The 56,651-nt window shown below is 60.5% G+C and carries 48 protein-coding genes, 1 tRNA gene and 1 riboswitch (1 of these 50 running past the window's edge); of the genes, 19 read left to right on the top strand and 30 right to left on the bottom strand.

Annotation, left to right across the window (positions count from 1 at the left end; all coding sequences use genetic code 11):
- On the bottom strand, positions 1 to 508 hold the 5' portion of the coding sequence (locus AB5Z09_RS18275; RefSeq protein WP_368195939.1) for a sodium:calcium antiporter. It extends 479 nt beyond the left edge of the window; 508 of the gene's 987 nt are visible here — the first part of the coding sequence; it begins with the start codon at positions 506 to 508; its stop codon lies beyond the left edge, outside the window.
- Positions 509 to 596: 88 nt separating this feature from the next.
- Positions 597 to 703: riboswitch (yybP-ykoY riboswitch) on the bottom strand.
- 172 nt (positions 704 to 875) lie between these two features.
- Here AB5Z09_RS18275 and AB5Z09_RS18270 point away from each other — a divergent pair.
- Complete coding sequence (locus AB5Z09_RS18270) at positions 876 to 1,463, top strand: superinfection exclusion B family protein (RefSeq protein ID WP_005336432.1); 588 nt, start codon at positions 876 to 878, stop codon at positions 1,461 to 1,463.
- 78 nt (positions 1,464 to 1,541) lie between these two features.
- Here AB5Z09_RS18270 and AB5Z09_RS18265 read toward each other — a convergent pair whose 3' ends face one another.
- Together AB5Z09_RS18265 and AB5Z09_RS18260 are read right to left on the bottom strand one after the other, a co-directional pair.
- Positions 1,542 to 2,396 carry a GyrI-like domain-containing protein gene (locus AB5Z09_RS18265; protein ID WP_368195948.1) on the bottom strand — a complete coding sequence of 285 codons (855 nt, stop codon included), beginning with the start codon at positions 2,394 to 2,396 and terminating at the stop codon, positions 1,542 to 1,544.
- 4 nt (positions 2,397 to 2,400) lie between these two features.
- Entirely contained in the window at positions 2,401 to 2,898 is a 498-nt protein-coding gene (locus tag AB5Z09_RS18260) for a GNAT family N-acetyltransferase (RefSeq protein ID WP_167573304.1), read from the bottom strand.
- A 161-nt stretch (positions 2,899 to 3,059) separates the two neighbouring features.
- On the opposite strand from AB5Z09_RS18260, the gene AB5Z09_RS18255 reads away from it, so the two are divergent.
- Positions 3,060 to 4,508: a catalase gene (locus AB5Z09_RS18255; RefSeq protein WP_368195938.1), complete on the top strand. Its 1,449-nt coding sequence runs from the start codon at positions 3,060 to 3,062 to the stop codon at positions 4,506 to 4,508.
- A 309-nt stretch (positions 4,509 to 4,817) separates the two neighbouring features.
- Here the strand turns inward: AB5Z09_RS18255 and AB5Z09_RS18250 are convergent, their stop codons facing one another.
- On the bottom strand, positions 4,818 to 5,135 hold the full coding sequence (locus AB5Z09_RS18250; protein ID WP_129503113.1) for a DUF1496 domain-containing protein: 318 nt from the start codon (positions 5,133 to 5,135) through the stop codon (positions 4,818 to 4,820).
- Between the two features lie 222 nt (positions 5,136 to 5,357).
- Here AB5Z09_RS18250 and AB5Z09_RS18245 point away from each other — a divergent pair, with 222 nt between their 5' ends.
- Together AB5Z09_RS18245 and AB5Z09_RS18240 are read left to right on the top strand one after the other, a co-directional pair.
- The gene (locus AB5Z09_RS18245) at positions 5,358 to 6,659 is read left to right on the top strand and encodes a hypothetical protein (protein ID WP_368195937.1); all 1,302 of its coding nucleotides are present in this window, start codon (positions 5,358 to 5,360) and stop codon (positions 6,657 to 6,659) included.
- Between the two features lie 109 nt (positions 6,660 to 6,768).
- Positions 6,769 to 7,545, top strand: a complete 777-nt coding sequence (locus AB5Z09_RS18240) for a substrate-binding periplasmic protein (RefSeq protein ID WP_368195936.1) — start codon at positions 6,769 to 6,771, stop codon at positions 7,543 to 7,545.
- Positions 7,546 to 7,557: 12 nt separating this feature from the next.
- Here the strand turns inward: AB5Z09_RS18240 and AB5Z09_RS18235 are convergent, their stop codons facing one another.
- Positions 7,558 to 8,406: a response regulator transcription factor gene (locus AB5Z09_RS18235; RefSeq protein WP_368195935.1), complete on the bottom strand. Its 849-nt coding sequence runs from the start codon at positions 8,404 to 8,406 to the stop codon at positions 7,558 to 7,560.
- Between the two features lie 145 nt (positions 8,407 to 8,551).
- Here AB5Z09_RS18235 and tyrS point away from each other — a divergent pair, with 145 nt between their 5' ends.
- The 3 genes from tyrS (at position 8,552) to AB5Z09_RS18220 (ending at position 11,642) form a co-directional block, all read left to right on the top strand.
- A complete protein-coding gene (tyrS, locus tag AB5Z09_RS18230) occupies positions 8,552 to 9,817 on the top strand; it encodes a tyrosine--tRNA ligase (RefSeq protein WP_368195934.1) in 1,266 nt (421 codons plus the stop codon).
- Positions 9,818 to 9,984: 167 nt separating this feature from the next.
- Positions 9,985 to 10,896 carry a triacylglycerol lipase gene (locus tag AB5Z09_RS18225; RefSeq protein ID WP_136501650.1) on the top strand — a complete coding sequence of 304 codons (912 nt, stop codon included), beginning with the start codon at positions 9,985 to 9,987 and terminating at the stop codon, positions 10,894 to 10,896.
- The gene (locus AB5Z09_RS18220; RefSeq protein WP_368195933.1) at positions 10,893 to 11,642 is read left to right on the top strand and encodes a lipase secretion chaperone; all 750 of its coding nucleotides are present in this window, start codon (positions 10,893 to 10,895) and stop codon (positions 11,640 to 11,642) included. Before AB5Z09_RS18225 ends, AB5Z09_RS18220 begins: the two co-directional genes overlap by 4 nt.
- A 36-nt stretch (positions 11,643 to 11,678) precedes the next feature.
- On the opposite strand, the gene AB5Z09_RS18215 is transcribed toward AB5Z09_RS18220, so the two are convergent.
- From AB5Z09_RS18215 to sgrR, 4 genes are all read right to left on the bottom strand, one after another.
- Positions 11,679 to 12,380, bottom strand: a complete 702-nt coding sequence (locus tag AB5Z09_RS18215) for a hypothetical protein (RefSeq protein ID WP_201986432.1) — start codon at positions 12,378 to 12,380, stop codon at positions 11,679 to 11,681.
- A 44-nt stretch (positions 12,381 to 12,424) separates the two neighbouring features.
- Positions 12,425 to 12,820, bottom strand: coding sequence for a thioesterase family protein (locus AB5Z09_RS18210; protein ID WP_005336457.1), 396 nt, complete (start codon positions 12,818 to 12,820; stop codon positions 12,425 to 12,427).
- 264 nt (positions 12,821 to 13,084) lie between these two features.
- On the bottom strand, positions 13,085 to 15,262 hold the full coding sequence (gene katG / locus AB5Z09_RS18205; protein WP_368195932.1) for a catalase/peroxidase HPI: 2,178 nt from the start codon (positions 15,260 to 15,262) through the stop codon (positions 13,085 to 13,087).
- Between the two features lie 145 nt (positions 15,263 to 15,407).
- Positions 15,408 to 17,111, bottom strand: a complete 1,704-nt coding sequence (gene sgrR / locus AB5Z09_RS18200; protein ID WP_368195931.1) for an HTH-type transcriptional regulator SgrR — start codon at positions 17,109 to 17,111, stop codon at positions 15,408 to 15,410.
- A gap of 100 nt (positions 17,112 to 17,211) precedes the next feature.
- Here sgrR and AB5Z09_RS18195 point away from each other — a divergent pair, with 100 nt between their 5' ends.
- The 3 genes from AB5Z09_RS18195 to AB5Z09_RS18185 all read left to right on the top strand — a co-directional run bounded on the left by AB5Z09_RS18195 (position 17,212) and on the right by AB5Z09_RS18185 (position 19,541).
- The gene (locus AB5Z09_RS18195; RefSeq protein ID WP_005336463.1) at positions 17,212 to 17,388 is read left to right on the top strand and encodes a hypothetical protein; all 177 of its coding nucleotides are present in this window, start codon (positions 17,212 to 17,214) and stop codon (positions 17,386 to 17,388) included.
- A 150-nt stretch (positions 17,389 to 17,538) separates the two neighbouring features.
- Positions 17,539 to 18,807 carry an O-acetylhomoserine aminocarboxypropyltransferase/cysteine synthase family protein gene (locus AB5Z09_RS18190; RefSeq protein ID WP_368195930.1) on the top strand — a complete coding sequence of 423 codons (1,269 nt, stop codon included), beginning with the start codon at positions 17,539 to 17,541 and terminating at the stop codon, positions 18,805 to 18,807.
- A 107-nt stretch (positions 18,808 to 18,914) separates the two neighbouring features.
- Positions 18,915 to 19,541 (top strand): glutathione S-transferase family protein, encoded by a 627-nt coding sequence (locus tag AB5Z09_RS18185; RefSeq protein WP_368195929.1) that lies wholly within the window; start codon positions 18,915 to 18,917, stop codon positions 19,539 to 19,541.
- A 66-nt stretch (positions 19,542 to 19,607) separates the two neighbouring features.
- Here the strand turns inward: AB5Z09_RS18185 and AB5Z09_RS18180 are convergent, their stop codons facing one another.
- Together AB5Z09_RS18180 and AB5Z09_RS18175 are read right to left on the bottom strand one after the other, a co-directional pair.
- Positions 19,608 to 20,507 carry a DMT family transporter gene (locus AB5Z09_RS18180; RefSeq protein WP_236294273.1) on the bottom strand — a complete coding sequence of 300 codons (900 nt, stop codon included), beginning with the start codon at positions 20,505 to 20,507 and terminating at the stop codon, positions 19,608 to 19,610.
- A gap of 137 nt (positions 20,508 to 20,644) precedes the next feature.
- Positions 20,645 to 21,085 carry a DUF2214 family protein gene (locus AB5Z09_RS18175; protein WP_368195928.1) on the bottom strand — a complete coding sequence of 147 codons (441 nt, stop codon included), beginning with the start codon at positions 21,083 to 21,085 and terminating at the stop codon, positions 20,645 to 20,647.
- An 83-nt stretch (positions 21,086 to 21,168) separates the two neighbouring features.
- Between AB5Z09_RS18175 and AB5Z09_RS18170 the strand changes: the two genes are divergently transcribed.
- Positions 21,169 to 22,803 (top strand): diguanylate cyclase, encoded by a 1,635-nt coding sequence (locus tag AB5Z09_RS18170; protein ID WP_368195927.1) that lies wholly within the window; start codon positions 21,169 to 21,171, stop codon positions 22,801 to 22,803.
- 114 nt (positions 22,804 to 22,917) lie between these two features.
- Here AB5Z09_RS18170 and AB5Z09_RS18165 read toward each other — a convergent pair whose 3' ends face one another.
- From AB5Z09_RS18165 to AB5Z09_RS18140, 6 genes are read right to left on the bottom strand one after another with little or no spacing between them, the layout of a single operon-like run.
- Entirely contained in the window at positions 22,918 to 23,571 is a 654-nt protein-coding gene (locus AB5Z09_RS18165) for an HAD family hydrolase (RefSeq protein ID WP_368195926.1), read from the bottom strand.
- Positions 23,572 to 23,610: 39 nt separating this feature from the next.
- Positions 23,611 to 24,618, bottom strand: coding sequence for an ABC transporter ATP-binding protein (locus AB5Z09_RS18160; protein ID WP_368195925.1), 1,008 nt, complete (start codon positions 24,616 to 24,618; stop codon positions 23,611 to 23,613).
- A gap of 6 nt (positions 24,619 to 24,624) precedes the next feature.
- On the bottom strand, positions 24,625 to 25,401 hold the full coding sequence (locus AB5Z09_RS18155; RefSeq protein WP_005355251.1) for an ABC transporter permease: 777 nt from the start codon (positions 25,399 to 25,401) through the stop codon (positions 24,625 to 24,627).
- The gene (locus AB5Z09_RS18150) at positions 25,394 to 26,293 is read right to left on the bottom strand and encodes an ABC transporter permease (protein ID WP_368195924.1); all 900 of its coding nucleotides are present in this window, start codon (positions 26,291 to 26,293) and stop codon (positions 25,394 to 25,396) included. Before AB5Z09_RS18150 ends, AB5Z09_RS18155 begins: the two co-directional genes overlap by 8 nt.
- Positions 26,293 to 27,123: an alkaline phosphatase family protein gene (locus AB5Z09_RS18145; protein WP_368195923.1), complete on the bottom strand. Its 831-nt coding sequence runs from the start codon at positions 27,121 to 27,123 to the stop codon at positions 26,293 to 26,295. Before AB5Z09_RS18145 ends, AB5Z09_RS18150 begins: the two co-directional genes overlap by 1 nt.
- A 9-nt stretch (positions 27,124 to 27,132) precedes the next feature.
- Positions 27,133 to 28,194 (bottom strand): ABC transporter substrate-binding protein, encoded by a 1,062-nt coding sequence (locus AB5Z09_RS18140; RefSeq protein WP_005355254.1) that lies wholly within the window; start codon positions 28,192 to 28,194, stop codon positions 27,133 to 27,135.
- Positions 28,195 to 28,392: 198 nt separating this feature from the next.
- Between AB5Z09_RS18140 and AB5Z09_RS18135 the strand changes: the two genes are divergently transcribed.
- Positions 28,393 to 29,223, top strand: a complete 831-nt coding sequence (locus AB5Z09_RS18135) for a UTRA domain-containing protein (RefSeq protein WP_368195947.1) — start codon at positions 28,393 to 28,395, stop codon at positions 29,221 to 29,223.
- Positions 29,224 to 29,263: 40 nt separating this feature from the next.
- On the opposite strand, the gene AB5Z09_RS18130 is transcribed toward AB5Z09_RS18135, so the two are convergent.
- Positions 29,264 to 30,028: a helix-turn-helix transcriptional regulator gene (locus AB5Z09_RS18130; protein ID WP_005336490.1), complete on the bottom strand. Its 765-nt coding sequence runs from the start codon at positions 30,026 to 30,028 to the stop codon at positions 29,264 to 29,266.
- A 1,274-nt stretch (positions 30,029 to 31,302) separates the two neighbouring features.
- Between AB5Z09_RS18130 and AB5Z09_RS18125 the strand changes: the two genes are divergently transcribed.
- Entirely contained in the window at positions 31,303 to 31,929 is a 627-nt protein-coding gene (locus tag AB5Z09_RS18125) for a porin family protein (protein ID WP_021231774.1), read from the top strand.
- 85 nt (positions 31,930 to 32,014) lie between these two features.
- Here AB5Z09_RS18125 and AB5Z09_RS18120 read toward each other — a convergent pair whose 3' ends face one another.
- Entirely contained in the window at positions 32,015 to 33,013 is a 999-nt protein-coding gene (locus tag AB5Z09_RS18120; RefSeq protein WP_368195922.1) for a diguanylate cyclase, read from the bottom strand.
- Between the two features lie 267 nt (positions 33,014 to 33,280).
- Positions 33,281 to 33,760: a GNAT family N-acetyltransferase gene (locus AB5Z09_RS18115; RefSeq protein WP_368195921.1), complete on the bottom strand. Its 480-nt coding sequence runs from the start codon at positions 33,758 to 33,760 to the stop codon at positions 33,281 to 33,283.
- Positions 33,761 to 34,406: 646 nt separating this feature from the next.
- Here AB5Z09_RS18115 and AB5Z09_RS18110 point away from each other — a divergent pair.
- On the top strand, positions 34,407 to 35,696 hold the full coding sequence (locus tag AB5Z09_RS18110) for a patatin-like phospholipase family protein (RefSeq protein WP_368195920.1): 1,290 nt from the start codon (positions 34,407 to 34,409) through the stop codon (positions 35,694 to 35,696).
- A 174-nt stretch (positions 35,697 to 35,870) separates the two neighbouring features.
- Here the strand turns inward: AB5Z09_RS18110 and AB5Z09_RS18105 are convergent, their stop codons facing one another.
- The 7 genes from AB5Z09_RS18105 to AB5Z09_RS18075 all read right to left on the bottom strand — a co-directional run bounded on the left by AB5Z09_RS18105 (position 35,871) and on the right by AB5Z09_RS18075 (position 47,730).
- Complete coding sequence (locus AB5Z09_RS18105; protein ID WP_368195919.1) at positions 35,871 to 36,908, bottom strand: Shedu immune nuclease family protein; 1,038 nt, start codon at positions 36,906 to 36,908, stop codon at positions 35,871 to 35,873.
- 60 nt (positions 36,909 to 36,968) lie between these two features.
- A complete protein-coding gene (gene recD / locus AB5Z09_RS18100) occupies positions 36,969 to 39,041 on the bottom strand; it encodes an exodeoxyribonuclease V subunit alpha (protein WP_368195918.1) in 2,073 nt (690 codons plus the stop codon).
- A complete protein-coding gene (recB, locus tag AB5Z09_RS18095; RefSeq protein WP_368195917.1) occupies positions 39,038 to 42,637 on the bottom strand; it encodes an exodeoxyribonuclease V subunit beta in 3,600 nt (1,199 codons plus the stop codon). The genes recD and recB overlap by 4 nt, the downstream gene beginning before the upstream one ends.
- A complete protein-coding gene (gene recC / locus AB5Z09_RS18090) occupies positions 42,637 to 45,990 on the bottom strand; it encodes an exodeoxyribonuclease V subunit gamma (RefSeq protein WP_368195916.1) in 3,354 nt (1,117 codons plus the stop codon). The genes recB and recC overlap by 1 nt, the downstream gene beginning before the upstream one ends.
- 258 nt (positions 45,991 to 46,248) lie before the next feature.
- Positions 46,249 to 46,641 carry a DoxX family protein gene (locus AB5Z09_RS18085; protein WP_005336513.1) on the bottom strand — a complete coding sequence of 131 codons (393 nt, stop codon included), beginning with the start codon at positions 46,639 to 46,641 and terminating at the stop codon, positions 46,249 to 46,251.
- 39 nt (positions 46,642 to 46,680) lie between these two features.
- The gene (locus AB5Z09_RS18080; RefSeq protein WP_182963070.1) at positions 46,681 to 47,367 is read right to left on the bottom strand and encodes a pirin family protein; all 687 of its coding nucleotides are present in this window, start codon (positions 47,365 to 47,367) and stop codon (positions 46,681 to 46,683) included.
- A gap of 30 nt (positions 47,368 to 47,397) precedes the next feature.
- The gene (locus AB5Z09_RS18075; RefSeq protein WP_013723379.1) at positions 47,398 to 47,730 is read right to left on the bottom strand and encodes a hypothetical protein; all 333 of its coding nucleotides are present in this window, start codon (positions 47,728 to 47,730) and stop codon (positions 47,398 to 47,400) included.
- Positions 47,731 to 47,988: 258 nt separating this feature from the next.
- On the opposite strand from AB5Z09_RS18075, the gene AB5Z09_RS18070 reads away from it, so the two are divergent.
- Complete coding sequence (locus AB5Z09_RS18070) at positions 47,989 to 48,903, top strand: LysR family transcriptional regulator (protein WP_043821788.1); 915 nt, start codon at positions 47,989 to 47,991, stop codon at positions 48,901 to 48,903.
- 99 nt (positions 48,904 to 49,002) lie between these two features.
- Positions 49,003 to 49,422 (top strand): hypothetical protein, encoded by a 420-nt coding sequence (locus AB5Z09_RS18065; RefSeq protein WP_021231764.1) that lies wholly within the window; start codon positions 49,003 to 49,005, stop codon positions 49,420 to 49,422.
- A 178-nt stretch (positions 49,423 to 49,600) separates the two neighbouring features.
- Here AB5Z09_RS18065 and AB5Z09_RS18060 read toward each other — a convergent pair whose 3' ends face one another.
- The gene (locus tag AB5Z09_RS18060; RefSeq protein WP_005355311.1) at positions 49,601 to 49,951 is read right to left on the bottom strand and encodes a hypothetical protein; all 351 of its coding nucleotides are present in this window, start codon (positions 49,949 to 49,951) and stop codon (positions 49,601 to 49,603) included.
- 199 nt (positions 49,952 to 50,150) lie between these two features.
- Between AB5Z09_RS18060 and AB5Z09_RS18055 the strand changes: the two genes are divergently transcribed.
- The 3 genes from AB5Z09_RS18055 to AB5Z09_RS18045 all read left to right on the top strand — a co-directional run bounded on the left by AB5Z09_RS18055 (position 50,151) and on the right by AB5Z09_RS18045 (position 53,797).
- Positions 50,151 to 50,873, top strand: a complete 723-nt coding sequence (locus tag AB5Z09_RS18055; RefSeq protein ID WP_005336534.1) for a response regulator — start codon at positions 50,151 to 50,153, stop codon at positions 50,871 to 50,873.
- A 33-nt stretch (positions 50,874 to 50,906) separates the two neighbouring features.
- Positions 50,907 to 52,268, top strand: a complete 1,362-nt coding sequence (locus AB5Z09_RS18050; protein ID WP_021231762.1) for an ATP-binding protein — start codon at positions 50,907 to 50,909, stop codon at positions 52,266 to 52,268.
- Between the two features lie 140 nt (positions 52,269 to 52,408).
- Positions 52,409 to 53,797 carry a transporter substrate-binding domain-containing protein gene (locus AB5Z09_RS18045; protein ID WP_368195915.1) on the top strand — a complete coding sequence of 463 codons (1,389 nt, stop codon included), beginning with the start codon at positions 52,409 to 52,411 and terminating at the stop codon, positions 53,795 to 53,797.
- A gap of 67 nt (positions 53,798 to 53,864) precedes the next feature.
- On the opposite strand, the gene AB5Z09_RS18040 is transcribed toward AB5Z09_RS18045, so the two are convergent.
- Together AB5Z09_RS18040 and AB5Z09_RS18035 are read right to left on the bottom strand one after the other, a co-directional pair.
- Entirely contained in the window at positions 53,865 to 55,817 is a 1,953-nt protein-coding gene (locus AB5Z09_RS18040; RefSeq protein WP_368195914.1) for a ligand-gated channel protein, read from the bottom strand.
- A gap of 582 nt (positions 55,818 to 56,399) precedes the next feature.
- Positions 56,400 to 56,476 (bottom strand) — tRNA-Asp (locus AB5Z09_RS18035).
- Between the last annotated feature and the right edge of the window lie 175 nt (positions 56,477 to 56,651).

The raw sequence follows: 56,651 nt of genomic DNA, 5'->3' as shown, positions 1-56,651 counted from the left end.
GCAATTCGACTTCGTGGCTGTCACTCTGTTTCAGCTCGCGCCTTACATAAACGAGGTAGACCAGCAGGAAGAGCGAGGCCAACCAGCTCTTGCCGGTGAAGGCGACCAGCCCCAGCGCGGTCGCCACCAGAAAGATACCCATAAACCAGCGCTGATCCCGGCCAATCTCGCGCTGCACCTCGCCATCGATGGCGCGCTCGGTACGCCCCATGCAAAGCAGCAGGGTGAGGCCGACTGCTGCATAGCCGATGGTCGCCAGCACCAGCGGTCCGCCGAGGGCGGCGCCAATGCCGATCTCTTGCTGGGCGGTCGTGTTGCCCATCAGCAGGGCGGTGAGGGTGACGATGCATTCGGGCAGGGCCGTACCCAATGCCGCCAGCAGCGAACCGGTGGCGCTTTGGGAGAGCTTGAAGTGGTGGCCGGTCCACTCGATGCCGTTGACGAAGTATTCGCAGGCAAGGTAGATGGTGACCGCAGAGACAAGAAATAATAGCAGGGTAATAAACATAATAGATACCGCCAGGCGAGCAGAATAACCGATGGACCCGATATGGCTCGCCCGGCTGGCGTGCATATCGAGGCCAAAGGTCTTGCAGAGCGATAGTGCCTATCGCCGCCCATGCCATGGATACGAGGATCCAAGAGTGTTGACATGGGCCCGGCCCGGAATGCGGGCGGGTTGCTACTCCCCAATGACTGAGGGGACGTTTTAGCAACTCGACCGCCGCCTCACAAGGCAAATTAATGACAACTCATTCAATAAGTTGTAAGGGAATGTAACCTCACCTGCGCACCCTCCCCGCCGCCATTGCGCTGTTGGCACACCGATTGCTGTAGGTAGTTCACTATCCACAACAGTTTGGGAAGGATGAACAATGAAACGGTGGATCCAACATTTCTATCAACTGAACCGCCTCAACTGGCTGATGGTCTGGTTGTTGCTCTGCTGCAGCATCATTCTGCTGTTTCCGGCCGGGCTGATGAAAGGGGCCGTCAGCCAGTGGGCTGCGGATCATGCGGCCTGGCTGGGGGTCGGCATGCTGATCGCCATCTCCTACTTCTGCAGTCAGGGCTTCCTGATCGCCTGGGAGTGGGCGTGCGAAGAGTGGCAGGCACGCCGTCAGCAGGACCAGCTGGCCCAGATGATCGGCTTCCTCGACTTCAACGAGAAGGCGGTGCTGCGCGAGTTCGTGCTGCAGCGTAAAAGCGTCATAAACTTGCCGATCACCGAGCCCGCCGTCAAAAACCTGATGGATGCCGGCGTCCTCACCTACGCCTACGGCAAGCCGACCCGGGAGAAGGATGACGAGAACCAGATCCGCGCCCTGATGATCGCCCTGCCCGCCCGGCCGCTGCTCACCTACAAGGTGCTGGGGCTGTCGCGCGGCAAGATGAGCGACGAGCAGGTGGAGCAGATCATGAACGCCCGTCCCAAGTTCGCCCAGAAGGGGTTCCAGCGCTAAACGCCCCCAACCGCCAGATGCAAAAGAGCCGGACACTGTCCGGCTCTCTCGTTGCTGCATGATCCCGCTGGTTTTTGGCTAGCCCTTCAGACTGGAGCAGAAGCTCACATCGGCCACCTTGGTCACCGGATCGAAGCTGTGATAGAGCTCGAAGCAGGGGCGATCGTCAAATTCCCAACCGGCCGCCACCACCTCGCCAATATGTTGCTGCCAGAGTGCGGGGTACTGGGCCGGATCGGTGACCGTCATGCGTGACAGGCCATAGCGGCCACCCGCCAGCTGCTGGATCTCCACATTGCCACTTCCCCTGGTACCCGCCGGCACGGTGACGCAGATATCGGTGCGACACTGCTGGGGAGCCGTCACTTCGGGGTTGTCGTGGTAGATGAAGATCCACTCCCCTTCGGCCAAACCCAACCCGGCAGCCCACTGATAGAGCTGGTCACACACCGGCTCATAGCCTGCGCCGTAAGGGCCGGTGACCCGGATATAGGCCAGAGTGCGTGCAGCCATCTGTTCGGTTTTCATCTGTAGCCTCCTTTCACTGGAACGGCCTTCAGCATAATCAGAGACCCGGGCAGCCGCGTGTCCATTCTTGCTCAGTTGCAAGAGTGACGGCTGGCGGCGCAACATCCCCGGCGCCATGGCAAACTGCTTGCGAAACGCCTTGGCAAAGGCCTGTGAGCTGGCAAAACCGGCCGAGAAGGCAATCTCGGTGATCGGGTCGCGACTGTAGCAGAGAGAGCGAGCAGCCCGCTCCAACCGCAAGCGACGCTGCATCTCGGCCGGGGTTTCACCGGTGATGGCGGTAAAAACCCGATGAAAGTGATAGCTGGAGAGTGAGGCGAGGCTGGCCGCCTCGCTGAGACAGAGCTCGGGATTCTGCTCCAGCGCCCGGATCACCGGGCGCAATCTGGCCTGATAATCGACCATACCGTTAGCGACTGGCGCCCCCCGCGACTCTGGCCATATAGAGCGCATCCACATAACGCCCTTGGCGGAAGGCATAGTCACGGGCTCGCCCCTCCTCGGTAAAACCGAACTTGCGATAAAGCGCCTGTGCGGCCTCATTGTCGGTATAGACGGTCAGCTCAATCCGGTGCAGGTTGAGCCAGTTATCGGCCAGATCCAGCGCCGCAGCCATCAGGGCAGAGCCCACCCCCTTGCCAGCCCAGTCATCCCGCACACCCATGCCAATCCCGGCCACATGCTTGCGTCTGGGATTGGGCTCAACCAGCAGCGAGAGCTGGCCTACCAGCAGGCCGTCAACGTCGGCGACCAGTGCCACCACGCTGTCGCTCTCCAACCGCTTCTGCCACTGGCTAAGGGGTGGCATAGGCAGGTGCAAAGTGCCCGCCTGGGCATTGGGCATGGCGTATAGATCCCGCAAGGCGGGGGCATCGGCGGGTTCGGCATGACGGATAGTAATCTGCATATGAAGCTCCTTCTCGAAGCCACCATCATGCAATATCCGGCGCGGTTACACATCCCCTACCCACACCCATTTGTCTTGCCTATCAAAGGACGAGGAAAGGCCCATTGGCCGAGCACGGCGCAGATCCGTAGGCTGACCCCATATCAACAAGGAGAGAAGCCATGACTGACAAGACCCTGCACAGCGCCAACGGCGCCCCCGTCGTCGACAACAACAACAGCCTCACCGCCGGCCCGCGCGGCCCCATCCTGATGCAAGACATCTGGTTGATGGAGAAACTCGCCCACTTCGACCGCGAGCGTATTCCCGAGCGGGTGGTTCACGCTAAGGGCTCGGGCGCCTACGGCACCTTTACCGTGACCCACGACATCAGCCAGTTCAGCAAGGCCGATCTGTTCAGCGCCATCGGCAAGCAGACCTCGGTCTTCCTGCGCTTCTCCACCGTGGCCGGTGAGAAGGGCGCCGCCGATGCCGAACGCGATGTGCGCGGCTTCGCCCTCAAGTTCTATACCGAGCAGGGCAACTGGGATCTGGTGGGTAACAACACCCCGGTCTTTTTCATCCGCGATCCGCTGAAATTCCCTGACTTCATCCACACCCAGAAGCGGGATCCGCGCACCAACCTGCGCAGCGCCACCGCAGCCTGGGACTTCTGGTCACGCCATCCGGAATCCCTGCATCAGGTCACCATACTGTTCAGCGATCGCGGCATCCCCAAGAGCCTGCGGGAGATGAACGGCTACGGCAGCCACACCTTCAGCTTTATCAACGATGCCAACGAGCGCTTCTGGGTCAAGTTCCACTTCAAGACCGAGCAGGGCCACAGCTTCTACACAGATGAAGAGGCCGCCACCGCCGTCGGGCAGGATCGGGAGACCAGTCAGGCCGATCTGTTCAACGCCATCGAACGGGGCGACTTCCCGCGCTGGAAGGTCTATGTGCAGGTGATGCCGGAGGCCGAAGCCCAGACCTACAAGATCCACCCGTTCGACCTCACCAAGGTGTGGCCGCACAGCGACTACCCGCTGATCCCGGTCGGCGTACTGGAGCTCAACCAGAACCCGGACAACTACTTCGCCCATGTGGAGCAGGCCGCCTTTACCCCGGCCAACGTGGTGGCCGGTATCGGCTTCTCGCCGGATCGCATGTTGCAAGGGCGGCTCTTCTCCTACGGTGACACCCAGCGCTATCGCCTAGGCGTCAACCACGGTCTGCTGCCGGTCAACGCCCCGCGCTGCCCGTTCCACCACGGCGCCCATCGTGACGGTGCCATGCGGGCGGACAGCAATGGCGGCGCCAGCCCCAACTATCAGCCGAACCGTTTCGGTACCCAACAGCCGAGCGAGCAGCACGAACCGGCGCTGAGTCTGGAAGGGGCCGCCCTGCACTACGACTTCCGTGACTACGACAGCGACTACTACAGCCAGCCGGGCAACCTGTTCCGCATCATGGACGAGGGGCAGCGCTCGCGGCTCGCCGCCAACCTGGCCCGTTCCCTCATCAATGTGGAGGATGACGCCATCGTCGCGGCCCAGCTCAAACACTTCGAGCAGGCCGACCCCGAGTATGCCAAACGGGTCGAACTGGCACTGGCCGCCTTGCAGCGCTAAGCCGCAAGCAGGCAACATCTGCAAAAACAAAACGGGGGCCTGATGGCCCCCGTTATCGTGATATTGACGGTGAGAAATAGAAAACGGAGCCAGAGGCTCCGTTTTTCAATGCTGTATCAATCCCGGACGGAACGCGCTTCGCGCTCTTCCCGCTCCCTTGCCAACAAGCGTTTGTACCACCAGCTACTGCGACGACGTTGTGCATTGGAAGAGCGACGAGCCATTTCTTAGGTTCCAGCCAAGAGAAGAAAGGAGCTGCATTATGCGACAGGGATCACGTCCATGTCTTTAGCTGGATCAAGAAAAGCCTCACTGACCCACGGAAATCGTCTTCTGATCTTTTGCTCCCCGGGTGGCAGGCAACACCACCGCAGGAGAGCGCCAGGCCAGCGCGCCATTGCTCTCGAGGTCGTTCAGCGGGCCGCACTCCAGCCAGATATCTCCCTGCAGAATGCGGGCCCCTTCGGAATATTTCTGATCCGCAAACCAGCAGACCCGCTCGGGCAATGAGCCCAGCGGCAACACCAGCTCGGGACTGGCAGACTCGCTCACCACAGTGGTTTTGGACGCGGCCAGAGCGGGGGCGAGCCAGAGGGAGGCCAGCAGGCAGAGCAGTACATTTTTCATGAGAGGGATCCTGTTTCGATAGGGGCAATCTCGAAGAGTCGACCAGTCCCGGGGTTTACTTGACTGACAATCATACTGCCTGCTGGCATTGTGGAACCAATATGGTAGCCTGCCAGCGCCTGCGGGCAGTCTCTCGCTGCCACGCGCAAACTTCCGGTGAATTTGTCACATCCTGACAAAATATAACCTTATTTATCAAATCGTTATTTGGATATTATCCCAATGCGTATCATGCCGTTGCTTCAGGCGGCCTGCCTGAGCCTGATGTTGTCCGCCTGCGTTGCCCCATTGCTGATGATGAGCCCCACCAGCCAGCTGATGTGGGCCCTGCTCAAGCCGCTGGTCGGCTTTGACCCGAACGAGGTCAATCTGTTCGAACAACCCCTGATCAAGGATCGGATGACCGCCATCCTTGGCCCCAACTACGACAGCACCATGCAGTTGCTCAAGACTGCCGACAAGTTACAGCAGGAGGGGCCGCTTTTCTATGTGGTCTCCGAGTATGCGCCCGTGCCGGATATCGCCAAGCAGGCGGGGATGGTGTGGAACTCGCAAACCAACCAGATGTCGGTATTGCTGCAAAAAGGGGATGGCACCACCCTGACCTTCGGCGAAAATCTGGCGGGCACGGCACCGACCTGGCCAACCGCTATGCAGGGCTGGCAGACCCCCGCCAGCCAGCTCACCCCGGCGGCCAATGCCCTGACCGGTGCGGCAACCAGTCAGAGTGGCACCTCCCCCTTCTCCCTTGGCAGCGCGCTGGGCACAGTGACTCGCGGCGTCACCGGCTCGCTGACCAACAGCGCAAGTCAGGCTATCAGCGGCGCAGCCGCCAACGCCACAGGGCAGGCTACCCAAGCTGTGAGCCAAAGCGCGACCGATCTGACCCGTAGTGCAACCACCGCTGTCACTGCGCCAGCCAAGCAGGCGCTGAGCAGTGCCGCTGCGACTGCAACTCAAGAAGCGACCAAGGCTGTTGCCGTTCCTGCCAAGCAAGCCGTCAGCAGCGCCGCTGCGACCGCGACCCAAGAAGCTACCAAGGCCGTTGCTGCTCCGGCCAAGCATGCCGTCAGCAGCGCCACTGCAACCGCGGCCCAAGAAGCCACCAAGGCCGTTGCCACTCCTGCCAAACAGGCTGTCAGCAGTGCCACTGCGGCCGCGACGCAAGAAGCCGCCAAGGCCGTTGCCGCTCCTGCCAAGCAAGCCGTCAGCAGCGCTGCCGCGACCGTGACACAAGAAGCGACCAAAGCCGTTGCCGCTCCTGCCAAACAGGCTGTCAGCAGCGCCGCTGCGACCGTGACGCAAGAGGCAACCAAGGCTGTTGCCGCTCCGGCCAAGCAAGCCGTCAGCAGCGCCGCAGCAACCGCGACGCAAGAGGCAACCAAGGCCGTTGCAGAACCAGCCCGGCAGGCCGTCAGTGCCGCATCCCATACGGCCGGAGAGAGCGTCGCCGATGCCGCCAGAGCGGCGGAGGCCAAGGCTCGCGCCAAGGCAGAGGCGGAGATGGAAGCCCTGCTCAAATAAACCGACAGGCCACCGCAAGGTGGCCTGTTTTTTATCCCGCTACCGGATCATGACGTTATGGAAAAGGCCACATAGACTGTTAGGTAACTACCCGCACAAGGAGTGCATCATGCGTCGTCTGCTCCCTGCTCTCGCTTCTCTCGCCCTGTTTATCGCGCTCCCTGCTCCGGCACTTATCTACTATTCGGAGCAGAACATGCCGCTCAATGGCCAGGATAAAAATGGTCAGCCTGTGGGGTTAGCGGTCGAGTTGCTGCGCCTGATGTGGCGTGAAATGGGGGAGCCGGAGCACCCCATCCACTTTCTGCCCTGGGCCCGCGGCTGGTATCTGCTGACCCAGCAGCAAGAGGCCGTGCTCTTTACCACGGCGCACACCAAGGAGCGGGATCCCCACTTCCTCTGGGTCTGCCCCATCAGCCACTCCAGGGTCGCGCTGGTCGGCCGCAAGCAGGATGCCCCCAAAGTGGCCAGCAAAGCGGATCTCGCCAAGCTGCAGATTGGTGTGATGCAGGCGGATGTCGGGGAGCAGTTGCTGCTCAACCGCGGGATCAGCCCGGGCAATATGATGGCGGTAGAGCGCATGGATCAGGTGGTGCGCCAGCTCATCATGGCACGCACCGATCTGGTGGCAGGCAACGAGGTGATGCTGCGCCATCAGGCCAAGGAGCTGGGTTTTCCCAGCGAGGATTTTGTCACCGTCGCGATCATTGAAGAGCAGGACAACTGCTTCGCCTTCAACCTGAGGGCAGACAAGCAGCAGGTTGCCCGCCTGCAACAGGCGCTGGACAAGGTCAGGCAGGGGGATGAATACAAGCGACTGATGGCGCGCTACCAGCAGCTCAACATTCTGCCCGAGACCAATCCCCCCCTCCCGCGCCTCGAGTAACCCCGGCCCGCCCTATGGCGGGCTCGTTGTATCTCCCGTCGATGAGACGGAGGATGCCTCTACCGGCGCCGTAATGAGGTGGTTCAGAAAGAGATTGAACAGCTCGGCCCGCGAGCCGAGCCGCAGCTTGCCGTAGAGATGCTTGCGGTGATTCTTCACCGTACCGCTGCCAATCCCGAGCTCCGCGGCAATCGCCTCGGTATCCAGCCCCTGCAGCAGCAACTCCGCCACCTGCCGCTCGCGCCGGGTGAGCAAATCCCCCCCGACACTCGACATAGCCTGCTCCACCGCACTCTTGAGGCTGGCGCTGTCTGGCAGCGCAGTGCTCTGGGCCAACAGCGGCTGGCTCTGCCGCCACTGCTGACGACAGAGCGAATGCACCAGCGGGAACAGCTGCTCCAGCCTCGCCAGCTCGTCACGGCTGAGGGTACTGCGCTTGTCGAGTCGCCCCAGAAACAGCATCAGCGTCAGTCCGTCCCGCACCGGCAGGATCAGCCCCACCTCCTCCTGCCAGCCGGTGGCCTGATAGAAGTGGTGGCGATATTCGGGATCGAGCCGCCCTTGGGAGACCTGCGCCAGGGTCCAGACGCCGGCAGGCAAGCCCTGCTCCAGCGCCTGCATAAAGGGATCCTGACTGAAGTGGCTGGTGAGGTAGCGATCAAACAGCAGAGCCCGCTGATGGTTGAGGTTGTCGTAGAGGTAGACGGGCCGCTGCCCCACCCCGAGCAGCAGGGCGCAATCAAACGCCACCTGTTGCTGGATCAGCCGCACCAGCGCCGCCGCAAAGGCGCTGCTGTGCAGGGCATCGACCACCTCGGTCATGCTGCGGGTCAAGGCATCTGTGGTGAATGGCTGGGTCATGGTGACACGTTTCCGGTGACGGGGAGCGATTCCCCGCTATGGCTGAATGCTAGCACGAGAGTGGCAAAACTGTCCCTCAGGGGACATATCCGCCACCAGCCAGAACGGCGAGGATGACGGCTTTTCCCCTGCTGTTGGAGAACCCATGATCAACCCCCACCTGCTCGATGAGCTGACCGAGCGCGGCCTTGTGGCCCAGAATTCCGACCCGGCGGCCCTGGCCGATCATCTTGCCACCCCGCGCACCGTCTATTGCGGGTTCGATCCCACCGCCGGCAGCCTGCATATCGGTCATCTGGTGCCGCTCTTGATGCTGCGCCGCTTCCAGCTGGCTGGGCACACCCCGGTGGCACTGGTGGGCGGGGCGACCGGTCTTATCGGCGATCCCAGCTTCAAGGCGACCGAGCGCAGCCTCAACAGTGCCGATACTGTGCAGGCTTGGGTCGCCAGCCTGTCTGCCCAAATCAGGGCGCTGCTGCCCGCCGATGATGGCCTGTCGGCCCCGCAACTGGTCAACAATGGCGACTGGATGGGGCAGATGTCCGCCCTCGATTTTCTGCGGGATATCGGCAAGCACTTCTCGGTCAATGCCCTGCTGGCGCGGGAGTCGGTGCGTCAGCGGCTGGCTCGCCCGGATCAGGGCATCTCATTCACCGAGTTCTCCTACGCTCTGCTGCAATCCTACGACTTTGCGGTGCTGCACCAGCGGCTCGGTTGCACCCTGCAGATTGGCGGCAACGACCAGTGGGGCAATATCACCAGCGGCATGGATCTCACCCGTCGCCTCCATCAGGCGCAGGTGCACGGCATGACCCTGCCCCTTATCACCAAGGCAGACGGCACCAAGTTCGGCAAGACCGAAGGGGGCGCGGTCTGGCTCGATCCGGCGCTCACCTCCCCTTACGCCTTCTACCAGTTCTGGCTCGGCACCGCGGATGAGGATGTCTACCGCTTCCTGCGCTACTACAGCTTTATGTCGCTGAGCGAGATTGATGCACTGGAGGCGGAAGACGCAAAGCGGCAGGGGCGCAAGCAGGCCCAGCAGGTGCTGGCCGATGAGCTGACCGAGCTGGTACACGGCAAGGCGGCGCTGGCTGCGGTGCAGCGCATCAGCGAGCTGCTGTTTAGCGGCGATGTTGCTCGCCTCGGCGAGAGCGATCTGGCCCAGCTGGCGCAGGATGGCATGCCGTGTAGCACCGTCAGCGGCGAGACGGATCTGGTCAGCCTGCTGGTCAGCTGCGGTCTGGCTAACTCGAAGCGCATCGCCCGCGAACTGCTGGCGGCGGGCGCCATCAGCCTCAATAGTGTGCTCAAGCAGGATGATCAGCTGAGCGCCACTGATCGGCTGTTTGGTCGCTACCTGCTGCTGCGCCGGGGCAAGAAGCAGTATCACCTGGTGGAGTGGCAATAAGCCGCAGGGCGGGGAGTTCAGCCTCCCCGCCCGCCCCTGAATCCCTTTTGAATCCCGAGTTGCGATCCCCCTCACAGCCTCTCCCGTCAGCAGCCACCATACTGGCACCGGCGAACATGGAGTACGCCACACAATCTGTTCCTCACGAATCAACAAGGATGCTGATGATGAAGAGATGGCTTCTGGTGCTGCTCTGCACCCTGCCCATGCTGGCACACGCCAGCGGATACACCCAGACCCGCTACCCCATAGTGCTGGTGCACGGCCTGTTCGGTTTCGACAAGCTGCTCGGGGTCGATTACTTCTACGGCATTCCCCAGGCCCTGAGCCGGGATGGTGCCAAAGTCTACGTGGCCCAGGTGTCGGCCACCGCCAGTTCGGAGCAACGGGGCGAACAGCTGCTCGCCCAGGTTGAGCTGCTGCTGGCTGCCACCGGCGCCGAGAAGGTCAACCTGATCGGCCACTCCCATGGCGGCCCGACCATCCGCTATGTCGCTTCGGTCGCCCCCGAGCTGGTCGCCTCCGCCACCAGCGTCGGCGGGGTCAACTACGGCTCAGAGATTGCCGATCTGGTGCGGGCCAATGCCGCCCCCGGCTCGGCCGCCGAGAAGCTGGCGGCCGCCGCAGCCCACGCCCTCTCCGGCATGATTTCGCTGCTCTCGGGCGGGAGTCAGCTGCCACAAGATCCGGTCGCAGCCCTCGATGCCCTTACCAGCAAGGGGGCCAGCCAGTTCAACCAGCGCTATCCGGAGGGGCTGCCCAGCCGCTATTGCGGCGAGGGGCCGATGCAGGCCAGCAACGGCGTCTACTACTTCTCCTGGAGCGGGCGCGGCAACCTGACCAATCTGCTGGATCCGGTGGATCCTGCGCTGGCGCTGACCGGCGCCTTCTTCAAGGAGCCCAATGACGGACTGGTCGGGGTCTGCAGCAGTCACCTCGGCAAGGTGATCGGCACCGGCTACCGGATGAACCATCTGGACGAAGTCAACCAGTCCTTCGGCATCCACCATCTGTTCGAGACCGATCCGGTCACCCTCTATCGCCAGCATGCCAACCGTCTCAAGGAGCTGGGACTATGAAGATAGCCACCCTGCTCGTCGTGCCCTGCGCCATCACCCTGCTGCTTGGCGGGGTGTTGCTCTGGCCCACAGCACCGACGGCAGACTCATCACAGGCTCAAACCAATCAGCATGCACAGAGCCACCCGCACGATCCCGAGCAGGAGGCCGCCGATGCCCTGCAGGCGCGCTATCGCACCTTTGTCTCCGCCCAAAGCAGCCTGACGGTGCCCACCGAGATCTCCCTCGCCAGCTTGCAGATCCTGTTTGACGAGCGGGAGCAGCTGCGCCAGCAGAGCTTTACCCCGGCGGAGCAGACCCAGCTGTTTACCGAGGATCGACTGATGGAGCAGCTGACCCTGCGCCGCAGGGCGCTGGCGGAGGCAAGAGACAGCGACAAGTCACAGCTGGCCAGCGAGCTGGACCTCTGGCTGGCGGAGCAACCGGACTGGTTTCGCGAGGCGGAGGCCAACAGCCGCCTGCTTGAGGAATTGCAAGAGCTGGCGCAGATGGACCCGGCCAAACGGGAGGCTCTGCTGCTGGAGACGGGGGGGCCGGAAACGGTGGATCGGATGCGCCAGCTGGAGCAGAACCGGCAAGGGTTCGAGGAGCAGCTCAGCGGCTTTCTGGCCGAGCTCAGGCAACTGCCGAACGAGGCCCGGGCCGAACAGCAGCAGGAGCTGCTGGCCCGCTGGTTCGAGCCCGGACAGTGGCGCCGGGTCGAGGCGCTCACCCGGCTCAAACTGGGGGAGCCACACACCGAATGAGAAGGGGGCCCGCGATGGGCCCCCTTGCTACTGCGCTTATTGCGGCTTGTTGGCACCCGGCAACGGCTGCCAGGTGAGGCGGGTCACTTGGGTGCCCTGCACCTCGCACTTGAGGCTCAGCTCCTGCCACCCCTTATCCTGACGCAGGGAGACCTCCCCTTCGATCCCCTGCTCGCCAATCTTCAGCTTATCCTGCTCGAAGATCACCTTGTCGCCGTGGGCGAGATCCATCAGTTTGCCGTTGCAGAGCCAGTGAGCGAGATCCGCCCCCTTCAGCTTGACGCCCCCCTTGGCCGCCTTCTGTTCGGCCGCGCTCACCACAAACAGCTTGCTCAGCTCGGCGGCCCGCTTGGTGAGCCACTCCTGACGCTGCTGCATGCTCATCTTGCTGACGAACTCGGCGGGCAGCCCCTTCTCGTCCAGCCATTGGGTCAGCTTGCCGCTGTCGTCAAAGGCGAACTGGGCGGCGGGCTCTTTGACCCCGAACAGCTTGCCGCCCTTGAAGTAGTAGCGGCTCTCCCCTTCCAGCTTGCCCAGCTCGTTCATGATGGGCACGGCGATGATGACGGGGGCGCCATCGATCCAGGCCTTGATATCGACGCCGTCATGGCTGAATTGACGGGTATCGAGGGCGCTCTCGGCCCCCTTCTCCATCAGGGTAAACTGCTCGGCGAGAGAAGCGGCCAGAGAAGGGAGGGAGCAGAATCCCAGGGTCAGCGCGATCGCTGTGTTGCGCATTGAGTTGTACATAACACTCCTGTGATGGGCCATCCGGCCCGTGGTTAACTCTCTGTCAGCCAGGCCCGCAGCCCTTCCCGGTGAGCATCGCTCAGGGGCAGGGATTGGCGGGCCCGGTAGTCAAAATGGATCAGGGTCGTTTCGGCGGTGACGGCCAGTTCGCCGCCCTGCCAGGCCTCCTGCCAGACCGTAAAGGAACTGGTGCCGATGCGGCGCACGCCAGTCTTGATGGTGACCGGCTGGCCGTAGAACAGCTCCCGTTTGAACTGCACCGTATAGCCCGCGATGATCAGATGCCAGTTATGCACATCCAGATCGGGGGAGAAGATCCGGAACAGGGGATCCCGCGCCGATTCGAACCAGACCGCCGGCACCGTATTGTTGATATGGCCGAGGGCATCCGTCTCCTGAAAGCGGGGTTGGATCTGCATTTCCAGCATGGGTTGACTCCTTGTCTCTTTGTGTCTGTCCTTGTCCGTTCATGGGACATCAGTGGCCAATGGGTGGCCGCCGGGCATCACCAGCGGATCAGCATGTTACATGATACTGCTGGCCCAAGCACAGGGATGCCAGCGGCCCTGCGCGACCGGCCAGCGGGTGTCGCAGCGCGGTGGATTGTAGGGCTACACAGAAAAGCGGGCAGTAAAAAGCCCCGCACATCTTGGCTGTGCGGGGCTGGTGCAGATAACCAAACGGCTTGGGGACTAGCCCAACAGATCGAAGCGATCCGCATTCATCACCTTGTTCCAGGCGGTGATGAAGTCACAGACAAACTTCTCCTTGTTGTCATCCTGGGCATAGACCTCGGCATAAGCGCGCAGCACCGAGTTGGAGCCGAACACCAGATCCACCCGGGTGGCCGTCCACTTCAGCGCGCCGCTGCGGCGATCGCGGATCTCGTAGAGATTGCTCGCTTTCGGCAACCACTGGTAGCCCATGTCAGTCAAGTTGACGAAGAAGTCGTTGCTGAGCACCCCAACCCGATCGGTAAAGACCCCGTGCCCGGTTCCGCCGTGGTTGGTGCCGAGCACCCGCATCCCGCCGACCAGCGCCGTCATCTCGCAGACGGTGAGCCCCATCAGCTGGGCGCGATCCAGCAGCAGCTCCTCCGCCGTCACGACATAGTCCTGCTTCAGCCAGTTGCGGAAGCCATCGGCCAACGGCTCCAGCACCTCGAACGAGGCCACATCGGTCTGAGCCTGAGTGGCATCCCCCCGGCCCGGCGCAAACGGCACACTCACCGTCACTCCGGCGGCCTGCGCAGCCTGCTCGATGGCGAGGTTGCCCCCCAGCACGATGAGATCCGCGACGCTGACGCCACACTCGGCCGCCAGCTTGTCATAGACCGCCAGCACCTTCGCCAACTTCGCCGGTTCGTTGCCCGGCCAATCCTTCTGCGGCGCCAGCCGGATGCGGGCACCGTTGGCTCCGCCCCGCTTGTCGGAGCCACGGAAGGTACGGGCACTATCCCAAGCGGTAGTGACCCGCTCGCTGATGGAGAGGCCGCTGGCGGCGATCCTGGCCTTGACCGCCGCCACGTCATAATCGGCACGTCCGGCAGGCACCGGATCCTGCCAGATCAGATCTTCTGTCGGCACATAGGGGCCAACATAGCGGCTCTTCGGCCCCATATCCCTGTGGGTCAGCTTGAACCAGGCGCGGGCAAAGGCGTCGGAGAAGGCCGCCGGGTCATCGCGGAAGCGCTCGGCAATCTTGCGATACTCGGGATCGAATTTGAGCGCCATATCGGCATCCGTCATCATGGGTTTGCAGCGGATCGACGGATCCTCCACATCCACCGGCATATCCTCTTCGGCGATATTGATCGGTTCCCACTGATGGGCCCCCGCCGGTGATTTTTGCAACCACCAGTCGTACTTGAACAGCAGCTCGAAGTAGCCGTTGTCCCATTGGGTCGGGTGGGTGGTCCAGGCCCCCTCGATGCCGCTGGTCACTGTGTTACGGCCGATGCCGCGGCTGTGGTGGTTAATCCAGCCGAGCCCCTGCTCCTCGAGGCTGGCCCCTTCCGGCTCGGGCCCGAGCTGCTTGGCATCGCCGTTGCCGTGAGCCTTGCCGACAGTGTGGCCACCGGCGGTCAGCGCTACCGTCTCTTCATCATCCATCGCCATGCGGGCGAAGGTGACTCGCATATCCTGCGCGGTTTTCAAGGGATCGGGCTTGCCATCCACCCCTTCCGGGTTGACGTAGATAAGCCCCATCATCACCGCCGCCAGCGGGTTTTCCAGATCCCGCTCGCCGGAGTAACGACCGCCCGGCTTGCCGCTGGGCGCCAGCCACTCTTTCTCCGACCCCCAGTAGATATCCTTCTCCGGGTGCCAGATATCCTCGCGGCCAAAGGCGAAGCCGAAGGTCTTGAGCCCCATGGACTCATAGGCCACAGTGCCCGCCAGAATGATCAAATCGGCCCAGCTGATCTTGTTGCCGTACTTCTTCTTGATGGGCCACAACAGGCGGCGGGCCTTGTCGAGGTTGGCGTTATCCGGCCAGGAGTTGAGAGGGGCAAAACGCTGGTTGCCACTGCCGCCACCGCCACGACCATCGGCGATGCGGTAAGTCCCGGCCGAGTGCCAGGCCATGCGGATCATCAGGCCGCCGTAGTGGCCCCAGTCGGCGGGCCACCACTCCTGACTGTCGGTCATCAGGGCGGTCACATCCTGCTTGAGGGCCGCCATATCGAGCCCCTTCAAGGCTTGCCGATAGTTGAAGCCGGCCCCCAGCGGATTGGTCTTGGTATCGTGTTGGTGAAGAATGTCGAGGTTGAGGCTCTTCGGCCACCACTCCATTCTGGACGTCTCGACGGAGGTGGTTCCCCCGTGCATGACCGGGCATTTTCCTGCGGAACTGTCTGAATTGTTGCTCATCGTTTTCCTCATTTGCTCTGCTGTCCATAACCTGAAACAGCATGGCACAGAGGCGTGACACAAACTGTGCAGCAGCGGCCGATTTACGGATCTTTCACGCAAGCGGCCGCGGAGCGCCCATCGGCCGCGACAGAAATTGGATGAACTATGGCGCCTCTGCGGGCTGATGGGGCGGCTCGGGCCGCAGCCAGGCGCTGCGAAAATCGAACCAGCCGAGCGCCGTCATCCGCACCCCGTGCACGCCGACCCGGCTCTCCAGCTCCAGCCAGTGGTGAAACAGCGGCACAAACCAGCTCTGCTGCTGCACCGTTGCCAGCAGGGCGCGGGGGCCGGGCTCCTCACCGCTGGCCCGCCACTGCATCAACCCTTGCCACAACTCATGCTGACTGCTCCACACCTTGCGCAGCAACGGGGTGCCCTGCAACCAGGCGTAGGGGGCAAAGGGGCCGGCATGTTCGAGGTTGAGGGTGCCGAGCCAGAGATCCACATCCTCATCCTCGCCGCTCACCCAGCGGCCGTAATCGAGGGTGCGCACCTCCAGCCGGATCCCCTGTTCGGCCAGCAGGCTGCTCATGGCGTTGGCACACTCGTTGAACTCCAGATGCTGGTTAAAGCAGGCAAGCACCAATGTCGTCGGCAACTGCGCCGGTCTGGGCAAGGGCGCGGGCAGTGCTTCGCGCCAGTGGGGCAGCAGGCCGAGGGCGCTGGTCCAGCCCCGTTGCAACTCGGGGGCGACCCGCCCCATCAGGGCCACCGGATTGAGCAACTGGCCGAGCCACTGGCGCAGGGCGGGATCCTGCAAGGATCCGGAACGATCGTCCTGCAGCAGGAAGTAGCAGCCCGACTCCAGCTCCGATTCGCCGCGCATGGTACCGAGCTCAGGGCTGTCGCGCCCCAGCTGCAGGTGGGTCTCCAGCCGCTCAGCAAGCTCCGGCAACATCCAGATGTCGATCTCGTCGAGCAGGGCGCGCAGGCCGAAGTAGTCGTCAAACGCCACAAGGCAAAGATGCAGGGGATCGTTGGTGGCGACCCGGTAAGGGCCGGTGCCCACAGGTTGCAGGGCAAAGCCCGCCTCCCCCTTGAGCTCCCGCGGCAAAATGGTCGCAACCGGTTCGGCCAGCAGGTGGGGCAGCCAGGGATCCGGGCTGTCGAGATAGAGATCCAGCGTGCGCGGCCAGGGGCTCTCCAGCCGTTTCAGATGGGCGAACAGCGGGCGATCCCGCAGGGCCAGCAGGCTCTCCATCACATCTTCCACCACCAGCTCGCGGCCGTGGTGAAAGCGCACCGCCGGGCGCAGGTAGAAGCGCCAGTGACAGGGGCCCAGACACTCCCAGTGGTGGGCGAGATCCCCTTCGATTTCCCCATTTTCCTCATTTCGCCGGGTGAGGCCGTTGAAGATCTGGCGGCTCAGGTGAATTTCGGAGCGGCGCATCGGGCCGGTGGGCAGCAACTGCGGCAACGGCCGGTAGTAGGGCACCCGCAGGATCTGGCGCCCCTCGCGGGTGGCCTGACCGAGCTGTTCGATCAACAGCGGAGTGAGCAGATCGAGGCGATCTTCGGCCAGCCGCACCGCCTGCGCCAACTGGCCCTGACTGAGCAGATCCCTCAAGCGGCGCCGGGTCAGGCTCTCCTGACTATCGAGCAGGGTGAGTCGGGAGCGCCGCCCCCGCCCCGCTTCAGCCGACCAGCTGAGCCAGCCCTGATCCTGCATCCGCCGCAGCAGCAGGCGGGCGTTGCGCGGGGTGCAGCAGAGCAGATCCGCCACCTCGGCGAGGCTGATCTCCCGTTCGTCGCTGCCAAGCAGCTGGGCGAGTCGTTGAAATTGCTGGTAGAGGCGACCGGTTGGCATAAAAGAGGAAATCCTGTTGCTGTAAGTCATCAGTTTTTACTTCCGCATTTTAGCTCAATACTACTGATGAACGTGAGAACCACAGCAGAGGAGCACCATCATGAGCCACGCCAACCCCCTCAAACCGAACCGGATCCAGCAGACCTTGCGCCGTTACTTCAAGCGGATCCTGCCGCGCCCGCTGCCACTTATCGAAGATCCCATGCAGCAGCTCAACCGCCTGATGCAGTGGGATATGAACCAGATCGATGACAAGGAGTATCGCCGTCGCCTCTGAGTGCGAGCCGTGCCAGCCACTCGGGACGGGCATCCCCTGCGGGAGCAATTGCTTTGCCGGATCTTGCTGTTTACATCGGCCATAGGCCTGATAGATTGGACGTCTATCCATCTATAACTGCGACAAGCAACATCCAACAAGGAGTGTGTGATGAAAGATGCGACCCTGGCCCTGCACCACGGCTTTTCCAACGACCCCACCACCAAAGCGGTCGCCGTGCCCATCTACCAGACGGTGGCCTACGAGTTCGAGAGCGCCCAGCACGGGGCGGATCTGTTCAATCTGGCGGTGCCGGGCAACATCTACACCCGCATCATGAACCCCACCAACGATGTGCTGGAGCAGCGGATGGCCGCGCTGGAAGGGGGGATTGCCGCGCTGGTGGTCTCGGCAGGTTCCGCCGCCATCACCTACGCCATTCAGGCGCTGACCGCCGCCGGTGACAACATTGTCTCCACGCCCCAGCTCTATGGCGGCACCTACACCCTGTTCGCCCACATGCTGCCGAGTTTCGGGGTCGAGGTGCGCTTCGCCAGGGATGACAGCGCCGAAGCCATCGCCGCCCTTATCGATGACAAGACCAAGGCGGTCTACTGCGAGAGCATCGGCAACCCGGCGGGCAACATCGTCGATGTGGCCGCGCTGGCCAAGGCAGCCCACGCCCGCGGCGTGCCGCTTATCGTCGACAACACGGTCGCCACCCCGGTGCTCTGCAAGCCCATCGAACACGGCGCCGACATCGTGGTCCACAGCCTGACCAAATATGTCGGCGGCCACGGTAACTCGCTGGGCGGCGTGGTGGTCGACTCAGGCAAGTTTCCCTGGGCGGATCACGCCGAGCGCTTCCCCCAGCTGACCAAACCCGAGCCCTCCTATCACGGGGTGGTCTACACCGAGGCCTTTGGCCCGGCCGCCTTTATCGGTCGGGTGCGTACCGTACCGCTGCGCAATACCGGCGCGGCGCTGGCGCCGATGAACGCCTTCCTGCTGTTGCAGGGGCTGGAGACCCTGAGCCTGCGCATGGAGCGCCACGTGGATAACGCCCTGCGGGTCGCCCACCACCTCAAGCACCACCCCAAGGTGGCCTGGGTCAGCTATGCCGGTCTGCCGGGTCACCCTCACTATCTGCTGGCAGAGAAGTACATGGCCGGTCGCCCCTCGGCCATCCTCTCGTTCGGCCTGAAGGATGGTTACGAGGCGGGCGTGCGTTTCTACGATGCGCTGAAGATCTTCAAGCGACTGGTCAACATCGGCGACGCCAAGTCGCTGGCCTGCCACCCGGCCTCCACCACCCATCGCCAGTTGAGCGAGGAGGAGCAGGCCAAAGCCGGCGTGAAACCCGAGATGATCCGGCTGTCGGTGGGGATCGAGGCGATCGAGGACATTCTGGCGGATCTGGATCAGGCGCTGGAGGCCTGAGTCAGTCAACGAGGGAGCGGGCATCAAGCCCGCTCTTTTTTAGCCATCGGTGAACCGCCCCCCTCGCCCGTTCGTACACACTTTCCTGCCACCGAATCGAGGTCGTTATGATAGTCCTGCACCACCTGAACAAATCCCGCTCCCAACGCATTATCTGGCTGCTCGAAGAGCTGGGCCAGCCCTATGAGATCAAGGCGTATCAGCGCGATGCCGCCACCTTTCTGGCACCGCCCGAGCTCAAGGCCATTCATCCCCTCGGCAAGTCGCCGGTCATCGAGTTCGACGGCCGGGTGCTGGCGGAATCGGGCGCCATCACCGAGTACCTGATTGCCCGCTATGCTGCCGATCGGCTGGCACCGGCACCAGATAGCCCGGAGTATCCCGAATATCTGCAGTGGCTTCACTTTGCCGAGAGCTCCGGCATCCTGCCGCTGCTGCTCGACATGTTCGTGCGCAAGGATGGCAGCCCGATGCGCTTCCTGCCGGACTACGCCAAGGCGGAGTGTGCCAAGGTGCTGGGCTACCTCAACGAGGTACTGGCGAATCGCCACTATCTGGTGGGGGATCGCCTCTCCGGCGCCGACATCATGAACTCCTTCCTGGTGGATCTGCTGGCGCAAAATGGTCAGCTGGCCCACTTCCCGCACCTGCAAGCCTACTGGCAGCGCCTCAATACCCATCCGGCCCGTCAGAAGGCCATGGAGCTGGAGCGCGAGCTGGATCAGCGCCCCTGATCCGAATCGCCATCATGCAAAACGCCCCGACTGTCGGGGCGTTTTTGTTATGCAGCAGGCTGCGGTTTACTTGGTCGCGGGCACCTTGTCCCGACGCGATTTCCACCACCATCTCAAGCGGATCTGGGAGATGAGCATCCCTGCCAGCATCAGGGCGCAACCGGCGATGGCGCGCTCGTCCAGCGTCTCACCCAACAGCAACACGCCACCCACGGCGGCAAAGACGGTCTCCAGACTGAGGATGATGGCGGCATGGGCCGGATGGGCGCCACGCTGCCCCACCACCTGCAGGGTATAACCGACCCCGACCGACACCAGCCCGGCGTAGAGCAGCGCCTGCCAACCGGCCACTGCGCCGCTAACAGTCGGGGTTTCGATAACAAAAGCGGTGGCGAGGCTGAGCAGGCCGCAGACTACGAACTGCACTCCGGCGAGCTTGATGGGAGCAACCCGGTTGGAGTAGTGATCCACCAGCAGCAGATGCACAGCCCAGAACAGGGCGCCGACTACCTGCAACAGATCGCCAAAGCCGATGGTGAACTCGTCGGTGACGCTCAGTACATAGAGACCGGCCAGCGCAATGACGGCGCCGATCCAGGTATTGAGTCCGCTCTTGTGGCGCAGCAGTAGCCCCAGTACCGGCACCAGAATGATGTAGAGCCCGGTGATGAAACCGGCCTTGGCGGCCGTGGTGTAGAGCAGCCCCACCTGCTGCAGGGATGCGGCGCAGAACAGCACCAGCCCGGCCAGCACACCACCGATCAGCAGTTGGCGATGGTCGCCCGCAATGGCAACAGGTTGTCGGGATTTGAGCCACCAGAGCAGCGGCAACAGGGAGAGGGCGCCGAGCAGAAAGCGCAGGCCATTGAAGGTATAGGGCCCCATGTGATCCATCCCGAGGCGCTGGGCAACAAAGCCCATACCCCAGATGGTGGCAGCCATCAGCAACATCAGATTGGAGCGCATGGCGATTCTTCCTTAAATCGGCGCGTGACGGGTTATCCGATCCAAGATACCCGCCTCCCTATCCTCTTGTCTCCACTCTTTGTCTGCGCTCTCGCTCTCCACGCCCTGCATCGCACTGCTTTTGAGCACCGCGAGTGTTACAGCAGCGAGGGCTTGGTGAACACGGCCAACAGGGCAATCAGTAGCAGATTGCCCCGCAGGATCCACACCACCCGGAAGTGCTGCTGAATGGAGATCATCGGCGCCTTGCCCAGACGCAGGGCACGACGCCAGCGATAGAAGAGGCGGCTGGGATAAACGAGGGAGCCAACAATCAGCAGAAACAGCCCCATCTTGAGGCCGTGGACAGGATGGGCAAAGATCTCTGCCACCGAGCTGGCATGCTCGAGGGCCAGCAGACACCCGGTCGCAAAGATGGAGAAGAGCGCCAGCGCCGCCACCCCATCTGCCAGCAGCAGGCGGCGCACTCGCAACATGTTCAGGCCGCGCCGAAAGATCAGATACTCGACACAGAGGGCAAGGATCAGCACCGCTATGCTGCCATAATGAATCATTGAGAGCAGAGTGTGGTTCAGCATCGGAAACATCTCATTTTCTGCCTTTAGACGAGCCGCACAGCATCATATATGCTGGTGTCACCCGAGACGAAAAGGATCTGTTCATGTCCCCCGCCAAGCCCAAGAACACTTGGTCTTTGATCACCCGCATGCGGCTGGGCCTCCTCTTGCTCTTTATCCCTGTGTTGCTGCTCGGCAGCATCTACTACCTGCATATGGAGCGCACCCTGCGCCACGAGCAGCAACAATATCTGATTGCTCGCAACACCCAGTATTTCCATACCCTGATCGAACCCTATCTGGCGACCCTCAAACGCCAGTTTACGCTCATTTATCAGCAGGTAAATTATCGGGATTTCAGCGGCCCGGAGATCCTTAACGGCGAGCGCTACCTGCAACAGTGGCAGGCCTATCACAAGGTGATGGAACTCGATTACGTCTACGTGGGCACCGAGCATCGCAAGATGCTGATCCACCCCTCCTGGCAGGCCGACGAGAAGTTCGATCCCAGAACCCGCCCCTGGTATCTGCTGGCATCCAGCCATCCCGGACAGATTGTCTGGACTGATCCTTATTACGACTACACCCTGGGCACCCTCACCATGGCGCTGGCCCGGGTGATTGAAGATCCTGACGGCAAGCGGGTTGGCGTGCTCTCGCTGGATACCCAACTCACCCCCCTCGCCAACTGGCTAAACAGTCGGCATGATCAGAGTCACCATCTGGGCAATGGCTATCAGATCCTGCTCAACCATGACGGGCTGGTGCTGGCCCATCCGGATCGTGAACGGGTATTCAAACCCCTCACCCACCCCGACTGGCTGGCCCGGATGCAACAGCCGCAGGGCTTTTTCCTCGATGATGCCAGCGGCACGATGGTCTCCTACTACCGCATCCCCGAGCAGCGCTGGATCCTGCTCAGCGTCGAGCCGACTGCCAGCATGCAGCAGGTGATCGACAGCGTCTCCATCAACGTGCAGCTGATGATTGCCGTCGCCTGCATCCTCTATCTGCTGCTGGCCCTGCTCTGGTCCCGTTACTTCCGCCGGATGCTGGGGGAGATCACCCTGCTGATCCGCGCCAGCCGCTCCGGCGGTATCGCCTACAACGGCCGCCGTATGCTGGAGCTGGCCAAGGTCTATGAAGAGATGGATGCCGCCAGCCAGGACTTTGCCCAGATCCGCCTGCAAGCCCATCAGGACAAACTCACCGGGCTCTACAATCGTCGCTTCTTCGACGAGTGCCTGCAGAAGCAGCTCAACAGTGGCGCTCCCTTCGGGGTGGTGATGTTCGATCTGGATGATTTCAAGCGGGTCAACGATACCCATGGCCATCAGGCAGGGGATGTGGTGCTCAAGCGGGTGAGCAAGCTGGGCATGAATCTGTTCCACGAGTGGGGCTGGTTCTGCCGCTACGGCGGCGAGGAGCTGGTGCTGATCTTCCGTTACGGCGAAGAGCAGCCGATGCTCCCCTCCCTGCTGGAAGCGTTCCGGCTCGGGGTGGAGCAGCTGGAGTGGCGCGAACCCGATCTCACCATCACCATCAGCGGCGGGGTGGCTTTCAGCCGCTCCGGGCTCTCGGCCAAAGAGCTGGTGGAGCTGGCCGACAAGGGGGTCTATCAGGCCAAGCGGGAGGGGAAAAACCGTATCTGCTTCCCGCTGCGCCACGCCCCTCACCAGAGTGCCGAGGAGGATATTCCCGCCTTTGGCGAGCCCCGACAACAAACCAACGAGGGGTAGCTACAGCGGCCAGCATCAACCACAACGCCGTCAGTAAAAACAAAGAGAGAGGCTCCTGCCTCTCTCTTTGTTTTTCGTGCTTCTTGCCGCACGTTAAGCCGTGTGGCGCGCGGCTCAGCGCTGCCACTCCCACACCGGCCAGCCCAGCTCCTCGGCCTGCTGACGCAGCGCGGGGGCCGGATTGACCGCATGGGGATGGCTCACCGCCCGCAGCATGGGCAGATCATTGTGGGAGTCGCTGTAGCCAAAGCTCCCCGGCCAGAGGTGTTCCCTGCCTGCAAACAGCTGGTTGATGCGGGCCACCTTGCCCTCGCGAAAGCTGAGGGTGCCGCGGGTCTGGCCGGTCAGCATCCCCTCCTCCTCATCGAGCAAAATGGCGACGCAGTGATCCATCCCCAGCATCTTCGCCATGGGGGCCACCAGATGCTCGCCGGAGGCGGAGATGAGCACCAGATCGTCGCACCGCTCCCGATGCCATTCGATACGCGCCAACCCCTCGGGGTAGAGGCGCTCGCGCAGCACCTGCTCGGCAAAGCGGGTAGAGAGCGAGTCGAGCCACTGGCGCGTCTTGCCCGCCAGCGGTTGCAGGGTGAAGGCCATGTACTGGTGCATGTCCATCTTGCCCTGATGGTAGAGGGACATCATGGCCTGCTCCTCCGCGATCATGCTGGCGGGCGCCAGCTCCTCGGCCACCATGTACTCCAGCCAGAGGCTGGCGGAATCCCCCGCAATCAGGGTCTCGTCCAGATCAAACAGTGCCAGTGCCATGAGGGCTCCTTGCGGTAACAACGAAAATGAAACGAGGCGTCATGCTACCTCACAGAGTTGATCCCGGGCCACCGCCAGGGTCACGGCACTGCCGGTGGCCAGCAGATCACCAGCCGAGCGGTTGAGGCAATCCACCGTCAACAGCCCCGCCTCGCACTCCACCTGATAGCGGATCACGTTGCCGAGCAGCTGTTGCTGACGAACGATGCCGGGCAGGCTGGGCTCGCTGCTGGTCGCCCCAGCGGGCAGCAGGGTGATGGACTCTGGCCGCAGCGCCAGCTTGCCCTGAAAACGGGGGCCGAACAGCGACTTGCCCTGCTCTGCGCCAAGCAGGTTGTAGTTGCCGATAAAGCCCGCCACAAACTCGCTGGCGGGACGGGTATAGATCTCCTCCGGTGTACCGCTCTGGACGATGGATCCCTTGTTCATCAGGAAGATCCGATCCGACATGGTGAGCGCCTCCTCCTGATCGTGAGTCACGAAGATGGTGGTGAGCTCAAGGCGCTGCTGGATCTCGCGGATCTGCTGGCGCAGGCTGCGGCGGATGCGGGCATCCAGCGCCGAGAGCGGCTCGTCCAGCAGCAGGATCCGCGGCTGCACCACCAGGGCCCGGGCCAGCGCCACCCGCTGGCGCTGGCCGCCGGAGAGCTCGGCCGGATAGCGGCGCTCGAAACCGGTCAGCTCCACCAGCGCCAGCACCTCCTGCACGCTGGCGGCGAGATCCCGTCCCGGCTGGGGTTTCATCTTGAGGCCGAAGGCAACGTTGTCCCACACCGTCATGTTGGGGAAGAGCGCATAGCTCTGGAACACCATGCCGATGCCCCGCTTCTGGGGCGCCTGCCAGGTGATATCTTCACCGGCCACCCGCACCTGACCGCCATCCACCGGAGTGAGCCCGGCCAGCGCCCGCAGCAGGGTGGACTTGCCGCAGCCGGAGGGGCCGAGCAGGGTCACCAGCTCCCCCTTGCGGATGCCGAATTCGATCCCCTCGAACACCGGGGTCTCGCCATAGGATTTGTGCAACTGATTGACTTCTAAATGGAACATCTTGGATCACCGATGAAATCTGTTGGCCGCCCAGGTGAGCAGCAGGGTCAGCAGGAAGTAGCTCATCACCAGCGCACTGGTGAAGTGGCCAGAAGTGGCGCGCATGTTGTAGAGGTAGACCTGCAGGGTCTCGTAACGGGTGCCCACCAGCATGTTGGCAAACACGAACTCGCCGAGCAGGAAGGAGAGAGAGAGAAACAGCGCCGCCAGCAATCCCTTGCGCAGACAGGGGATCACCACCAACAGAAAGGCGCGCCGACTACTTGCCCCCAGCAGATGGGCGGCATCCATCAGATCCCTGAGCGGTACCCCTTGCAGGCTGTTGGCCAGCGCTCGGTACATGAAGGGGAGCACCACGGTGAACCAGGTGCCGATCAGGATCCACGGTGTGCCGATAATGGGCAGAACACCATCGGCGTAGATCTGCAGCAGCCCCACCGACGAGACCACTGGCGGCACCGCGAAGGGGAGCAGGATCAGCAGGTTCATCCAGGGATCCAGCTTGGGGAAGTAGTAGGCCACCACCAGCACGGTCGGCACCAGCACCAGGGTCCCCAGCAGCAGGGTGGCGAAGCAGACCAGGAGGCTGCGGCCAAACGCCGCCAGAAAGCGCGGATCGCCCCACAGCTTGAGATACCAGTCGAGGGTGAAGCCATCCGGCAGCAGGGTCGCCCCCCAGCGGGTGGAGATGGAGTAGAGAAACGTGGCCAACAGCGGCAGCAGCAGGGTGGCAACCAGCCCACCCAGCACCCACTTGGGCCAGCGCGGCGTCAAATCATGCATGGGATTGCCCCTTGTTCACATAGCTCTTTTTCAGCAGCCACTGGTTGGCGGCCGTCACCACTCCCAGCAGCACCATCAGGATCACCGCCAGCGCCGCCGCCATATTGGGCTCGAGGAAGATATCGCCGGAGACCAGACTGGCCACCCGGATGGTCACCAGATTGAAGTTGCCGGTGGTGAGGGCGTAGGCGGAGGCATAAGCCCCCACCGCGTTGGCAAACAGGATGATCAGGGTGCCGAGCAGCGCAGGCGTCAGCACCGGCAGCGCCACATGCCACACATACTGCCCCTTGCTCGCCCCCAGCAGCGCGGCAGCCTGCGGCCACTCATCCTGCAGCGCATCAAACGCCGGGTAGAGCAGCAGCAGGGCGAGCGGGATCTGGAAGTAGGTGTAGATGAGGATGAGGCCGCTACCCGAGTAGAGGTTGAAGCCGTCGATCAATCCCCATGATTTCAGCAGCAGGGTCACCGCACCGTTGATGCCGAGAATGATGATAAAGGCGAATGCCAGCGGTACCCCACTGAAGTTGCCGGTCATGGTGACAAAGGCCAACAGTACCCGCTTGACCCGCTCGCCGCTGTGGCGCAGCGCTGCCGCCCCGAGGGTGCCGATGGCAAGCCCCGCCAAACTGGCGATACCGGCAATGCGCAACGAGTTGCCGAACGATTGCAGGTAGAAGGGGGAGCTCAAAATCTCCCGGTAGTAGTCGATGCCCCAGCCATCCGGGGTCTGAAAGCTGCCCACCAGCACCCACACCATGGGGGCGAGCTGGAACAGGATCATCAACAGGATAAAGGGCAGCAGCACCAGGGCGGGCAGCCAGTGGCGGCGCACCTTGCGCTTGGTGGCCACGGGTTGATCCACGAGGATCTCGGTGGTGGCAGGCATCATCAGTGCACCTCGCGCATAAAGGCCGCCTTGAGCAGCGGTGGCGCCGCCGGCTTGTCGTGGGGGATGCCCAGCAGATCAGCCATCAGGGCGCAGAGCTGGGTCTGGGCGATCGCCACCCCATCCGGCCAGCGCTCGATAAAGGCATCGCCAAACAGCCAGAGTGGCACGGTGCGCTCTTCCGGCAGGGTGCCGCCGTGGCTCAGGTCGTTGTTCATGCCGTGATCCGAGGTGACTACCACCTGATACCCCTCAGCCAGCCACTGGGGCAGCAGATCGGCCAACAAGCTGTCCATGCGGCGCGCCTGATTGCGGTACTGGCGGGAATCGAGGCCAAACTTGTGGCCCGCATCATCCACCCCCATCGGGTGGATCAGCAGAAAATCGGGATCGTACTGGCTGCGCAGCCATTCCCCATCCATCAGCAGATGGCTGTCGGGATAGTTGTCATCCCAGTAGAAGCAGCCATGCTGGATGGGCAACTGCTCGTCATGAGTAAAGCGATCGCGGGCTGCCAGCCAGGGGCTGCGGTTGTAGAGTTCGCTCACCCAATGGTAGGCCGCCGCTGCGGTGCGTTTACCCGCAGCGCGGGCCAGATGGAAGATGGAGTCATGCAGACTGAGGCGACTCACCCCGTTGTGGGTGATGCCGCTCACCACCGGCGGCACGCCGGTCAGGATGCACTCGTAGAGGGGTCGGGAGAGAGACGGCAGGGCCGCATTCAGGGTCGTATGCAGGCCCCCCGCCTCCACCATGCCACCGAGGTAGCCCATGGTGTGGGCTACCTCGGCTGCCAGACCATCCACAAGTACCACTATCACCTTGTGTTGCACTGGATTCCCTTACTGCATGTTGATCATGACGGTTTCTTGCCACTGGCGCGGCAGGGCTTTGGAGCTCTGCTCCCAGGCGGCGTGATCCTGAACCGGCTTGGCATTGGCATACTGCTCGGCTGGCAGCAGCTTGGCCTTCACATCATCCGGCAAAGTCACGTTGCTGCGGATCGGGCGAGCGTAGCCGCGGGCCAGGTTGATTTGACCGGCATCGGAGAGGATGTATTCCCGCGCCAGTTTGGCGGCGTTGGGGTTCTTGGCCCACTTGTTGATGATGGTGGTGTAACCGGCGATGACGGAGCCGTCACTCGGGATCACCACATCAAACTTCTTGGGGTCGATCTGGTCGCGGTAGTTGAGGGCGTTGAAGTCCCACAGCACACCCACTTCCACCTCGCCCTTCTCGATGTTGGCGATGGTGGGATCGTTCAGGGAGAGGCGGCCCTGCTTGGCCAGCTGGCCGAACAGCTCCAGTGCAGGTTTCAGATTCTTCTCGCTGCCACCGGTGGCATAGGCCGCCGCCAGCACGCCGTTGTTGGCTTGGGAGGCAACGCCCACATCACCCAGGGTCACCTTGTAGTCGCCACCCAGCAGGGATTGCCAGCTGGTGGGGGCGGCCTTGACCAGATCCTTGTTGATCAGGAAGGCGATAGTGCCGGTATAGGCCAGCATCCAGTGACCGTCCGCATCCTTGGCCCAGTTGGGAATATCGGCCCAGGTGGAGGGTTTGTAGGGTTGGGTCACCCCCTGCTTGACCGCAACCGGACCGAAGGCGCCGCCCACATCGCCGATATCGGCGGTGGCATTGGCCTTCTCGGCGGCGAACTTGGCGATCTCCTGCGCCGAGCTCATGTCGGTATCCTGATGCTTGATGCCGTAGATGCTGCCCAGCTGCTGCCAGGTATCCTTCCAGTTGGCCCAGCTGTCGGGCATGCCGATGCTGTGGAGCTGGCCTTCGCCGCGGGCGGCCTTTTCGAGATCCGCGATATTTTCGGCTGCATAGCTATTTGTGGCAAACAACGGTTGGCTGATGGCCACCATGGCCAGTGCACTTGCGATCACGCTTTTCATCATCCCATCCCTCTGGACTAGGTCAGTTAAGGTTCGAGAGGGATGCTAGAGGGGAATTATGACGGTGGCGGGGCGCTTTAATGGCAGTTTGATGACAATCACCCTGTCATGGCGCTGTCATCCACAGCAGTTACAACTCTGAACCCGAGTGAGGCTGGACTATTCCAGTAAGGGATTGGCCAGCCATCCGCCTTCTGAATAAGCAACAGGGACCAGAGTGTGACCGAGCCGAGATTGAGCGAGCAGAGAGTGAACGAACAGAGCATGGCCGATGGCCGCTCCTCCTCCAAGTGCGAACAGATTTGCCAGACCCTGCGCCGCTATATCGGCAGCGGCCAATTGGGGGCCGGGCAGCAGTTGCCCGCCGAACGGGCACTGAGCGAGCGCTTCGCCACCACCCGCATCACCATCAAGGAGGCGCTCTCCAGCCTCGAGGCAGACGGCCTTATCTACCGGGCCGAGCGACGCGGCTGGTTTGTGGCGCCACCCCGCCTCACCTACGATCCCGCCATCCACACCCACTTTCACCAGTGGATCGGCGAGCAGCAGCGCACCGCCGAAACCCGGGTGCTGGCCCACGGCAGCGAGCTTGCCAGCAGCGAACTGTGCCGCTGGATGGGGCTGGAACCCTTCACTCCACTTTATGAGATCCGCCGCCAGCGGCTGATCGACGGCCGCCCGGTGCTGCATGTCAGCCACCACCTGCTGGCGAGCCGCTTTCCCGATATCGCCAGCGCACCGCTGGCCAGCTCCCTCACCGAGCTCTATCAGCAGCGCTATGGCATAGGCCAGGGCGGGGCGAGTCTCGAGATCACCCCCTCGGCGGCGCGCGGCGCCATCGCCCGCGCCCTCAATCTGGCGGAGGGGAGCGCGGTGCTGCGGCTGGTGCGGGTCAACTACGACGAGCGGGGTGGTCTGGTGGATTGCGATATCGAGCACTGGCGGCCGGATGCGATCCGTATCTGTCTCGATACGAGAGCATTGCAGCCGCCCGCAGGCAAGCTGCAACAAACCCGGGTCGCCGATTAGACTCCAGCCAACAAAGCGGATCCCGCAGGATCCGCCGGGATCAGTTGTCGATATTGGGGATCATGTCGTCAAAGCTCTGGTAGCCGCAATCGGCCAGTTGCAGCGACATGGTGTAGGTCTTGGCGTGCTCCTGCTGGCCGATGGCGGGGCGGTTGAGCTTGATCTCCTGATGCCAGTACTCCTTCATCCGGTCGATCAGCGCCATCGCCTCCCCCTCGTTGAGGTGCAACTGGCAGAGCGCCATATAGTTGTTCGACTTGTGCATGTTCTCCACCAGATACTCCCCCAGCACCGACATTGCCTGCCGTGCCTGCTGACGGGCGAAGCGGCTGTGCTGCTCGAAGCTGATCCGCTCGCTGATGAGGAAGTGGTAACTGTTGTCGATACCGAGCTGCAAAATGCCGAGCTTCTCCAGCTTGCGCAGATAGAGGTAGCAGGAGGCATCGGTCAGGCCGTACTCCCGCTTGAGATCGATCAGCGTCTTGTCGCGCCAGAAGATATTGGCGAGAAAGGCGTAGAGCCCAGGCTCGTTGTGAAACGCCTCGTCCTGCTCCTGAGTGAAGACGGCGCGGCGGCTCTGGGCGTCCTGAGTGCGATCCAGCAACTCCTCGAACGAGAGCCCCACCAGATGGCAGATCTCCAGCAGGGTATCGAACGGCAGCGAGGGCTTGTTCATCATCCGTTTCACGGTCGCGATGGAGACCCCCATGGCTTCTGCCAAGGTCTGATAGCGGATCCCCTTGTCGGTCAGGGTCTTCTTCAGGGTGTCGAGAATATTGTTGGCCAGGGTCTGGCTGTAGGTCATGCCACTCTTCCTTGTTATCGCACTTTCATTGCATGGTTATGCCGAGTCAGCTTCTGACCTGTTTTTACCTTCAAGGCTCAGATATTGACACCGAAAAAACAGCCTAGAGAAAAAATCGCCTACAACGCCCATCAGGACAGACCAGTTGAACGATGAGGTCGCAAAATCTGACACCAGACAGTGCATATCTTTCAACCCGCAAACATTTTGCTAGTGCTGCATAGAACATCGCGCATAATCGAAACGTATCGAATTCAAGACCCTTCCTGGTTGAGAAATCGATTGTTTGCTTCCAAATTTTTATCTTTTAAACCGTAAGGTTTTTTCTCTTTCCTGGCATTGGGCGGCGCTGATAGCACCGCCCTTTTCTTTTCCCTGAATTCGCAGGTCAGGTCAAGGGCCCCGGCAAGGGGAAGTGTCACCGGCCACCCGCCGCCCACTGATGCACCAGCCGCCACGACCGTTCTGGCAAGGTATCCTAAACGATCATCAATACCGTGTTATTGCCATTCAATATATTTAAATGGCCTGCTTGGAAAGCTTCGAAAAATATAAAAACGAATATAAGAAAGTAATTTAAAACCTCAAAGACTTATCTTTTAAATAGCTTACATGTATAAGACAAAAAATTAATCAACCAGTACTACCAATATTTACTCATCACTCCCCGCTCCCACCCCAACAACTGCTGCCGGGTGAAGAGAAAAGCCACCCAAAGAGCCCATTCGCGTATCTGATGGGTAGCATCGCCTTCGCAAAAACAGCCTCAAAAGACCACCAAAAGCAACAATGGGAACAATCCCAAACCTAGAAAAGAGCAAAAAACAGGCAAAAAGATAGATTTTTTTCTCACGGTTTCACCTTGTGAGGCGTTCAAAAAATCATCGAAAAGAGCCTGACGCCTGTGAGTGACATCTGAGATGCCAATTTTTAGACAACTCATCACGGCTACGCTCGAATGAAAATTTAATACCAATACAAATCAATAACATAGAATCAAAGCCTAACTCTCAGCCTGTCATTTGCCTCACCAGTTAATTATTTAAACCTCAATAAAGCTAAAACTCTAATAACACCATTTATTAAACAAAATGACCCTGCTTGCAGCCAGTCATATTTAGAAGGATGGGGAAATCACTCTCTTGTTATTCAGAAATGTGCTGACTATACTGCGGCCCCTCTGTGAAAGCAGAGCGATGACGGAAATATAAAAAGCTTCATGGATTGAGCAATATAAATCACACGCAGTTCACGCAACACAAGGTTATTTATCCATGAACAAGTTTAATAAAATTGCCGCATTCTCCCTGCTTGCTCTGGCCATGAATGGCGGCGCCCATGCCGAAGGCTGGTATGCAGGTCTGGATCTGACTACCTCCAAGATGGATCTCGATGGTGCGGCCAAAGACGCCTATGACGCCAAAGTGATCGACGACCAGCTCGACGGCGGCAGCCTGATCGTGGGTTACAGCTTCAAACCCTGGCTGGCGGTTGAAGGTGGCTTGCACGCCCAACAGATGGATCAGCTGACCTGGGTAACCTCCCCGATTGCAAGCGGCTTTGCCGACACCACCATCGAAACCCGCAGCATCAGCCTGGCCGCCAAGCTGAGCCAGCCGCTGGCCTGGGGCTTCAGCGCTTATGCCAAACCGGGTATCGCCTACACCCGCACCGAATTGGAAGTTGTCGGCAACGCCACCTTCCTCGGTTTCAGCGATCAGGTAAGCAAGAGCGCAACCAAGAGCAAGGTACACCCCAATCTGGAAGTAGGTCTGGACTACGCCTTCAACGACCACTTCTCTGCCGGTATCGGTTACGAGCGCCAGTTCGACGCCCTGAGCCTGGGTGACGAGCACTACTCTCTGGATACCTTCAAGCTGGGTCTGCGCTACCACTTCTAAGTCGCGCCGCGTCAGTAACAATACAAAAGGGCCGCAGGTTTCAAACCTGCGGCCCTTTCTACTGTTCTTCTTTCCGTAACCCGCGTTAGCAGATCTGGTCTTTACCCAGCTGCTTGGCCTGATAGAGCGCCCGATCGGCACGCACCATCAGGCTCTCCTTCTGCTCATCCTGCTGATACTCCGCCAACCCGAAGCTCATGGTAGCGGGCGCGTGGGGGCAGATGGGCTCGCTCGCCATCAATGCCTGAAACTTGCTCGCCACCACCAGCGCATCCTCGCGGCCGGTGTTGGGCAACAACACCATAAACTCGTCACCACCCCAGCGGGTCAGCAGATCGATCTCGCGGATATGGCGGCGCACCAGCGCCACTATGTTGATCAGGGTCTGATCCCCGGCGTTGTGGCCATAGCTGTCGTTGATCTGCTTGAAGTTGTCCACATCCATGGCGATCACCGTAAACGGCTGATGGAAGCGGCGCGCCCGCTCGCACTCCAGCTGCAACGCCCGCTCCAGCCGATAGCGGCTGGCGGCGCCGGTCAGGGCATCGGTCTCTGCCAGCAGACGGTTCTCCTCGGCTTTCTGTTGCAGCGCCTCGTTGAGTCGCACCAGCTCGGCGGTGCGCTCGGCAACCTGTTGCTCCAGCGACTGATTGCGCCGCTCCAGCTGCTCCAGCAACAACTTGCTGGCGTGGATATCGCGATGGGCGCCGATCATCCGCGCCACAGACCCGTCGGGATTGCGCTCAATGATGCGGCCGCAATCCTCAATCCAGAGGTAACTGCCATCCCGACAGCGGCAACGGTACTCGGCGCGATACTCGTGGGCGCTGCCGCTCAGACAGAGATCGAACTTCGCCATCACCGCCGCCAGATCATCGGGGTGGATCACGTTCTCCCAGGTGAAGACGGTATTGCCGAGGGAGTGAGGCTCGTAACCCAGCATCCGGTACCAGCCCGGGTTGCGATAGACAAAACCGGTATTGGCATGCCAATCCCAGATGCCATCGCTGGTCACCTCCAGAATGCCATGCACCACGGCCTCGCTGACATCCGAGATCCTGATCGTGTCACTGTCCTGCACCATAGCAGTTATCCTTGTTCTTCCGCCCCGCGCCACCACGGGGAATCGCGCTGTTGTCGTGAGGCGCTACCTTGGCATATTGCAACAGATCTGTCAGCCAGAACCCCACCGCACCACGTTTCCCCGGTTATCGGCCACTCACGGCACAGGCTGAATCAGGGTGGCCATAAGTGTGGCTCAAGCGCGCCCCATTTACCGGATTTAACTCACGATTCAGCCATTTGGGGGATGGGAATAAATGAGGGGGATACCCAGAGGCCACCACAGAGGTCACTCGGCCAGAGTCAGTCGATAAAAATCCGTCTCCCGATGTTTCGGATTGGGGCGCAGAAATACCCAGCCAAAGCGCCGGTAATGATTCAAGACCCGCACATTGGTGCGACTCACGGAGAGAATGGCCCATTTACAACCCGCCCCCAGCAACTGCTGGCGAATATAGGCCTGCAACTGCGCTGCCAACCCGCAGCCACGATATTCAGGGAACAGATAAATCAGCTGCACATAACCGGTCTCGGGCTCATCGGAAAAACTGCGAAACTCCAGCTGGCCCACCAATTGTTCACCCGCCCAGACATGGAGGTAGTGCCATTGCGTTTGCCCCAGCCTTTCGCGGATCCGCTCCCGATAACCGTCGATAAAGTCGGCAAAGCAGTCATGGGTATGAAAGCTGCAAAAATAGGCATCCCTGCGCGCCTGCACACAGAGTTCGTAATCGCGATCCAGATCGATAGTGTTAAATTCAAGTCTCAAGCAATGACATCCTGTCGTGTGTGGGTTGGATGCAGGGTGTAATAAGCGCAGCGCATGACACCTTGTGGCAGATAAATAGCAGCGGTGCAATTCACTTCGTTCTTTGCACCCTACCCACCCTCACCCTGCCCTCTCCCAAAGGGAGAGGGGATAAAGCAGCACCGGAAATATGATCGTCAGCCGTGTAGGTTCGATTAGCGAAGCGTAATCGGACAGCGGTAACGGCATTGCTCCCTTCTCCCATTTATTAGAAAAGGAGGAGAAGGTCTGGGGATGAGGGAAAGGAAAAAGAGATTTCGCGGTAAACGTTGGGCTTCGCTACGCTCAACCACAACCTACACAACGGTAGGTTGGTACTGAGCCTATGAAGCCCAATATACGAGATGAAATAGCGTAGATGGAACCATCTTGCTCCACTCATTGCAAAAATGGGAGAAAAATAGGATTACCTAGTAAATATCTGGCTGAACGAAGCCCAACATAAAACATAACTTATTACATGCCCCATCACCAGCATATTTTGTGCGATCTACTCAGCAAAATCAATATGTTTAATCATTACCAATCCGGCAGCGACCTACAATCAGGCTGTAATTATTTACTCAACCACTCGCAAATCATATGTTGTTATTCTTCAGGAGGATGTATGGCATTAAATTATCAAGATTTTATAAACCATGTAGAAGAACGTGCGCTCTCGCAGAGAATAACACAGCTACAATTAAATAAAAAAATTTACAGCGACTGCATTGATGCAAACGGCCATCAATATATTGATATCGTCATGGAGGGAGGGGGTGTCCTTGGCATTGCCCTGCTGGGGTATGTGTACGTGCTGGAGCGCGTCGGTTTGCGATTTTGCAGCATCGGTGGAACATCGGCAGGTTCGATCACAGCACTATTTTTAGCGGCACTGGACCAGCCAGAGCATGCCAAAGTGGCCAAATTGATTGATCTGGTCGCCAATATGCCCATGGCGGCGTTTGTCGATGGCAAAAAAGAGGACGACACGGACGCACAAGAGTTCGTCAACACCATGGTGAAATCAGACGACATACTGTCATTCTGGAACTTCGTCAAAGGTTGCCAGGTCATAGACAATTTCAAGGAGATGATGGGACTAAACCGGGGTGAGGTTTTCCATCGTTGGGTGAAAGAGCATCTTAACCATCTTGGCGTACCCACGACCCAAGCGCTAAAAAATCGAATGAGCACAACGCCTGCAGGCTGGACCTTGAGAGATAATCCGTTCAAAGCACGCCAGCAACTATCACCGTTGAACCCTGCCAACAACTATTTATGCCTAGTCGCTTCAGATGTCTCAACTGAATCGCGAGCACTGTTTCCGAAGATGGCTGCGCTCTACTGGGAAAATCCTGAAAACGTCCACCCAGCTGACTATGCAAGATGCTCCATGTCCATTCCCGGCTTTTTCAAGCCAGTCAAGATCCCGGCCATGCCATTCAGTGATGCCAGAAAAGAACACTGGCGAGCCTATTTAAACGAGGCCACCCTTACTAGTGATCAGTTCCCCCCAGACCATTTTGTGTTGGTTGATGGCGGCATGGTATCAAATTTCCCAATCGATGTGTTTCATAACCACCATGCGATCCCTAGCAGACCTACCTTTGGCGTCAAGCTGCAACTCGATATTTTCAGCCATAACATCAATAATGGTTTCGATCTGATTTCGCGGATCATCGACACAGCTAGGCATACCCTGGATAAAGAGTTCATTAATAACAATCCTGATTTTTCGAGATTGATAAGCTATATCGACACCAAAAACATAAACTGGCTGGATTTTAGCATGAGTGATGAGACCAAATTATTGCTATTTCAGATGGGGGTGGACACAGCGATTGACTTCCTCCATACATTTGACTGGCATAAATACAAGGAAATTCGCAGTAAAAAGCTGGATTCCAGCTTGTAATGAATCGCGGTTGCCCGAGGTTATGGCCAATGGCAGCAGAAGGCGAGCATACGCCCTTGCGCCTTGTCGGCAAATAAAGGTGGGTGGTCCCCTATTGTACGAAGTGGACATACTGGCCCCCCCCCTCTCCCAAAGGGAGGGGGGATCATCCGACATCGGGGATATGACATGGTTTTAATTAGAGCGATTGAAATCTAAAAAACCATGATATAATTCATCGAAGGTAATTATTTTAACATGCGAAGACACTACATCTCGATGTATTTCAAATGCTCGTAACCTATCCTTATCATCAGATATATCTGATAACAAACCGCATATAATATAACAACGTGGTGCAAAAACCTCAAAATCAAATGAAGAATTATGCCTTTTACTATAAAAATTCTTCATCAATTCTGACTTCTGTATTAAGACTTGAGCGATTGTACCTGAAAGGTCATTTGAAAGCCCAAAAGTTCCTCTATATTTTTTCTTAGATAGCAAAATTGTGCCTGGAGTTTTTATTTCAACCAGACTAATGTTTCTACTTAAAGAATGTAATAATGCAAAATCAGTCCGTCGATTACCTTTTCCTGATGTGTCCGTACTGCCGACGCTGAACTCTCCACAACACAAATCAATGTTACTACCAAGAAGATGTTCTAAAATTTTCTTGTTAGACTCGAACTTATGTTGCCAGAAAGATTCGTCATCTCTTTTTTCCAAGAAATCATGATCCCTAGACTCAATTAATTTACTAATACCTGTTGAGTATATCCCTCTCTGCAACATGGGTAAAATTCTAGTAGATATATAGAAGTCATTTATGTTAGACATTACTTCAGTGACTAAATCAGCAAACTCCTTCGCATCGCAATCCGGCTCATGTGCCTCAATATACTCTATTAGTTCTGATATACTTTTTATTGCTACACGGCCGACAGAAACGTCTCTAACTAAACTGGCATTGTTATTCAGACATTCGTTAATTTTACTGACATCAGATAATTTATCAACTTCCTCATCAATCCTACGGCCCATCACCTCATCGATAAATTCTCTTAACTCAGATAGATGCTCGATAGAATATGTTAAACCTGCTGGTGTATGCGTCAGGATATCGTTAATAGCCGCAAAAATTAATGCATCATCATTAACACTGGCTTTTCTGAGATCTCCAGATATTTCCATTATTCTCATGACCTCAGCCATACGTTCTTCACTGATCACAATATCACTCCTTAATTCTTTATCTGGTTTGACGATGATAAGCCTGAACAATGCGCTCTATCACTCACAATCCCCCCCCAACCTCTCCGCCAATCCGGAATAACGCTCGGTCTTTTTCCGCACCGCTTGTGCCAGCAGGGCGCGATCGCCGTAGAGATCGAGCCGTGCCTTGGCGCGGGTGATGCCGGTATAGACCAGCTCGCGGGTCAGCAGTGGGCTGGGGCTGTCGGGCAGCACCAGCACGGTATGGGCAAACTCGGAGCCCTGGGATTTGTGGATGGTCATGGCGTAGACCGTCTCGTGGGGTGGCAAGCGACTGGGCAACAGGGCGCGCAGGGTGCCATCCGGCTGCTCAAACCATACCTTTAACCGGCCACTTTCATCGGGCAGGCAGAGCCCCATATCGCCGTTGTAGAGGCCGACCCCGTGGTCGTTGCGCACCACCATCACCGGGCGACCGGCATACCAGTCGCCGTCGCGGGCGATCAGGCCAGCCCGTGACAGGGCCAGTTCGAGCCGCTCGTTAAGCCCCAGCACCCCGAACGGGCCGTCGCGCAGGGCGCAGAGGATCTGGAAGCTGTTGAATGCCTTGAACACGGCGGCGGGCGCCTCCCCGGCGCGGGCCGCCTTCAGATAGCTGCCGTAACCGGCTACCCCCTGAGCAATCAGGGCGTCGTAGGCCTCCCCGGCCCAGGGGTGCAGGCTGATATCGGCAAAGCCCATGCCCCAGACCGCCTCCACCGCCGTGGCATCCCCGCTGTTGCAGGCGCGTGCCAGCTGGCCGATGCCGGAGTGCTGATCAAAGCGCCAGCTCTTGGCCAGCAAACAGAGGCTGTCGCGCACCGGTGCCCCCGCAGGCGTGCCCAGCAAGCGGTAGCCGGTCTGGCGGGAGAGCCAGTCCGCCTGCGCCGGGCTGATGCCCTGTTCGATAAAGCTGCAGATATCGCCGAGCACGGCCCCCGCCTCCACCGAGGCGAGCTGATCCTTGTCGCCGAGCAGGATCAGGCGGGCGTGGCTTGGCAACGCATCAAGCAGACGCGCCATCATCGGCAAATCGACCATGGAGGCCTCATCCACCACCAGCAAGTCGAGGTGCAGCGGGTTGCCCGCATGGTGACGGAACTGGCTGCGCCCCGGAATGACCCCGAGCAGCCGGTGCAAGGTGCCCGCCTCGGTGGGGATGGCTTCCACCCACTCGGGGGGCAGATCGAGGGCCTGCAGGGCAGAGCCGATACTCTCGGTGAGGCGCGCCGCCGCCTTGCCGGTGGGGGCCACCAGCCGGATCGCCGGGGCCTTGCCAGCTTGCAGGCCGGTCTCCACCAGAATAGCGAGCAGTTTGGCCACAGTAGTGGTCTTGCCGGTGCCGGGGCCGCCGGAGATCACCGCGAAGGGGCGCGCCGCCGCGGTGGCCGCCGCCAGCTTCTGGCCGTTGCAGCAGAGCGCCTCGGGCACCAGCGCATCCAGTTTGCTCAAGTCGCTCGCCGCCTGGGCGCTGGCCAACAGCCCTTCGATGGCGAGCCAATCCACTTCATTGGGGAACACCAGATCCAGATACTTTTCGATAAAGTGGCGGGCCGAGAAGTCAGGGGCGAGGCGGGCTTTGAGCAGAGCCGCGAACACCAACCCGTAGTCGCGGGCAAACAGCCGCGACAGGGCGGGAGCAATCTCCGGCCATTCGGCTCGTTCACTCAAGGCGCGCAGATGACGGGCCACCCCCAGTTCAAAATCGTGGTAGCGGGTAAGGTAGAGCCGCCCGTGCCACAGCCGCAGCGGCCAGCGTGGGGCAAGCCCCTCATCCTGTTCGGTACCCACCAAGGGACTCTCTGCAAACAGGGCGGGCCAGCGGGCAGGATCCGCCAGATCCCCCAGCAGATCCCGGCTCTGCTGGGGATCCAGCCCGAACGGCCGCAGTGATCCGGCAGTCAACATTTCAAGCGGCAAACAGACATGGCCGCGCCCCAGTTCGAAGCAGGTGAGCGCAGCCCCCAGCACCAGCTCGGGGCTGCCGCCAAGGTCGGCCACCAGCCTGGCAAATTGCAGATCCAGCTGGCGGATGCGGCCAGCCAGCGCCAGTGTTTTGAGTCGTTCAACCATCATTGCGCTGGTCGCGGTGCTGATCATGGTGCCGCTCATGCTTCTACCTCGTTCAATGCTTGAGATCCCGCAGCTGGCAGCTCACTGCCTTCGCTAAACAACTTATCCAACCCCAGCACCAGTTCACGGCTCGGGCGGGTATGGAAAATGCCCCCCTGTGGCATGCCGCGCAGGAACAGATAGAAAACGCCGCCAAAGTGCTGCTCGAAGTCGTAGCCCGGCAGGCGCAAAGTGAGCAGCCGGTGCAACGCCAGCGAGTAGAGCTGGTATTGCAGGTCGTAGCGGTGCTCGGCCATCGCCCGCTCCAGCGCCGGACGGCTGTAATCGGCGGGGCTCATGCCGAGGTGGTTCGATTTGTAGTCGAGCAGATACCAGCGCCCCTGCCACTCGAACACCAAGTCGATAAAGCCCTTGAGCATCCCCTGCACGGTGGCAAAGCTGAGCGGCTTGTTGCCCCGCGACAGCGGGTCGTGCTGCTGGCAGAGCGCGGTCAGCGCCGGGGCCGTCACCCGCCCCATGGGCAGGAAGAACTCCAGCTCCACCTGTTTGCGCTCGGCACTCAAGTCCCGCAGCCGCACCGGCTCGCCAAAGCCAGTCTCCAGCGGGGTATCCAGCACCGCCTCCACCTGCTGTTGCAGCACTGGCGCCCAGCTCTCGTCGAAGCCGTCCTGCGCCAGCAAGGTGGCGATATGCTCTGCCAACGGTTCTCCCGCGGCGCTTTGAAAGTCGATGGTCTCGAACAGGCTGTGCAACAGGGTGCCGGGACGCGCCCCTTTAGGGAAGGTGAAGATGGAGGGTTGTAGCTCGTCCTCTTCGTGTACAACAGCGGCCTCGGCAACGACCTCTACATCGAAACCGGGATTGGCCAGCACGCCCTTGCTGTGACCATGACCCTGCGCCGCCAGCCCGGAGTAGGAGCTGATCCACCAGTCCCGCTCAAGGGAACCGCTAAAGTGGCGCACCTGCGGCTCGCCCAACTGCTCCTCCTCTGGCGGCAGCGGGGCCGGACGGGTGAGCGAGGGCTCACCGACGGCCACTCCGGGCAGCGCCTGTGCCAGCTCGGTCAGCGCGGTCGCCAGCGTCTGCGCATCCCCCTCCTCGCCCTTTTGCAGCAGGTAGCCGATGGCGGTGTGGTGCAGGTCGGTCTTCTCCGACTTGCCCGCCCCCGCCCGCACCGGCGCCAGCCCCAGCCAGGTGGCGTAGACGCCCCGGGTCAGCGCCACATAGAGCAGCCGCAAATCTTCGGCAAGGCGCTCCCTGTCCGCTTCGGCGAGCGACGAGTCGGCGCCGGTCAGATCGAGAATGGTGCGATTGCCCGCCTCGTCGGCCTCGTGATAGAGCGGGGTCTCGGCGGTTCTGTGGCTGCAGATAAAGGGCAGGAATACCAGCGGGTACTCCAGCCCCTTGGATTTGTGGATGGTGACGATCTGCACCAGCTTGCGCTCGGATTCGAGGCGCAGTACCTGCTCAGCATCCTGCCCGTTGGGGCGACTCACCGCCTCCCCCAGCCAGCGCAGCAGGGCATATTCGCCATCCAGCTCGCTGCTCACCTGTTGCAGCAGCTCGCCGAGATGGAGGAAGTTGGTCAGCCGCCGCTCGCCATAGGGGCTCGCCAAAAGCGAAGAGGCGAGATTGCGCCGGTGCAGCAGGGCCCGCAGCATGGCCAGCACGCCCCGGCGGTGCCAGATCTTGCGGTACTCCATAAACTCCTGCACCGCGCTCTCCCACGCCCGCTCGTCGCTGGCCAGCCCATCGAGCGCCTTGGCATCGAGATCAAACAGCCCGGTGGCGAGCGCCGCCCGCAGGCTGCGCTCCTCGCTCGGGTTCTGGCAGGCGTGCAAAATCAGCAGGATCTCCCGCGCCTCCGTCTGCTCCAGCACGCTCTCGCGGTTCGACAGATAGACGGAGGCGATGGCGAGGCGCGCCAGCTCCTGCTGCACCAGCTTGCCCTCGGCGCCGGTGCGCACCAGCACGGCGATATCCCCGGCCTTCACCGCCTTGTCACCGATCAATGCCTTGCCCTCGCGGGCCAGGGTCAGCAGGCGGTGGATCTCGGCGGCGGTGGCACGGGCCATCTTGCTCTGGTAATCCCCCCGATTGAAGGTGGGCTGGCCGGTCAGCTGCCAGCAGTGGAGCACGGGTGCAGTGGCGCCATCGAGCAGCAGCGCCTTGCTCTTGCCCTGCGCCTCCACCGGCAGAAAGGGGATATCCGCCTCGTAGATAAAGGGATCCTTGGCTCGCTCAAACAGGCCGTTGACCGCCCCCACCAGCGCACTGCTGGAGCGCCAGTTGCGCCCTAGGGTGTAGTGGGCGCTCACATTTCGCCGCGCCTGAATGTAGGTAAAGATGTCGGCGCCGCGAAAGCCGTAGATGGCCTGCTTGGGGTCACCGATCATCAATAGCGCCGTGTCGGTGTGGCCGCCGTAAAGGCGATGGAAGATGCGGTACTGCTGGGGATCGGTATCCTGAAATTCATCGATCATCGCCACCCGGTAGGTGGCGCGAATGCGCTCGCAGAGCCGCTCGCCAAGGCCGGAGCCGAGCGCCCCATCGAGGTCTTTGAGCAGGTCATCGAACGAGAGCTGATGGGCTTGCCGCTTGCTCGCCTGCATCCGGCTGCGCACTACTTTGGCGGCCCGTTGCAGGATCAGATCCCGAATACCGGGACGGCTGGCCAGCAGCTCGTCTATCTGGCTGAACAGCGGCAGGGTCGGCACAGCGCCCCCCTTATTGAGGTTCTCCTCCAGCACAGTCTGGCCAAAGCGCTCCAGCTCCTTGGAGATGGCGTAGCCACTGCTCTCGTCCTGTGCCCAGTCGGCTATCTTGGCAAGCCACCCTTCGTAGTTCTTGCCGGTGTAGCGGCTGATCTGGCCGTCGGTCTGGCGGCGGATCTCATCCGTCTGCGCCAGCCATTCACTCTTCACCGCCGCGATGCGGCTCATGGCCGCCTGATGGCGGGCGGCGAGGGTCTCATCCCCCAGCGCGGGATGGATCTCCAGCTCGCTGTTGTCGAGCCAGCTGCCCATCTCCCGCAGCAGGGCGGCGGGGCTCGGCCAGAGCGCGCGCACCGCGCTGGCGAGGGCTTTATCCACCGGATAGAACTCGGCGCGCCAGTAGTCGCTCACCGCCTGCAGCCTGAGCTGGCTATCGTCGGTGAGAAATTCGGTTTCAAAGAGGGCGCCCGACTCGAAGGCGTTCTGTTTCAGCATCCGCTGGCAGAAACCGTGGATGGTAAAGACCGCCGCCTCATCCATCTGCCGCTCGGCAGCCAGCAGGCGACGGGCCGCCAGTTCGTGATCGTCCACCTCGGCCAGTAGCATGTTCAGCAGGGCGTCATTGCTATAACCACGCATAAAGGCGAGGCGCGCCTCGTGGATACGACCGCGAATCCGTCCGCGCAGCTCGGCGGTGGCCGCTTCGGTAAAGGTCACCACCAGAATTTCGGTCACTGACAACGGCCGTTCATGGGCGCTCGGCTGACCGGCATCGGCACCCTCTTCGATGAGCGGGCCGTGGCCCAGCAGCAGGCGCAGGTAGAGACCGGCGATGGTGTAGGTCTTGCCGGTACCGGCGGAGGCTTCGATCAGTCGTTCACCATGGAGGGGAAAACGCAATGTATTGAGCGGGTTAGCCATTATTTCAGCTCCTCCAGGGTCTTGAGCAGCGGGGTCAGGTGTTCACGGGCCAGCGCCTGCAACTGCCCCAGCACCTCGTCATCGAGTTCGGGGAAGCAGCGGGCGACGTAAACGTCCTGCCCCTCCCCATTGATCATCCAGCCGCCGTTGAAACGGGTGAGAGCCGCCTTGTCGGCCGCCTCCGGCTTGTCCGGATCCTTCTCGATCGCCTTGAGCCAATCCCAGGCGGTGTTGGGGAAGAAGGGCAGCGGCCGCTTCATCCCCTGCGCCCAGCACGCCACCAGCGCCGCCAGCTTGGGCCGAGCCTCGTCGGCAGTGAGCTTGGCTAACCGCAGACTCTGTTTGGCATCGAACAGCAGGGTGTCGCCGGGAGCGCCGCTCAATGAGAGGCAGAGGTGCTGGATCCAGCCCAGCAGCAGATCCTTGCCGTTGAAGCTGCCGGGTTTGACCACCAGCAAGCGCCCCTTCTGGGTGTCGATCCACCCTTGCAGCTGGCCCTGAGTGAGGGAGATATCGATCTCCACCGCCTGTTTTTCTGACTCATTGGCCGCAACCCAAGGGCGCAGCCGGTCCGCCAGCTTGCCCATCTCGGCATCCAGATCGTCCAGCAGCAGGCTGCCGAACCACCCTTGCGGCAACAGGCCGGTGAGCTGCAACCGCTCGCGACGCTCGGTACTTTCACCTTCCGCCAGATGGGCATCGAGCAGCAGATCTTTCAGCTGATAATGTTGCAAGCCATCCAGCTCGAACGGCTCGCTGTCCTCGATGTTGGCTTCGTTCAGTTCAAACCACACCTTGAGGCGGCGGTTGAGGAAATATTTGGTGGGCTGGCGATAGAAGCGCAGCAGCTCCGCCAGCTCCAGCCCCTGCTCCTTGCCCCATTCGGGGGGGAGAGGCAGCTCGCTACTCTGGAAGTTGGCCGCGCCGCGCACCGGATAGAGGGCAGGCTGCCAGTCGGCGGCATAGGTGAAGAGACGTGAACCCGGCTCCGGGTAGAAGTAGTTGCGGCTGTAGGGGGTGAGCGGATGCGCCACCATCAGGTGGTTGAGCAGCCGCTTGCCGGAGGTTTCGTCGTCGAGATCCTCATCCCCCGCCAGCACAAAGCCCTGCCGCACATAGTCGATCAGCTCCGCCAGCAGCACCGACGGCACCTTGTCGCTGTTGTCCTGGGCGCTGAAACCCTGATAGCTGATGTAGAGCCCCTGCTGGGCGCTGAGCAGCGCCTCGAGGAAGAGGTAGCGGTCATCATCACGACGAGAGCGATCCCCGCGCCGCGACGCCACCGCCATCAGATCGAACCCCATGGGGGCCAGGGTACGCGGGTAGACGCCGTCGTTCATACCGAGCAGGCAGACCTGTTTGAAGGGGATGGAGCGCATCGGCATCAGGGTGCAGAAGTTGACCTGACCGGCGAGGAAGCGCTGGCTGGAGCGGGACTCCCCCAGCACGCTGCCGAGGTAATCCTGAAGCAGATCGGCGGTGATGGGCTGCTCGAAGCGAGCCTCGCCAAGCCGGGTCTGCCACTCGACCAGCTGGCTGCGAATGAGCTGGAGTTGACGCTCTTCATCCTCGTCGGCCAGATAGAAGCGCTCCAGCAGCGCCAGCAGGCAGGCATTCCACTCGGCCAGCGGCTGCGCCTGTTGCAGGCGGGGCAGGAATTCGGCCAGCGAATCGACAAACCAAGCGAGCTTGCCGAGTGCCAGCCCCTGCTGCCCCTCGATATCGGCGTAGGGCAAGATGCCCGCCACCGGTTCACCGTCGCCCATGGCAAAGCCGAGCAGCATGCGACGCAGGCCGAACAGCCAGCTGTTGCCGGACATGGGCGGCAGATCGAACCGGACAGGGTAGCCGTCATCCAGCCCCCAGCGGATACCGGTCTCCTGCACCCAGACCCGCAGTTGGTTGAACTCGTCGTCATCCAGCTCGAAGCGCCGCAGCACGGCGGGCACCTCGAGAATGGCGAGCAGCTCCCCCGCCCCGAAGCGGGCGTTGGGCAGCCTGAGCAGGGCGAGGAAGCTCTGCAGCAGCGGGCTCTCCTGACTCGCCGCCCGATCCGAGACCGCAAAGGGGATCTGACCGCGCGCGCCAAACACCGCCTGAATATAGGGGCCGTAGCTGTTCACATCCGGCATCATCACCACCACGTCTTTCGGGGTGAGGGACGGGTCCTGCTCGAACAGCGCCAGCAGCCGGTCGTGCAGCACTTCCAGCTCGCGCATCGGGCCGTGGCAGGCGTGGATCTGCAAGGATCCATCCGCCGGATCGATGGGGCTCTTGTGATGGCTGCGGTCGAGATCGAACTGACCGGCGCCTCGCTCGGCCAGCTCCAGCACATCCTTCTGGATGGCGCGCAGCAGGCTGACATTGCCTTTGCCATCCACCTCGTCGATATCGACGAAAGCCTCGATTTGCGGCACCTCCAGCTCCATCAGCTGATGCAGGTAATCGCGCCCCAGCTTGCCCATGGAGGCAAGCAGCGGGTTGGCGGGGCCCTGCAATGTCTCGAGGTCGGTACCGGGTTTGAGCTTGTTTTCGAGGCGCGCCAGCGTCTTGCGATCCAGCAGATCCCCCCAGTAGTAACGGCAGGGGTTGGTGACGAACAGGTGCACCTCCACCTCAGGCCGACTGCCGAGGGCCAGCAGCGCCTCCACATAGCGCGGCGGCAGTGCCGAAATACCGAACACGAAGACCCGCTGCGGCAGCTTGCCCGGCAGATCGGCGGTACGCTCCAGCTCGTGGATAAACTCCTCGTAGAGGTTGGCGCGGTGATAGCCGCTCGGAGAGAGCGCCAACGTGCGTGCCACCAGCTCACGCCACAGCTCCGGCTGCCAATCCTGACCGCTCACCCCGGCCAGCTCCTGACTCAATCCTTCCCCCTCTTCCCAACGGGCGATCCAGTCTGGCCGGTAGACCAGATACTGGTCAAACAGATCCGCCACCTTCTGGCAGAGCTGCCACAGCCGCACCTGCTCGGGATCCTGGGCAGGATCCACCTCATCTCCCCCGCCCAGATAGGCGGCGAGCGGGGCAAAGGCGGGGCGATCCAGCAAGGCGGGCAGAATGGTCATCAGCTGCCAGCTCATGGATCCCTTGTTGTAGGGGCTCTGACGCGGTACATCCGCCAGCACCCGGGTGAACATCTCCCAGATAAAGCTGGCGGGCAGCGGAAAGTCGATATTGGCGGCGATGCCGAAGGCCTTGGCCAGCTCCAGCTTGAGCCACTGGGCCATGCCCGGGCTCTGCACCAGGATCTGCTCCCGATCGAAGGGGTGAGAGAGAGGGGCCTGCCGGATGCGGCTCACCAGCAGCTCTTTGAGCAGATCCAGCTGATTGGAGTGGTAGAGGGTAAACATGAGCAATTCCCGCCTGTGGATGAGAGGGGGCGAGGGAAAAGGCGAGCCATTTCCGTCACTTCACAAGAGAGGGAATTGTCAGGGATCGGGGGGGAAGATGCAAAAGGCTCTTGTGGCCAGCAGGTGGTCAAACCGCTGAACCATGAGGGGCGCCGCAGATTTGTGCCGTCACCTCACCTACCCGGAAAACGCAGACAGAAAAAAGCCGGTGCAGTTGCACCGGCCAAAAGGCATTGGAAAACTTGACTCTTCAGGGCATTACCAGTTTTTGCCGAGACGGGCATCCACACTGAAAGCCCCTGCTCCGGCCGCCGCCAGCGCCAGGAAACCACCGGCCACTGAGACGTTCTTCATAAACATCAGCATCTGCATCTGTTCGGCAGGCTGATAGTGGAAAATAAAGGCAGCCATCAGGGTGAAACCGGCCAACAGCACGGAGAGGCTGCGGGTAAAGAGACCCAGCACGACGGCAAGGCCACCACCCAGCTCAAGCAGGATCACCAGCGGCAACATAAAGCCCGGCACGCCCATCGCCTCCATATAGCCCTGAGTACCGGCATAGCCGCCGATCTTGCTCCAGCCCGCCATTACGAACATCAGCGCCAGCAGTACACGACCCGCCAGCAGCGCTACATCTTTCATCTTGTCCATTTCATATTCCTCTTTTGTGTCACATCACCGCTGACTGCTTCAGGGTAGGTCAAATAACAGAGCTTGGCTGGCACTGGTCGCAACCAGCTCCCACCGGTATTCATCACGACTGAGTACCCCGTCGCCGGGTCGGGCAGCCAGACCGTTGGCGGCAAGCTCCCCTGAAATCATCTGCAGGTAACCGTGTCGGCCAGTCAGTGCCCATTCGAGCGTCTCGCCCGGGGCCAGTTCCAGCCGCCATACACGGGCCTGTTGGCGGATCCGCAGCGATCCATCCTCGCCATCCGGTGACGCCACCAGCGTCATGCCCGGTCTGGACTCGATCTTCTTCTGCTGATATCCGGGTGGCGTGCCGAACTCGTTCGGCTCGATCCAGATCTGCAACAGGGATAGAGGATCCGTCTGCGAGGGGTTGTACTCGCTGTGGCGGATCCCGCTGCCTGCGCTCATCAGCTGGAAATCCCCTGCCGGGATCTGCTCGGCATGACCGAGGCTGTCCTTGTGCTCTATGGTGCCTTGCAGCACGCAGGTGAGGATCTCCATATTGGCGTGAGGGTGGGTGGCGAATCCGCCACCCGGCGCAACCAGATCCTGATTGATCACCCGCAGTACCGAGTGCCCCATCCACTCCGGGTCATAGTAGTGACCGAAGGAGAAACTGTGGCGCGCGTCCAGCCAGCCAAAGTTGGCCTTGCCCCGCGCTTCTGCGGCTCTCAATTGCATCATGGTCTGCTCCTCACCTACCGGGACGGTTGATTAACGCTGTTTGCCGCTACCGATACCGAACGGAATACGGTATTCACTGCTCTGGTCAGCCAGGCTGACGGTCAGGTTGCCCTGGGTACGGCTCGGGATCCGCACCTGCTGGGTGCCTGTCAGATTGGCGTGGACTGATGCCAGCAGATCGCCAGACTCGTCACGCACTTCCAGCATCGGATTGGCTTTGCCATCCATTGCGGCAGTGGCGTTCCAGTTCACAAACAGCACGCCGGGCATGGCATTGAAGTCAGCCGGTACGGAAGCTTGGGCGAAACCAGTGGTCATCAGGCCTGCAACAGCCAGCATCTTGATTACGTTTTTCATGTTCATTCACTCTCTTGTTTTATATGTCATTGCCAAGGCCTTTTCGGCCAGAATCAATGCATCCATGCAAGAGGTTATTCAAATAGTGTGTTGTTCTTTCACCGACGTCAGACAGACCGATTTGGCGTGTCACAGTGCGGAACTACCCGCATATTTGGCCGCTCGACGTTCCTGCCTAAGCGTTGATTGAATATTAAAGTGACATGACCTAACTTGTTAGCGAGATAAACTGGCAAACATATTCAAAAAAATTGAAGGTAAGGAATGGCCAAGGAATCGAACAAGGAACGGGCGCTGACCCTGGAGGCAATCCGGGTGCTGGACGCCATCGACCGCCGCGGCAGCTTTGCGGCGGCGGCCGACGAGCTGGGCAAGGTGCCCTCGGCATTGAGCTATACGGTGCAGAAGCTGGAAGACGAACTGGATGCCATGCTGTTTGACCGCAGCGGCCACCGCACCAAGTTCACCCCGGCCGGACGCATGCTGCTGGAGCGCGGCCGGGTGCTGCTGGAGGCAGCCGAGCATCTGGTAGGCGAGACCCGGGCGCTGGCCCGTGGCTGGGAGACCGACATCACAGTCGCCGTCGATGCGCTGGTCCCGGTGCAGGCCCTCTACCCCTTGGTGGAGAAGCTGGCCGAGCAGACCGATACCCGACTGCGGCTGCGAGCCGAGGTGCTGGCGGGTAGCTGGGAGTGTCTGGAAGATGGTCGCGCCGACCTGCTGATCTCCTCCATCAACCCGGACATCATGATGACCGGCATCAAGCATCAGGTGATCAAGGACGAGGTGATGCTCTACGTCGCCCATCCAGATCACCCGCTGCATCAGGAGCCGGAGCCTCTGGCTGACGAAACCCTGCGCCGCTACCGCGCCATCGCGGTGGCCGACACAGCCCTGCGCAAACCGGTTCTCACCTACCGCCTGCTGGACAAGCAGCCGCGCCTCACTGTCAGCACCATGACGGAGAAACGGGATGCCCTGCTGGCAGGGATCGGGGTCGGCACCATGCCACAGAGCTGGATTGAGGAGGACATACGGGCCGGACGGCTCAAGGTGATCAGCCCCGAATATCGCCATCAATTGCAGGTGGTGCTGGCCTGGCGGCGAGACACCATGGGCAAGGCCAAAAGCTGGCTAGTGCGGGAGATACCAAAACTGTTTGCGACTGGTGAGAAATGAGATCCAGTTAACAGAAATGTTAATTGCATGCCTCACTTGACGCCCAATATCTTTGCTGATTTCATAGCCGCCTTATTGAACCCATGGAAGCTGTAGAAAATGAAAAAGAGTTTGCTGGTTGCCCTCACCACCCTGCCCCTGTTTGCCAATGCCGGCCTGATGGATTCGCTGACCGACAGCGTCACCAGCAGCGTCAAGGATGCGGCCAGCACTGCCGTATCCGGTGCCATGGACAGTGCATCCAACGAAGCCATCAAAAAGGCTCTGGATATCAAGGAAGGCGGCTCCAACAAGCAGGCAGTCAAAGAGAAGCTGGGCGCACCTGCCTCTACCAAGACCGAGGCCGGTCTGGAAGTGTGGACCTATGATCTGGATGCCCTGAAGAAGGCCTCTCCACTGCTGGCAGAGACAACCACAACCCTGCTGAAAGATACCGACGCCGCCAAGAAAAACGTGGTCATCAAGTTCGAAGGCGAAACCGTCAAGAAAGTAGAACTGACCGACAAGGCTCAGGGCTAAGTTCGCTCGTCCGGTGAAGTGGGTTGCACACTCGCACCGACACAGATAGCAAGAGGGGGAGCATCATGCTCCCCCTCTTTTATTGGCAATCACCAGCGCTCAGCCAAGCTGCGGCTCAACGCAGTAAGCGCAAAAAGGGTGGCCTCGGCCACCCTTGGGTTGATAACAGCTGGCGTTGTTACTGGTTCGCTTCGGCGAACTGCTTCATCGCTTCGGCGTGCTTGGTCATGCCGGCGGCACGCTCGTTGAGCTTCTTGATGAATTCCGCCTTCTTGGCCGGATCTTCAATACGGTCATAACGTTGCTGCAGGTTGGCCTGGATCTGCTCCGGGGTCATGTTCTGCATGCGGGCCATCTTGTCGTGACGGCCACCGTGGTGTTTGCCACCCATCATGCCGCCGCCGTCCATCGGGCAATCCACCATGGCACCGGGCTGGCCGGTGGGGGCTGCTTCACTGGCTGCATAGGCACCCAGCGGCAGGCCAAGGATCAGGGTGGCGGTCAGCAGGGTTTTGGTCAGCTTTTTCATGGTCTATCTCCTGTAGGGATGATTCTGGTTCGGCGCTCTTGCCTTGCTCTCAAGTAAACACCCTATCGGTGTCTGAACTTTGCCAGCATCGCCCTTTTTTGTAGCAGAGTGTGGCATCGTGCGGATCTGGCACACTTTGACACAAACCGTGCAGCGTATTTTCGTATACTCGTGCCAACGCCAAGCAGGGGAGGTATTCATGAACCAGGGCAACACCCACATTCTGGTGGTCGACGATCACAGCGAGATCCGCGATCTCTTGAAACGCTTTCTGGAACAGCACGGCCTGCGGGTCAGCTGCGCCCGGGATGGCAAGGAGATGAAGCGACTGCTGGAGGAGCGGGAGTTCGACCTGCTGGTGCTGGATCTGATGATGCCGGGTGAAGATGGTCTGACCCTCTGCCGCGAGCTGCGGGTCAAATCGAACCTGCCCATCATCATGCTCACTGCCATGGGGGAAGAGACCGACCGCATCATCGGATTGGAGATGGGGGCCGACGACTATCTGGCCAAGCCCTTCAACCCGCGCGAGCTGCTGGCGCGCATCAAGGCGGTGATGCGCCGCACCCAGGCCGAGACCCAACCCGCCGCCGAAACCCTGACCAGAGATCTGCGCTTCGATCGCTGGCTGCTCGACGTCAATCGCCGGGAGCTGGTCGATGAGGATGGGGTGGGCCTGAGCCTCTCCACCGCCGAATTCGATCTGCTCAAGGTGTTTCTCGAACGCCCGCAGCGGGTGCTGAGCCGGGATCAACTGCTGGATCTGGCCCGTGGCCGCGAGGCGGTGGCCTTCGATCGCGCCATCGATACCCTGGTGAGCCGGCTGCGCCGCAAGCTGGAGCGGGATCCCAAGAATCCGGAGCTGATCAAGACCATCTGGGGTGGCGGTTATATGTTCTCCGCCGACGTGACGCAGGTTTAAGCAGTGGGCACCTTGCGACGACTATGGGCACGGATGTGGCCCAAGGGGCTAACCGGGCAGATCATTCTGGTGGCGCTGGCGGGCTTGATCCTGATCCAGCTGCTCAGCATCCAGATCTACCGCACGGATCGGGAGGAGGCGCTCGGCTTCGTCAACAGCCGCAACGCCATGCAGCGGATCATCTCGGTGGTCAGACTGCTCTCCCTCTCCCCCCCGTCCCTCTATGACGAGATCCTCAAGGCTAGCCGCAGCGAGACCCTGCTGCTGCGCCTCTCCGACGAACCGCTGCAACCGGATAACCGCAGCCCCCGTTTCGAGCAGCTGGTGCGCTCGCGCCTCAACTACCCCCCCGGCCTCACCGTCGAGATCAGCGCCGAGCTGAAAGAGGATACCCAGCGCAGCAAGGCGTGGGAACATCATGCCCGCATGATGCGGGATCGCAAGGGGCCGCCCCCGCCACGGGATATGCGGCTCTACGGCTCCATCGAACTGCCGCAGGGGGGCTGGCTGCAGTTCAGTTCGCTGGTCGACAAGGAGGCGGGCAGCTGGTCGTGGCAGACCACCCTCAACCTGATGCTGGTCGCCAGTCTGGTGATCGGACTGATGGTGCTGCTGTTTCGCCGTGCCACCCGCCCACTCAAGCAGCTGGCAGGCAATGCGGAGCGGCTAGGACGGGGCGAGGATATCGAGCCCTTGAAAGAGGAGGGGCCGACCGAGATCCGCGAATCTATTCAGGCCTTCAACCGGATGCACACCCGACTCGACCGCTTCGTGCAGGACAGAACCCGGATGCTGGCGGCCATCTCCCACGATCTGCGCACCCCCATCACCAGCCTGCGGCTGCGCACCGAGTTTCTGGCCGATGGCGAGGACAAGGAGCGCATCCAGCAGACCCTGCAACAGATGGAGCAGATGCTGGCGGCCACCCTCAGCTTTGCTCGCGAGGAGGGGCAGCAGGAGGCCACACGCGAGCTGGATCTGGTCAGCCTGCTGGTCAGCCTGTGCGATGACTACGCCGATACCGGCCAGCCGGTCACCTGTCTGGCGGAGGGCAAAGAGGTCTACGCCTGCCGGGCCAACACCCTGCGCCGGGTGCTGCAGAACCTGATCGGCAACGCCATCAAATATGCCGGCAGCGCCGAAGTGTCGCTGGAGCGGCGCAAGGAGGAGCTGTTGATCCGGGTCTGCGATAACGGGCCGGGGATCGATCCGGCGCGGCTCGAGGATGTGTTCAAGCCGTTCGTGCGACTCGATGAAGCGCGCAACACCGAGTCCGGCAGTGTCGGGTTGGGGCTCTCCATCGCCCGCACTCTGGTCCATCAGCACGGCGGCGAGCTGACCCTGCTCAATCGGCCACAGGGGGGACTGGAGGCGCGGATCAGCCTGCCGCTGTAAGTAGTCACTCTATCCGCCAGCCTTGTCATGGCGCCATTTGCATCATGCAAACTTCATCATTTGAGCGCTTGTTCTTCGATGAGAAAGGTGGTGATAATCGGTGACCACGGGACGGTATACGGCAACGGATTGGAGCAAGGATGGCCTCTTCCAGGACAGGAGTCATAGTCATTATCGGATGGGGGCTCCTACTGATCGCCCTTGCCCTGCCGGTCTGGGCCAAAGCCCCGGAAGAGCCGATCATCATTACCAACTCCAAAGCCTGGCAGCCCTTCTCCTATATCAATGAGTCGGGCCAGCCGGATGGCCTGCTGATCGATTTGTGGCGTGAATATGCCCGGGTGACCGGCCAGAAGATCGAGTTCAGGCTGGTCGACTGGCAAGGCTCCCTCGACCTGCTCCATGAGGGGAACGCGGATGTTCACGCCGGACTGCTCTGGTCACCGGAGCGGGACAAACTGTTCGACTATGGCCGGCCTCTCGCCCAGCTCGACTCCCAACTCTTCTTCTCGAGCGAATTGCGCGGCACCGATGTCCACTACTACCTGCTCCATGAAACGGTCGGTGTGGTAGCCGGTGGCTACGAGGAGTATTACGCCAGACGCTACTTCCCCGGCACCAGACTGCAGACCTTCGACGACAATGACACCCTGCTGGCGGCGGCCTTTCGGGGCGACATAAAGGCCTTTATAGCCGATCTGCAGGTCGCCAACTTCTACATCTATACCTCGGACGATCCCACCCGCTTTATTCCGGTTCGCCACCTCTATACCGACCAGATCCGCTTTGCGGTGAAAAAAGGCGACCTTGCCCTGTTAAATCGACTGGAAGAGGGGTTCGCCAAGCTCAAAGAGAGCGATCGGGAGCGGATCATCCGCAAGTGGATGCATGTCGAGACCGTCTACCCCATCCATCTCGGTCCCTGGCTACTGTTTGCCGGAGTGTTAATCATGGTGGCCTACATAGTGCAACTGCGCCGCGCTGTTGCCAGCCGCACCACCGAGTTGAGCCGCGCCAACGCCAGACTGGAGAAACAAGCCAGTACAGATCCCCTGACCGGCCTGCTCAACCGACGGGCATTCATGCCTGCCATGGAGCAGCGGCTGGCAAGCGGGGAGCCCTGTGCCCTGTTGCTGTTCGATGTGGATCACTTCAAGGAGACCAATGACCGCTTTGGTCATGGCATCGGGGATCTGTTGCTGGAAAAGCTGGCCACGACTGTGACGAACCTGTTGCCCGAAGAGGCTCTGCTGGCCCGCATCGGCGGCGAGGAGTTTTGCCTGCTGCTGCCGCTGGCCACATTGGCTGAGACAGAGCAATGGGCCGAGCGTATTTGCCTGGAGAGCAACCGGCAAACCCTGCACACCAGCAGCGGCGAGGTGACCCTCTCCATCAGCACCGGGGCAGTCTGGGTCGCCGCAGAGAGAGAGGCTGATGCCGACCAGCTACTACGGCAGGCTGACGCCCTCATGTATCAGGCCAAGGGACTGGGGCGCAATACCTGGCAAGCCGCCCCCTATCAGGCATAGTCCCCTGACGGACACGCAATAAAAACGGCCGCCATCGGAAGATGGCGGCCGCATGACAGGTTCCCTATCAGAAGTTGTAAGTCACGCCCAGGTTGTAGCGGCGACCATCCAGCACAGTGCCATAGCTGCTGTAATCCACCGTCTTGTCGAACAGGTTGTAGACCCCGGCAGTCAGATCCAGATGCTTGTTGGCCTTGTAGACCAGGCCCATGTCAAAGAAGGTATAGGAAGGGGTCCCCTCCGCCATCTTCACACGACTCAGGTACTCGGAGGTCTCGCCACGGAAGTTGACCCGTGACCAGAGGCTGAGATCCTCGGTGGTCTGCCAGTCTACGCTGCCGTTGAACATATGGCGGGGCATCTGGTTGAGGGCATGACCCGCCAGTGGACCACTCTTCTGCTCGGACTGGGTAAAGGTGTAGCTGGAGCTGACCGACCAATCCTCATTGATGGCCCAATCCATCATCCCCTCGACACCGCGCATGTTCGCCTTGTCGACGTTGACCCGATCACTGATGAAGTCATAGCTGTGACCATTGAGGGTACAGGCGGGATCGCTCTTGCTGGTGCAACGACGCACTTCGGATATCTTGTTCTTGAAGTCGGTGTTGAACAGGGTCACTCCGGCGTTGAAGCCCTGATGACCATTCCACAGCAGGCCGATCTCTTCACTCACGCTGGTCTCGGGTTTGAGATCAGGATTACCGACCAGCATGCCATCCAGGCTACCACCACCGGTGACCTGACCCCAGTTGGCCGCTGACATCCGCAAGTCAGGAGAGCGGTAACCGGTTGATACGCCCCCTTTCAGAGTCCAACTGTCATCCAGATGCCAGACGCCGTAGAGGCGCGGGCTCCAGTGAGAGCCGTAATTCTGATCCCGATCCATGCGGGCGCCACCGGTCAGGGCAAAGCTGTCAGTGAGTGACCACTCATCCTCGACAAACATCGCCCAGCTCCAGCGGGTCAGCTGCTCGGCAGGGTTAGCCACTGTCAGGGCATTGCGCTGATCGTGCAGATCCTCATAACGATACTGACCACCGACACTCAAGTAGTGATCCCCCAGAATAAACTGGGTATGGGTATCGGCGATGGTGTTGGTAAGCTCCATCTTGCGAACGGGGTTACTGTTGGTCTCCTGCTGCAGATAGCTGCTGGAAGAGCCGAAATCATACTGACCATCATGGGTCAGCGCATAGTTGGTGCGCTCGTAGCGATAGAGGCTATCTGTCGCCTTGGCTGCCAGCGAATTGCCGGCCGTGCGATCCCGATCCTGCAGACTGCGACTGGCTTCCAGATCTAAGCGGTTATGGTCATCAGGCTTGAAGCTGAGCACCGCCGTGCCACTGCGAGTCTCCTGCTCGGCAAAACCCTGGATAAATTTGTCTTCACCACGATGTGCGAGCTGACCATTGAAACGCAGCCCCAAAACGCCATCGATCAGTGAACCTGCGGTATAAGCATCGGTCTGGAAGCTGTTGCCGGCATCCTTGTTCTCTTGGAAGGTCGAATCTGCGTGAACCGACCCCTGCCAGGCCAGACCGGTGGTCTTGCGGGTAATCACGTTAATCACACCACCCATGGCATCTGAACCATAACGGGATGACATGGGGCCACGCACGACCTCAATGCGCTCAATCGCCTGCAATGGCGGCAGCCAGCCCTGCTCGATACCAGCTTCATCGCTATTGGGGCGAGTACCACGACTATCCACCTTTTTGCCATCAACCAGCATCAGAGTATATTTCGGCCCCATACCGCGAATGCTGATATCACTGCTGCTGCCACCGCCAGTCACCACAACACCGGGCACATCCTTCAGGGCATCGGTCACATCGCGATATGCCCGCTTTTCCAGCTGCTCACGGGTAATCACGGAGATGGAGGCGGCAGAGTCTTCAATCTTCTGCTGGAAGCCGGAAGCGGTGACGACCATCACCTCTTGTTCGGCAGCATAGGCCTGGGTCGCAAGAAGGGAGCAGATCAGCAAGGCAAGCTTGTTCGGTTTCACTGTTGTCATGTTTTAGCCTGAACATTTTAGTAGGAAGGTGACGTATTCCCTTACTTCACTCATTACAACGCCCTGGCATCCGGCCAGGCGCAGCATTAGAAAAGGCTCATTTGAAAAGCACTTTATTAATCAGCCCGCATTGTAACGACCCCGACCGGATCATTCAAACAATAATCATTATCATTTGATCCCTGGGTATTCCTGCCGCAGAATCGCTAATTCTTGATAAGAGACTGTTTTAATGGGATAAATCCATAAGCAAAAAAGGGATTACACAAACAAGTGGAAGCGATGACGTACCGTTGCAATATGGCCTGATTTAATCCTCAAGCTCTATCAGCTCGCAGCGGAACAATATGGCCAAGATGGGATGTGCTGCGATACAGAGGTGGAAATAGTAGCAAGAACGACAACAGGGGAAGGTATTGCCATCGTGGTGGGATGTCGGCAACTCACCAGCAGACTAAAAACATCAAAACCCAGTCGTGAGGCCGGGCTTTGTGTTGGTTCTTGCGTACAAATCTGTGGGTCTTATGGACAAAGTCGCCCATAGCAAAAAGGCCTTCCCAATCGGGAAGGCCTTCAAATTAGTGGCGGAGCGGACGGGACTCGAACCCGCGACCCCCGGCGTGACAGGCCGGTATTCTAACCGACTGAACTACCGCTCCGCTGTCTGGTTAGCTTTTTGCTAAATTGTCTGCCGCTTCAATGAGGTGTCATCCTCTCGGCCAACGTCGTGATGTGCACGTCGCTGTTTAATTGGGTGCCTGGCAGTGTCCTACTCTCGCATGGCGAATGCCACACTACCATCGGCGCTACCGCGTTTCACTTCTGAGTTCGGCA

This window comes from Aeromonas sp. R2-2 (assembly GCF_040908355.1).
Taxonomy (GTDB): Bacteria; Pseudomonadota; Gammaproteobacteria; order Enterobacterales; family Aeromonadaceae; genus Aeromonas; species Aeromonas veronii.
This window is presented reverse-complemented; position numbering and strand designations above follow the sequence as displayed.

What these genes read in the sequence shown, in the direction of transcription:
- AB5Z09_RS18270 (WP_005336432.1), top strand. Translation starts at nt 876, where the DNA reads ATGAAACGGTGGATCCAACATTTCTATCAACTGAACCGCCTCAACTGG.
- AB5Z09_RS18265 (WP_368195948.1), bottom strand. Translation starts at nt 2,396, where the DNA reads ATGGTCGATTATCAGGCCAGATTGCGCCCGGTGATCCGGGCGCTGGAG.
- AB5Z09_RS18260 (WP_167573304.1), bottom strand. Translation starts at nt 2,898, where the DNA reads ATGCAGATTACTATCCGTCATGCCGAACCCGCCGATGCCCCCGCCTTG.
- AB5Z09_RS18255 (WP_368195938.1), top strand. Translation starts at nt 3,060, where the DNA reads ATGACTGACAAGACCCTGCACAGCGCCAACGGCGCCCCCGTCGTCGAC.
- AB5Z09_RS18250 (WP_129503113.1), bottom strand. Translation starts at nt 5,135, where the DNA reads ATGAAAAATGTACTGCTCTGCCTGCTGGCCTCCCTCTGGCTCGCCCCC.
- AB5Z09_RS18245 (WP_368195937.1), top strand. Translation starts at nt 5,358, where the DNA reads ATGCGTATCATGCCGTTGCTTCAGGCGGCCTGCCTGAGCCTGATGTTG.
- AB5Z09_RS18240 (WP_368195936.1), top strand. Translation starts at nt 6,769, where the DNA reads ATGCGTCGTCTGCTCCCTGCTCTCGCTTCTCTCGCCCTGTTTATCGCG.
- AB5Z09_RS18235 (WP_368195935.1), bottom strand. Translation starts at nt 8,406, where the DNA reads ATGACCCAGCCATTCACCACAGATGCCTTGACCCGCAGCATGACCGAG.
- tyrS (WP_368195934.1), top strand. Translation starts at nt 8,552, where the DNA reads ATGATCAACCCCCACCTGCTCGATGAGCTGACCGAGCGCGGCCTTGTG.
- AB5Z09_RS18225 (WP_136501650.1), top strand. Translation starts at nt 9,985, where the DNA reads ATGAAGAGATGGCTTCTGGTGCTGCTCTGCACCCTGCCCATGCTGGCA.
- AB5Z09_RS18220 (WP_368195933.1), top strand. Translation starts at nt 10,893, where the DNA reads ATGAAGATAGCCACCCTGCTCGTCGTGCCCTGCGCCATCACCCTGCTG.
- AB5Z09_RS18215 (WP_201986432.1), bottom strand. Translation starts at nt 12,380, where the DNA reads ATGCGCAACACAGCGATCGCGCTGACCCTGGGATTCTGCTCCCTCCCT.
- AB5Z09_RS18210 (WP_005336457.1), bottom strand. Translation starts at nt 12,820, where the DNA reads ATGCTGGAAATGCAGATCCAACCCCGCTTTCAGGAGACGGATGCCCTC.
- katG (WP_368195932.1), bottom strand. Translation starts at nt 15,262, where the DNA reads ATGAGCAACAATTCAGACAGTTCCGCAGGAAAATGCCCGGTCATGCAC.
- sgrR (WP_368195931.1), bottom strand. Translation starts at nt 17,111, where the DNA reads ATGCCAACCGGTCGCCTCTACCAGCAATTTCAACGACTCGCCCAGCTG.
- AB5Z09_RS18195 (WP_005336463.1), top strand. Translation starts at nt 17,212, where the DNA reads ATGAGCCACGCCAACCCCCTCAAACCGAACCGGATCCAGCAGACCTTG.
- AB5Z09_RS18190 (WP_368195930.1), top strand. Translation starts at nt 17,539, where the DNA reads ATGAAAGATGCGACCCTGGCCCTGCACCACGGCTTTTCCAACGACCCC.
- AB5Z09_RS18185 (WP_368195929.1), top strand. Translation starts at nt 18,915, where the DNA reads ATGATAGTCCTGCACCACCTGAACAAATCCCGCTCCCAACGCATTATC.
- AB5Z09_RS18180 (WP_236294273.1), bottom strand. Translation starts at nt 20,507, where the DNA reads ATGCGCTCCAATCTGATGTTGCTGATGGCTGCCACCATCTGGGGTATG.
- AB5Z09_RS18175 (WP_368195928.1), bottom strand. Translation starts at nt 21,085, where the DNA reads ATGCTGAACCACACTCTGCTCTCAATGATTCATTATGGCAGCATAGCG.
- AB5Z09_RS18170 (WP_368195927.1), top strand. Translation starts at nt 21,169, where the DNA reads ATGTCCCCCGCCAAGCCCAAGAACACTTGGTCTTTGATCACCCGCATG.
- AB5Z09_RS18165 (WP_368195926.1), bottom strand. Translation starts at nt 23,571, where the DNA reads ATGGCACTGGCACTGTTTGATCTGGACGAGACCCTGATTGCGGGGGAT.
- AB5Z09_RS18160 (WP_368195925.1), bottom strand. Translation starts at nt 24,618, where the DNA reads ATGTTCCATTTAGAAGTCAATCAGTTGCACAAATCCTATGGCGAGACC.
- AB5Z09_RS18155 (WP_005355251.1), bottom strand. Translation starts at nt 25,401, where the DNA reads ATGCATGATTTGACGCCGCGCTGGCCCAAGTGGGTGCTGGGTGGGCTG.
- AB5Z09_RS18150 (WP_368195924.1), bottom strand. Translation starts at nt 26,293, where the DNA reads ATGATGCCTGCCACCACCGAGATCCTCGTGGATCAACCCGTGGCCACC.
- AB5Z09_RS18140 (WP_005355254.1), bottom strand. Translation starts at nt 28,194, where the DNA reads ATGAAAAGCGTGATCGCAAGTGCACTGGCCATGGTGGCCATCAGCCAA.
- AB5Z09_RS18130 (WP_005336490.1), bottom strand. Translation starts at nt 30,028, where the DNA reads ATGACCTACAGCCAGACCCTGGCCAACAATATTCTCGACACCCTGAAG.
- AB5Z09_RS18125 (WP_021231774.1), top strand. Translation starts at nt 31,303, where the DNA reads ATGAACAAGTTTAATAAAATTGCCGCATTCTCCCTGCTTGCTCTGGCC.
- AB5Z09_RS18120 (WP_368195922.1), bottom strand. Translation starts at nt 33,013, where the DNA reads ATGGTGCAGGACAGTGACACGATCAGGATCTCGGATGTCAGCGAGGCC.
- AB5Z09_RS18110 (WP_368195920.1), top strand. Translation starts at nt 34,407, where the DNA reads ATGGCATTAAATTATCAAGATTTTATAAACCATGTAGAAGAACGTGCG.
- recD (WP_368195918.1), bottom strand. Translation starts at nt 39,041, where the DNA reads ATGAGCGGCACCATGATCAGCACCGCGACCAGCGCAATGATGGTTGAA.
- recB (WP_368195917.1), bottom strand. Translation starts at nt 42,637, where the DNA reads ATGGCTAACCCGCTCAATACATTGCGTTTTCCCCTCCATGGTGAACGA.
- recC (WP_368195916.1), bottom strand. Translation starts at nt 45,990, where the DNA reads ATGTTTACCCTCTACCACTCCAATCAGCTGGATCTGCTCAAAGAGCTG.
- AB5Z09_RS18085 (WP_005336513.1), bottom strand. Translation starts at nt 46,641, where the DNA reads ATGGACAAGATGAAAGATGTAGCGCTGCTGGCGGGTCGTGTACTGCTG.
- AB5Z09_RS18080 (WP_182963070.1), bottom strand. Translation starts at nt 47,367, where the DNA reads ATGATGCAATTGAGAGCCGCAGAAGCGCGGGGCAAGGCCAACTTTGGC.
- AB5Z09_RS18075 (WP_013723379.1), bottom strand. Translation starts at nt 47,730, where the DNA reads ATGAACATGAAAAACGTAATCAAGATGCTGGCTGTTGCAGGCCTGATG.
- AB5Z09_RS18070 (WP_043821788.1), top strand. Translation starts at nt 47,989, where the DNA reads ATGGCCAAGGAATCGAACAAGGAACGGGCGCTGACCCTGGAGGCAATC.
- AB5Z09_RS18065 (WP_021231764.1), top strand. Translation starts at nt 49,003, where the DNA reads ATGAAAAAGAGTTTGCTGGTTGCCCTCACCACCCTGCCCCTGTTTGCC.
- AB5Z09_RS18060 (WP_005355311.1), bottom strand. Translation starts at nt 49,951, where the DNA reads ATGAAAAAGCTGACCAAAACCCTGCTGACCGCCACCCTGATCCTTGGC.
- AB5Z09_RS18055 (WP_005336534.1), top strand. Translation starts at nt 50,151, where the DNA reads ATGAACCAGGGCAACACCCACATTCTGGTGGTCGACGATCACAGCGAG.
- AB5Z09_RS18050 (WP_021231762.1), top strand. Translation starts at nt 50,907, where the DNA reads ATGTGGCCCAAGGGGCTAACCGGGCAGATCATTCTGGTGGCGCTGGCG.
- AB5Z09_RS18045 (WP_368195915.1), top strand. Translation starts at nt 52,409, where the DNA reads ATGGCCTCTTCCAGGACAGGAGTCATAGTCATTATCGGATGGGGGCTC.
- AB5Z09_RS18040 (WP_368195914.1), bottom strand. Translation starts at nt 55,817, where the DNA reads ATGACAACAGTGAAACCGAACAAGCTTGCCTTGCTGATCTGCTCCCTT.